This is a genomic window from Rhodanobacter sp. FW106-PBR-R2A-1-15 (assembly GCF_058789735.1).
Map to the genome: position 1 here is coordinate 1 of NZ_JBYTEM010000034.1, position 48,454 is coordinate 48,454.

General features: G+C 69.7%; 39 protein-coding genes. 23 read left to right on the forward strand and 16 right to left on the reverse strand.

Features of this window, described 5'->3' with window-relative positions:
• Positions 1–128: 128 nt before the first annotated feature.
• The 6 genes from pdxA to AC3WTD_RS15410 form a co-directional block, all read right to left on the reverse strand.
• Entirely contained in the window at positions 129–1,127 is a 999-nt protein-coding gene (gene pdxA / locus AC3WTD_RS15385) for a 4-hydroxythreonine-4-phosphate dehydrogenase PdxA (RefSeq protein WP_027493437.1), read from the reverse strand.
• Positions 1,128–1,142: 15 nt separating this feature from the next.
• Positions 1,143–2,474, reverse strand: coding sequence for a peptidylprolyl isomerase (locus AC3WTD_RS15390; protein WP_027493436.1), 1,332 nt, complete (start codon positions 2,472–2,474; stop codon positions 1,143–1,145).
• Between the two features lie 35 nt (positions 2,475–2,509).
• Positions 2,510–4,882, reverse strand: a complete 2,373-nt coding sequence (locus AC3WTD_RS15395; RefSeq protein ID WP_492614302.1) for an LPS-assembly protein LptD — start codon at positions 4,880–4,882, stop codon at positions 2,510–2,512.
• Between the two features lie 150 nt (positions 4,883–5,032).
• Positions 5,033–5,953, reverse strand: coding sequence for a histone deacetylase family protein (locus tag AC3WTD_RS15400; protein WP_492614303.1), 921 nt, complete (start codon positions 5,951–5,953; stop codon positions 5,033–5,035).
• A 10-nt stretch (positions 5,954–5,963) separates the two neighbouring features.
• Positions 5,964–6,533: a cob(I)yrinic acid a,c-diamide adenosyltransferase gene (locus AC3WTD_RS15405; protein ID WP_027493433.1), complete on the reverse strand. Its 570-nt coding sequence runs from the start codon at positions 6,531–6,533 to the stop codon at positions 5,964–5,966.
• 1 nt (position 6,534) lies between these two features.
• On the reverse strand, positions 6,535–7,134 hold the full coding sequence (locus AC3WTD_RS15410) for a hypothetical protein (RefSeq protein WP_037090122.1): 600 nt from the start codon (positions 7,132–7,134) through the stop codon (positions 6,535–6,537).
• 99 nt (positions 7,135–7,233) lie between these two features.
• Here AC3WTD_RS15410 and ubiH point away from each other — a divergent pair, with 99 nt between their 5' ends.
• The 3 genes from ubiH (at position 7,234) to AC3WTD_RS15425 (ending at position 10,617) form a co-directional block, all read left to right on the forward strand.
• A complete protein-coding gene (ubiH, locus tag AC3WTD_RS15415) occupies positions 7,234–8,457 on the forward strand; it encodes a 2-octaprenyl-6-methoxyphenyl hydroxylase (protein ID WP_492614304.1) in 1,224 nt (407 codons plus the stop codon).
• Positions 8,454–9,707, forward strand: coding sequence for a UbiH/UbiF/VisC/COQ6 family ubiquinone biosynthesis hydroxylase (locus tag AC3WTD_RS15420; protein ID WP_492614305.1), 1,254 nt, complete (start codon positions 8,454–8,456; stop codon positions 9,705–9,707). The genes ubiH and AC3WTD_RS15420 overlap by 4 nt, the downstream gene beginning before the upstream one ends.
• Before the next feature lie 115 nt (positions 9,708–9,822).
• Positions 9,823–10,617, forward strand: coding sequence for a dienelactone hydrolase family protein (locus tag AC3WTD_RS15425; protein WP_492614306.1), 795 nt, complete (start codon positions 9,823–9,825; stop codon positions 10,615–10,617).
• Positions 10,618–11,481: 864 nt separating this feature from the next.
• Here AC3WTD_RS15425 and AC3WTD_RS15430 read toward each other — a convergent pair.
• A complete protein-coding gene (locus AC3WTD_RS15430; protein WP_492614307.1) occupies positions 11,482–12,942 on the reverse strand; it encodes a GTPase in 1,461 nt (486 codons plus the stop codon).
• A 141-nt stretch (positions 12,943–13,083) separates the two neighbouring features.
• On the opposite strand from AC3WTD_RS15430, the gene AC3WTD_RS15435 reads away from it, so the two are divergent.
• A complete protein-coding gene (locus AC3WTD_RS15435) occupies positions 13,084–16,683 on the forward strand; it encodes a hybrid sensor histidine kinase/response regulator (protein ID WP_492614308.1) in 3,600 nt (1,199 codons plus the stop codon).
• A 57-nt stretch (positions 16,684–16,740) separates the two neighbouring features.
• On the opposite strand, the gene AC3WTD_RS15440 is transcribed toward AC3WTD_RS15435, so the two are convergent.
• Complete coding sequence (locus AC3WTD_RS15440; protein ID WP_492614309.1) at positions 16,741–17,160, reverse strand: DNA polymerase III subunit chi; 420 nt, start codon at positions 17,158–17,160, stop codon at positions 16,741–16,743.
• 81 nt (positions 17,161–17,241) lie between these two features.
• Entirely contained in the window at positions 17,242–18,729 is a 1,488-nt protein-coding gene (locus AC3WTD_RS15445; RefSeq protein WP_492614310.1) for a leucyl aminopeptidase, read from the reverse strand.
• Between the two features lie 98 nt (positions 18,730–18,827).
• On the opposite strand from AC3WTD_RS15445, the gene lptF reads away from it, so the two are divergent.
• The 5 genes from lptF (at position 18,828) to prmC (ending at position 27,754) form a co-directional block, all read left to right on the forward strand.
• Positions 18,828–19,943: an LPS export ABC transporter permease LptF gene (gene lptF, locus AC3WTD_RS15450; RefSeq protein WP_492614311.1), complete on the forward strand. Its 1,116-nt coding sequence runs from the start codon at positions 18,828–18,830 to the stop codon at positions 19,941–19,943.
• On the forward strand, positions 19,940–21,040 hold the full coding sequence (gene lptG, locus AC3WTD_RS15455) for an LPS export ABC transporter permease LptG (RefSeq protein WP_492614312.1): 1,101 nt from the start codon (positions 19,940–19,942) through the stop codon (positions 21,038–21,040). The genes lptF and lptG overlap by 4 nt, the downstream gene beginning before the upstream one ends.
• 70 nt (positions 21,041–21,110) lie before the next feature.
• Positions 21,111–22,130, forward strand: coding sequence for a low-specificity L-threonine aldolase (ltaE, locus tag AC3WTD_RS15460; RefSeq protein WP_492614313.1), 1,020 nt, complete (start codon positions 21,111–21,113; stop codon positions 22,128–22,130).
• Between the two features lie 643 nt (positions 22,131–22,773).
• On the forward strand, positions 22,774–26,934 hold the full coding sequence (locus tag AC3WTD_RS15465; protein ID WP_492614314.1) for a hypothetical protein: 4,161 nt from the start codon (positions 22,774–22,776) through the stop codon (positions 26,932–26,934).
• Entirely contained in the window at positions 26,927–27,754 is an 828-nt protein-coding gene (gene prmC / locus AC3WTD_RS15470) for a peptide chain release factor N(5)-glutamine methyltransferase (RefSeq protein WP_492614315.1), read from the forward strand. The genes AC3WTD_RS15465 and prmC overlap by 8 nt, the downstream gene beginning before the upstream one ends.
• 23 nt (positions 27,755–27,777) lie before the next feature.
• Here the strand turns inward: prmC and dxs are convergent, their stop codons facing one another.
• Complete coding sequence (gene dxs / locus AC3WTD_RS15475; protein ID WP_492614316.1) at positions 27,778–29,667, reverse strand: 1-deoxy-D-xylulose-5-phosphate synthase; 1,890 nt, start codon at positions 29,665–29,667, stop codon at positions 27,778–27,780.
• A gap of 354 nt (positions 29,668–30,021) precedes the next feature.
• A complete protein-coding gene (locus AC3WTD_RS15480; protein ID WP_027493418.1) occupies positions 30,022–30,627 on the reverse strand; it encodes an HNH endonuclease in 606 nt (201 codons plus the stop codon).
• A gap of 231 nt (positions 30,628–30,858) precedes the next feature.
• Here AC3WTD_RS15480 and AC3WTD_RS15485 point away from each other — a divergent pair, with 231 nt between their 5' ends.
• Positions 30,859–31,650: a SapC family protein gene (locus tag AC3WTD_RS15485; protein ID WP_027493417.1), complete on the forward strand. Its 792-nt coding sequence runs from the start codon at positions 30,859–30,861 to the stop codon at positions 31,648–31,650.
• Between the two features lie 61 nt (positions 31,651–31,711).
• Here the strand turns inward: AC3WTD_RS15485 and AC3WTD_RS15490 are convergent, their stop codons facing one another.
• Complete coding sequence (locus AC3WTD_RS15490) at positions 31,712–32,188, reverse strand: GNAT family N-acetyltransferase (RefSeq protein WP_027493416.1); 477 nt, start codon at positions 32,186–32,188, stop codon at positions 31,712–31,714.
• Positions 32,189–32,361: 173 nt separating this feature from the next.
• On the opposite strand from AC3WTD_RS15490, the gene AC3WTD_RS15495 reads away from it, so the two are divergent.
• A complete protein-coding gene (locus AC3WTD_RS15495) occupies positions 32,362–33,801 on the forward strand; it encodes an RNB domain-containing ribonuclease (protein ID WP_492614317.1) in 1,440 nt (479 codons plus the stop codon).
• 75 nt (positions 33,802–33,876) lie between these two features.
• Here the strand turns inward: AC3WTD_RS15495 and AC3WTD_RS15500 are convergent, their stop codons facing one another.
• Positions 33,877–34,881 (reverse strand): Lnb N-terminal periplasmic domain-containing protein, encoded by a 1,005-nt coding sequence (locus AC3WTD_RS15500; protein WP_492614318.1) that lies wholly within the window; start codon positions 34,879–34,881, stop codon positions 33,877–33,879.
• Between the two features lie 134 nt (positions 34,882–35,015).
• On the opposite strand from AC3WTD_RS15500, the gene AC3WTD_RS15505 reads away from it, so the two are divergent.
• The 5 genes from AC3WTD_RS15505 (at position 35,016) to AC3WTD_RS15525 (ending at position 38,942) form a co-directional block, all read left to right on the forward strand.
• Complete coding sequence (locus AC3WTD_RS15505; RefSeq protein WP_492614319.1) at positions 35,016–36,911, forward strand: esterase/lipase family protein; 1,896 nt, start codon at positions 35,016–35,018, stop codon at positions 36,909–36,911.
• A gap of 173 nt (positions 36,912–37,084) precedes the next feature.
• Complete coding sequence (locus AC3WTD_RS15510) at positions 37,085–37,372, forward strand: hypothetical protein (RefSeq protein ID WP_492614320.1); 288 nt, start codon at positions 37,085–37,087, stop codon at positions 37,370–37,372.
• Positions 37,373–37,558: 186 nt separating this feature from the next.
• Positions 37,559–37,717, forward strand: coding sequence for a hypothetical protein (locus AC3WTD_RS15515; protein WP_492614321.1), 159 nt, complete (start codon positions 37,559–37,561; stop codon positions 37,715–37,717).
• A gap of 32 nt (positions 37,718–37,749) precedes the next feature.
• Positions 37,750–38,394, forward strand: coding sequence for an alpha/beta fold hydrolase (locus AC3WTD_RS15520; protein WP_492614322.1), 645 nt, complete (start codon positions 37,750–37,752; stop codon positions 38,392–38,394).
• A gap of 308 nt (positions 38,395–38,702) precedes the next feature.
• Positions 38,703–38,942 carry a hypothetical protein gene (locus tag AC3WTD_RS15525; RefSeq protein ID WP_051257618.1) on the forward strand — a complete coding sequence of 80 codons (240 nt, stop codon included), beginning with the start codon at positions 38,703–38,705 and terminating at the stop codon, positions 38,940–38,942.
• Between the two features lie 81 nt (positions 38,943–39,023).
• Here the strand turns inward: AC3WTD_RS15525 and AC3WTD_RS15530 are convergent, their stop codons facing one another.
• The 3 genes from AC3WTD_RS15530 to AC3WTD_RS15540 all read right to left on the reverse strand — a co-directional run bounded on the left by AC3WTD_RS15530 (position 39,024) and on the right by AC3WTD_RS15540 (position 41,794).
• A complete protein-coding gene (locus AC3WTD_RS15530) occupies positions 39,024–39,254 on the reverse strand; it encodes a hypothetical protein (protein ID WP_492614323.1) in 231 nt (76 codons plus the stop codon).
• 242 nt (positions 39,255–39,496) lie between these two features.
• Positions 39,497–41,287 carry an acyl-CoA dehydrogenase C-terminal domain-containing protein gene (locus tag AC3WTD_RS15535; protein ID WP_492614324.1) on the reverse strand — a complete coding sequence of 597 codons (1,791 nt, stop codon included), beginning with the start codon at positions 41,285–41,287 and terminating at the stop codon, positions 39,497–39,499.
• Between the two features lie 30 nt (positions 41,288–41,317).
• Positions 41,318–41,794 (reverse strand): hypothetical protein, encoded by a 477-nt coding sequence (locus AC3WTD_RS15540; protein WP_027493408.1) that lies wholly within the window; start codon positions 41,792–41,794, stop codon positions 41,318–41,320.
• Positions 41,795–42,034: 240 nt separating this feature from the next.
• Here AC3WTD_RS15540 and AC3WTD_RS15545 point away from each other — a divergent pair, with 240 nt between their 5' ends.
• The 7 genes from AC3WTD_RS15545 to AC3WTD_RS15575 are packed head-to-tail and all read left to right on the forward strand — an operon-like array spanning position 42,035 to position 48,372.
• Positions 42,035–42,502, forward strand: coding sequence for an SET domain-containing protein (locus tag AC3WTD_RS15545; RefSeq protein ID WP_492614325.1), 468 nt, complete (start codon positions 42,035–42,037; stop codon positions 42,500–42,502).
• Positions 42,454–43,107 carry an RDD family protein gene (locus tag AC3WTD_RS15550; protein WP_492614326.1) on the forward strand — a complete coding sequence of 218 codons (654 nt, stop codon included), beginning with the start codon at positions 42,454–42,456 and terminating at the stop codon, positions 43,105–43,107. Before AC3WTD_RS15545 ends, AC3WTD_RS15550 begins: the two co-directional genes overlap by 49 nt.
• Positions 43,107–43,787, forward strand: coding sequence for an RDD family protein (locus AC3WTD_RS15555; RefSeq protein ID WP_027493405.1), 681 nt, complete (start codon positions 43,107–43,109; stop codon positions 43,785–43,787). Before AC3WTD_RS15550 ends, AC3WTD_RS15555 begins: the two co-directional genes overlap by 1 nt.
• Positions 43,784–44,761 (forward strand): stage II sporulation protein M, encoded by a 978-nt coding sequence (locus tag AC3WTD_RS15560; RefSeq protein WP_027493404.1) that lies wholly within the window; start codon positions 43,784–43,786, stop codon positions 44,759–44,761. Before AC3WTD_RS15555 ends, AC3WTD_RS15560 begins: the two co-directional genes overlap by 4 nt.
• Positions 44,751–46,265: a DUF4129 domain-containing protein gene (locus AC3WTD_RS15565; RefSeq protein WP_492614327.1), complete on the forward strand. Its 1,515-nt coding sequence runs from the start codon at positions 44,751–44,753 to the stop codon at positions 46,263–46,265. Before AC3WTD_RS15560 ends, AC3WTD_RS15565 begins: the two co-directional genes overlap by 11 nt.
• Entirely contained in the window at positions 46,262–47,371 is a 1,110-nt protein-coding gene (locus AC3WTD_RS15570) for a hypothetical protein (protein ID WP_492614328.1), read from the forward strand. The genes AC3WTD_RS15565 and AC3WTD_RS15570 overlap by 4 nt, the downstream gene beginning before the upstream one ends.
• Positions 47,368–48,372: an AAA family ATPase gene (locus tag AC3WTD_RS15575; RefSeq protein ID WP_492614329.1), complete on the forward strand. Its 1,005-nt coding sequence runs from the start codon at positions 47,368–47,370 to the stop codon at positions 48,370–48,372. The genes AC3WTD_RS15570 and AC3WTD_RS15575 overlap by 4 nt, the downstream gene beginning before the upstream one ends.
• Positions 48,373–48,454: the final 82 nt, after the last annotated feature.

Below are 48,454 nucleotides of genomic sequence, written 5' to 3' on the forward strand. Positions count from 1 at the left end.
TGTGAGCGAGTCCGGGCGTGTACCGGACTCGCGATCGAAGAAAACCACAGGATGTGGTTTTCTTCACAAGCTCTGAGCGAAGAGGAGCGGGGAACGAGAGTGGTGGCCTGGCTGCTTTTGCTCACTTCTCACTCCTCTTCGTGCTCTTCTCGCTGGCGCGCCGCCAGCGCCAACGCGAGGTTTGCCGCCGCGATCAGGCTGGATGGATCGGCGCGGCCGCTGCCGGCCAGGTCCAGCGCGGTGCCGTGGTCGACCGAGGTGCGGATGAACGGCAGGCCGAGGGTGAGGTTCACGGTGCGGTCGAACGCCTCGCTCTTCAACACCGGCAGGGCCTGGTCGTGGTACATCGCCAGCACGGCGTCGTAATGCGCGCGCTGTGCCGGCACGAAGGCCGTGTCGGCGGGCAGCGGGCCGAGCAGCTGCATGCCTTCGCGGCGCAGGGCGTCGAGCACCGGGATCAGCGTGTCGATCTCCTCGCGGCCGAGGTGGCCGCCTTCGCCGGCGTGCGGGTTGAGCCCGAGCACCGCGATGCGCGGCGCGGCCATGCCGAATTTGCGCTGCAGCTCGGCGTGCACGATGCGCAGCGTGCGGGTCAGCGCAGCCGGCGTGATCGCCGCCGATACCGCTGCGAGCGGCAGATGGGTAGTGGCCAGCGCTACCCGCAGTTCCGGGCTGGCCAGCATCATCACCACGTCGGCGCGCGCGCGTTCGGCAAAGAATTCGGTATGTCCGCTGAAGCGGATGCCGGCGTCGTTGATCGAGGACTTCTGCAGCGGCGCGGTGACCACCGCGTCGTAGCGGCCAGCCATGCAGCCGTCGGCGGCTTCGGCCAGCGTGTCCAGCACGTGACGGGCGTTGCGCGGGTCCGGCCGCCCCGGCACTTCCTCGATGGCCAGCGGAACGTGGTGCAGACGCAGCGAGCCGGGGCGGCGTGCCGCCTGGTGGCTGCCGTCGTCGTCGGTGAGTTCGATGGCCACGCCGCAGCGCGAGGCGGCGCGTTGCAGCAAGCCGCGGTCGGTGATCGCTACCAGGCTCGCCGCCAGCGGCGTGGCGGCCAGGCGGATCAGCAGTTCGGCGCCAACGCCCGCCGGCTCACCCGCCGTCAGCGCGAGCCGGGGCAGTGGCATGGTGTCCAACCGCCGTTACGGCGAGCTGGCGGCAGCCTGGCTGTCCGCGTCGCGCAACTCGGGCACCAGGACGTCGACATAGGCGTTGGAGCGCAGGTCGCGCAGGTAGTCGTCGTAGACCTGTTCGGACTTGCGCGTGCCGATGGCCTGCCGCGCCTGGTCGCGTTCGATCTGCACGGTCTGGTCGCGCTGGCGTTCGCCGAGCCGCTGCACGATGTGCCAGCCGGCGGCGCTCTGGAACGGCTGCGATACCTGGTCGTCCTTCAGCTGGGCCAGTTGCGCGGCAATGGCCTGGCCCCATGCCTGCGGCGGAAACCAGCCCATGTCGCCGCCGATGTTGGCGGTGGTGTCGTCCTTGGAGTTTTCCTTCGCCAGCGTGGCGAAGTCCTCGTGCTTGTCGACGACGCGGTGGTACAGGTCCTGCGCCTTCTGCTGGGCCTGCGCCGGGGTCAGCAGGTCGCTTGGCTTGATCAGGATCTGCCGCGCGTGCAGCTCGGTGACCATCTTGCGGCTGTTCTGGCGCTGATCGACCAGCTTGAGGATGTGGAAGCCGGTTGGGCCGCGCAGCGCCGCGCTGACGTCGCCGGGCTTCATCGAAGCGAGGGTGTCGGCGAACGCGGGCGGGATCTCGTCCAGCCGGCGCCAGCCGAGGTCGCCGCCGTCGAGCGCATCGGGCGCGTTGGAGTAGCGGATCGCGGCGGCGTTGAAATCCATGCCGCCCTTGATCGCGGCCAGCGCCTGCTCGGCCTTGGCCTGGCTGGCCTGGATCGCGGTGGCGTCAGCGCCGCCCGGGATGCCGATCTGGATGTGCGCCAGGTGCACCTCGCCGGCCTTGTAGGTCGGGCTGCTGAGCAGGTTGTCGATCTCGCTGTCGGTGACCGAGACCGAATCCTGCACCACGCTCTGGTGCAGCCGCTGCACGGTGATCTGGTCGGCCAGCTGCTCGCGGAACGAGGCGAAGCTGGCGCCGCTGCGCTCCACCTCGGCACGCAACTGCTCGGGAGTGAGCTTGTTCTGTTCGGCCACGCCCTGCACGGCCTGGTCGACGTCGGCATTGGAGATGCGGATGCCCTGGTCCCGCGCCTTCTGGATCTGCAGGCGCATCAGCACCAGCCGATTCAGCACCTGCTGCTGCAGCACGTTCATCGGCGGCAGCTGACCGGCGCGGCCGGCGTACTGTTGCTGCACCGAAGCCACGGCGTCGTTCAGCTCGCTCTGCAGGATCACGTCGTCGTTGACCACCGCCGCGATGCGGTCCAGCGGCTGGTCGGCCGGCGCCAGCAGCTGGGCGTGGGCGGGGAGCATGATCGCGAGCGCGAGCAGGAGGGATGCAAGGGATTGCTTCATCAGTGGAAAGCCTGATTTCGCCGGGGCGAATGCGTTTATTGATAGCCGAGAATATCACGGCGCAGCAGTGGATCGATCTGGCTGCCGGTGGAGCCCAGCCCCTTGAAAACCACCTCGAACATGACGGCATTGTCGCGATGGTTGATGTTGCCGCCGGTCGGCGCCGGACCGAAGCCGTAGTAGCTCTGGTTCACGTAGCTGCGCCCCACCAGCCGCAGCGACACGCAGCAGCTGTCGTACTCCACGCCGGCCAGTGCATCGACGCTCTCGCGATCCTTCACCGAGTAAGTCCATGCGCCCACCAGCCGCCAGCGCTCGGACACCGGGTAGACCACGGAGGCGTTGTATTGTTCCAGCAGGCCCCGACGGTAACGGTAGGAGAAATTGAGGACGCCGTCGGTGCGGATGCGCCGCTGCAGCTGCACCGAGGCCAGGTCGGTGAGACGGGTGTTCGGGCTCCACTGATAGCTGCTGCCCAGGCGCCAGCGCTCGCTGAGCTGCACGTCGAGCTGGGCCACGTAGGACGAGCGGACCCAGTCGGTGCCCAGCACCTTCTGTGGGCTGAAATAGTGGATCTGGCCGATGCTGGCCGATACCCGCTCGACACCACCGTCGTCGAGCAGGCGGCTGGTCAGCGCCGCGGTGAGGTTGTTCGCGTCCATCTGGCGGTCGGCGCCGGAGAACTGGTTGGTCGAGAACAATTGCCAGTAGTCGAACGACATCACGTTGGTGTCGAACAGCGGCAGGTTGTCCTGCTTGCGGTACGGCACGTACAGGTAGTACAGCCGCGGCTCCAGCGTCTGCGTGTAGCTGCTGCCGAACAGCGTGGTGCTGCGGTCGAACACCAGTCCGCTGTCGAGGCTGACGATCGGCATCGAGCGGCTCGGCGACTTCTGGTTGAACGGCGAGGTTGCACCGCTGCCGAGCTGCCCACCGTAGCCGTAGTTCTGGTAGCTGCTGTCCAGCTGGTAGGCGGTGTAGCGGTAGCCGAGCCGCGGGCGCACGAACCAGGCCGAGCTGCCGAAGTCGGCCGCCAGGTACGGGTAGATGTCCTCGCGCTGGCCTTCGACGAAGCCCGCCTTGCGGAACGCCACCGCCGAGCTGTCCACGCCGACTTCCAGCCAGCGCGACAGCGGCACGTCCAGGCTGAACCTTGCGTAGGGCAGCTGCTTGTAGGGCAGACCGTAGTCGGTGACGAACGGGTTGACGTTCTGGTAGATGGTGCCCCCGAAGGAGGCGTTCCACCACTTGCCGCCACCCATGATCGCGGCATTGGAGGCGAGCGTGTAGACGGCGGAGTGAGACAGGGCATCGCCGTAGTCGTACAGGTAGCTGCTGTCCGAGGCGTGGTTGTACGAACCCACGAACTGCCAGCCTCGCCACAATTGCGTGCTGTCGGAGAAGTTGACCAGGTAGCGCGAGTCGCCCTTGGTGACGGCCAGGCCGTCGTTCCCGCCGCGGTCGTCCGGCACGTACTCCACGTTGAGCTGGCCGCGGCTGCCTGCGGTCAGGTAACGGAATTCGCCGGCCAGCATCGCACCGCGCGCGCTGTAGTAGCGCGGGTCCAGCGTGGCGTCGTAGTTCGGCGCCAGGTTCAGGTAGTACGGCGTGCTGATCTCGTAGCCCGAGCGGCTGGTGTGGCCCACGGTCGGGTAGAGGAAGCCGGTCTTGCGGCGGTCGTCGACCGGGAAGCTGAAGTACGGCAGGTACAGGAACGGCACGTTGCCGAGGCGCATGGTGGCGTTGCGCGCCACGCCGACGCCGGTTTCCTTGTTGATGGTGATGGACTTGGCGCGGAACTCCCACAGGTGGTGGCCAACGTCGCAGGTGGAGTAGGTGGCTTGCGAGTAGCGCGAGTGCTGCGCATCCAGCATCTGGCCCTGGCTGGCGGTGCCGTTGCCGCGCGCGTCGAGCATCTGGTAGCGCACGTCGTTGGCGGTGCCGCGGCTGGCCTCGGTGTTGCCGCGCATGCTGGAGGCGGCCAGCAACTGGCCGGCCTCCTGGTAGCGCACGTTGCCGCGGGCGTCGTAGTCGGTGTTCTGGTCGTTGTAGTCGATGCGCTCGGCCTGCAGCTGCTGGTCGGCGCGCTGCAGCTTCACTTCGCCGGAGAGGTGGTAGACGGACTGGTTGGAGCTGTCCACGTGCTGCGCCTGCACCAGGGTGGGGCTGGTCTCGCGCAGGCTGGCGTCCTTGCCCAGGCTGGGGTCGTAGAACTCCAGCAGGGCATTGGGCCGGCACATGGCGTAGTTGAGCGGGCGCGGCGCGCAATGGAACGAGCCCAGCGGACAGGCCTGGTTGGTCGGAGCGGCGGGCGGGGCCGGGGGGGTGCTGGCGTCGGCCTGGCCGCCGAACAGGGCAAGGGCGGCAGCGACCGCCAGCAGGCGGCGTGGAGGTAGCTTGGGCGTCACGGGGAATCTGCCGGCTTCGAAGGCTCGTTAAGCTAGCAGAAAGACCCCCCGGACGGCAGGTGAAGCTTTGTCGCCGCACGCCGGGGATTCAGCCGGGACGGGTACTGGAAGGGAAATCCGGAGTGGGAAAGCAAGGCGCCGTGCGGCGGCCTAGCCGATGAGGGCGCCGACGTGCGCGCCCACGCAGGCGGCCAGCGCGCCCCGGTCGTAGCCACCTTCCAGGGTGGACACCATCCGGCCGCCCGCATGCGCGTCGGCCAGTGCCGCCAGGCGTTCGGTGATCCACGCGTAGTCTTCGCTGCCCAGGCGGATGTCGGCCAGCGGGTCGTTGCGGTGGGCGTCGAAGCCGGCCGAGACCAGCACCAGCTGCGGCTTGAACGCATGCAGCCGCGGCAGCAGCACGCCGTCCCACAGCTCGCGGAACTCGTGCGAGCCGGCGCCCGGCGACAGCGTGCCGTTGACGATATTGCCCACCCCGCGCTCGTCCTCGCGGCCACTGTCCGGGTACAGCGGCGACTGGTGGCTGGAGGCGAACAGCACGCGCGGCTCGCGCTCGAAGATGTCCTGGGTGCCGTTGCCGTGGTGCACGTCGAAGTCGGCGATGACCACCCGCTTGAGCCCATGCGCGACCAGCGCATGGGCCGCGCCCACCGCGACGTTGTTGAACAGGCAAAAGCCCATCGCCTGCTCGCGCGTGGCGTGGTGGCCGGGCGGCCGCACCGCGCAGAAGGCGCGTCGCACCTCGCCACCGAGCACCGCGTCGACCGCCGCGACCACCGCGCCGGCGGCACGCAGCGCCGCCTCGGTCGAGCCGGGGCCCATCACCGTATCCGGATCCAGCGCGAGCATCTCGCCCGCCGGCGCACCGAGCAGGACCTCGCTGATGTGCGCCGCGCCGTGCACGCGCTGCAGCTGCTCGCGGGTAACCCGCGGCGCCTCGATGCGGTCCAGCGCGGCGAAGCGGTCGTGGTCCAACGCCTGCAGCACCGCCTGCAGCCGTGCCGGCCGCTCGACGTGCCCCGGGCCGGGGTCGTGCTGCAGGCAGGCAGGATGGGTGTACAGCCGCAGCATCGCGGCGGCTCTAGGTCGCGGAGGGCTTGCGGCGGCGCTCGTGCTGCCACAGCACTTCGCCGTGGCCGCTGGTGCGGGCCAGCACGCGCGAGATCACGAACAGCAGGTCGGACAGCCGGTTCAGGTAACGCTGCGGCTGGTTGCGGATGTCCTCCACTCGCGACAGCGCGACCACCGCGCGCTCGGCGCGCCGGCACACGGTGCGTGCGAGGTGGCTGCAGGCTGCCGCCATGCCGCCGCCGGGCAGGATGAATTCCTTCAGTGGCGGCAGTGGCTCGTTGAGCGTGTCGAGGATGCGTTCCAGCCGCTCGATGTCGCTGTCCTCGACCATCGCCATGCCCGGAATGCACAACTCGCCGCCGAGGTCGAACAGGTCGTGCTGCACCTGGGTCAGCGCCTCGCGTACCTCGTCATCGACGCCGTCGGCGGCCAGCAGCATGCCGATCGTGCTGTTGAGTTCGTCCACCGTGCCGTAGGCATCGACCCGCGGCGAGTCCTTGCCCACGCGCGAGCCGTCGCCGAGACCGGTCGAACCGTCGTCGCCGGTGCGGGTGTAGATCCGCGAGAGGCGGTTGCCCATGTCAGTGCCGGGTGTAGCCGCGGTGCGGCGCGGCGTGCGCCAGCTGGGTCGCCAGCACGTGCAGCACTGCGCCCAGCGCCACGTACACGGCAGTGCCGGCGAGAAACGGCAGATACCAGTCGCCGAGGTTGCCGAGCCACGCGCCGAAGCTGCGCGGCGCCGGCACGCTGGCGCTGATCCAGTAGAAGCTGCCGTTGGAGACCAGGTAGCAGGCACCCTCGGCCACCAGCAGCGCGCCGGCCGCGAGGCCCAGCGTGCGCAGGTTCAGACCCTGCTGGCGCTTCGCCAGCCAACTGCCGCCCAGCCACAGCGCGCCGTAGGACGGCAGCAGGAACCAGTAGGCCGGCGACACGCAGTAGTGGCTCCAGAAGTCGATGCCCTGGCCGCTGATCACCAGGTAATCCATCAGCACCGCTTCGGCCATCAGCAGCGGGAAGGCCCAGCGGCCCTGGCCGCGCAGCCAGAAGCCGGCGAGGAAGAACACGCCCCACGAGGCGTCCCACAACGCGTGGTGCAGCAGCGAGGGATGGAAGCGGGTGACGCCCATCACCAGGGCCAGGCCCAGGAAGATGGTCAGGCGTCGGGTCGTTGAGGTTGCCATGTGGACTCCGTGCAGCTCGGCGGGATACAGGTCTCCAAGTTTAGCCCAATGCGACCGGCCCAATGTGTCGGTGCCGCGCCGGCGCGTATCATCCACGGCATGAATGCTTCCGCATCCCCTGCCGGCGGCAGCGTGCTGGTCATCGGCGGCGGCCTGGTCGGCACCAGCCTGGCGATCGCGCTGGATGCCGCCGGCGTCGCCGCCACCCTGGTCGAGGCCGCCGCGCCGCGCACCGATGCCCAGCCCAGCTACGACGAGCGCAATCTGGCGCTGGCCCGCGCCACCGTCAACGGGCTGGAGGCGATCGGCGTGTGGCGGCACGCGGCCGTCCGCGCCACCCCGATCCGGCACATCCGCGTCACCCGCGCCGGCGAGTTCGGTAGCGCACGCCTCGATGCGGAGAAACACGGCGTCGACGCGCTGGGCTGGACCCTGCCGGCACGCGAACTCGGCGCGGCGCTGCTGCGCCGGCTCGACGAATGCACCCGGCTGACCCGGCTGGCGCCGGCGAGACTGGCGTCGCTGCAGCCGTTGCCCAGCGGCTGGCGCGCCCAGGTCGAAACCGCCGACGGCACGCGCAGCCTCGACACGCCGCTGCTGGTTGGCGCCGACGGCACGCAGTCGTTCGTGCGCGCGCAGCTGGGCATCGACGCCGAGAGGCACGACTACCGGCAGACCCTGTTCGTGTGCACGGTCACCCCCGAGCGCGAGCACGCGAACCGCGCGTGGGAGCGTTTTTCCGATGAAGGGCCGGTCGCCCTGCTGCCGCTGGCCGAGCGCCGCTGCGGCTTGGTGCTGACGGTGGCGGCTGCCGAGGCCGAGGCGGTGGCAGCGCTGGACGACGCCGGTTTCATCGCGCTGGCGCAGCGCCGTTTCGGCTGGCGGCTGGGCCGGCTGAGTCGCCCGGGCAAGCGGCATCCATATGCGATCCAGCGGGTCGCCGCGGCGCAACTCATTGCGCCGCGTGCGGTGCTGGTGGGCAACGCGGCGCAGACCGTGCACCCGATCGGCGCGCAGGGTTTCAATCTCGGCCTGCGCGATGCACTGACCCTGGCCGAACTGGTCGCCGCCGCGCCCGAGCCGGGCGCATCCGAGCTGCTGGCGCGCTACGCCGCGCGGCGCGCGCCGGACCGCGAGGGCACCATGGCGATGAGCCACGGCCTGGTGCAGCTGGCTTGCCTGCCGCAGCCGCTGCTGGCGCCGCTGCGCTCGCTGGCCCTGCTCGCCTGCGACCGGCTGTCGCCGCTGCAGCGCGCACTGGCGCGGCGCGGCATGGGTTTCCGCGGCGAGCCGCCGCTGGCGGTGCTGGAGCGTCTGCCATGAATGCACCGGCACAGGAGATGACTTCGCGTCGTCGCCCGCCCGCGCTGGACGTGGCCGTGGTCGGCGGCGGCATGGTGGGTGCTGCCGCGGCGCTGGCCCTGGCGCGCGCGGGCTTCGCCACCGCCCTGCTGGAGGCGCACGCGCCGGCGGCCTGGGATGCGCATGCCGAGGTGGACCTGCGCGTGGTCGGGCTGGCGCCGTCGTCGGTGATGCTACTGGACGAATTGGGCGTCTGGACGTCCATCCGCGCTGCCCGCGCCAGCCCGTACACGCACATGCACGTCTGGGACGCCGCAAGCGGCGCGGCGATCGACTTCGACGCCGCCAGCGAGGGTCGCGACCGGCTCGGCTACATCGTCGAGAACAGCCTGGTGCAATGGACGCTGTGGCAGGCGCTGGACGCCGCACAGGGAAGTGCCAGTGCCGCGGGCGCAGGACGCGCAGGAGCCAGTGTGCGCCGGCTGTGCCCGGCCGAAGTGCGCGGTTTCGAGGCGCGCGAGGATCGCATCCAGCTGGAACTGGCCGATGGCGAGACTCTTTCCGCCAGCCTGCTGGTGGCGGCCGACGGCGCCGGCTCGCCGCTGCGCGCACTGGCTGGCATCGGCACGCGCGGTCGCGACTACGCGCAGCGCGCGGTGGTGGCCCACGTCGCCACCGAACGTCCGCACCAGGACACTGCGTGGCAGCGCTTCCTGCCGTGCGGTCCGCTGGCGCTGCTGCCGCTGGCCGACGGGCGCAGCTCGATCGTGTGGTCGCTGCCCGAGGCCGAGGCGCAGCGCGTGCTGGTGCTGGACGACCAGGCTTTCCTCGACGAACTCGGCGTCGCCAGCGATTTCCGGCTGGGCCGGATCGTCGCCACCACGCCGCGCGCGGCGTTCCCGCTGAAGCTGCAGCTGGCCGAGCGCTACCAGGCCGACCGTTTCGTGTTGCTGGGCGACGCCGCGCACGCGGTGCATCCGCTGGCCGGGCAGGGCGTCAACCTGGGCCTGCGCGACGTGGCCGAACTGCGCGACACGCTGATCGACGCGCGTGCCGCCGGTCGCGACATCGGTGCCGCCCACGTGCTGCGTCGCTACGCGCGGCGCCGGCGCAGCGCCGATACGCTGGATGCGCTGGGCTTCGATGCCCTGGCCCGCATCTACGCCTGGCAGTCACCGGCGCTGGTGGCCGCGCGCGGCATCGGCGTGCGCGTGCTGGACCGCCTCGCGCCGCTCAAGCGGCGGCTGTCGGAACACGCTGCCGGACTGTGATCTTTGCTCCTCCCCCTGCTTGCAGGGGGAGGAGCACCGCAACCCTCCCCTGCGACCGAAGGGAGTCCCTTTGGGACAAGCAGGGGAGGGAGTCCACATCACCGGAGGATCGATCATGCGCATCGCCCGACTCTGTTGCCTGCTGTTGCTCGCCGGTTCAAGCCTTGCCGTTCAGGCGAAGATGGTGCATCGCCCGATCGAATGGACCCAGGACGGCACCCGTTTCCACAGCGTACTGGTTTACGACGACGCGTCGAGCGCGAAGCGGCCGGGCCTGGTGATGGTGCCGAACTGGTATGGCGTCAACGACGTGGCCGTAAAGAAGGCCGAGATGATCGCCGGCAAGGATTACGTGATCCTGCTCACCGACATGTACGGCGCCAACGTGCGCCCGCAGCCGGGCCATGCCGACCAGGCGCAGGCGGCGGTGAAGCCGCTGTACGGCGACCGCACGCTGATGCGCAAGCGGATCAATCTGGCGTTGGATCAGCTGAAGGCGCAGGCCGCCAGCGCGCCGCTCGACGCATCGAAGTTGGCTGCGATCGGCTTCTGCTTCGGCGGCTCGGCCGTGCTCGATCTGGCGCGCAGCGGCGCCGACGTGGCCGCGGTGGTGTCGTTTCACGGTGGTTTGGATACCGACAACCCGGCACTGGCGAAAAATATCAAGGCGCGCGTGCTGGTCATGAACGGCGCCGATGACAAGGGCACCATGCCGGATGCGGACAAGTTCATGGACGAGGTGCGCATGAGCCCCGCCGACTGGCAGTTCGTGGTGCTCGGCCACGCCGTTCACTGCTTCACCGAAGTCGGCGAGAACTCGCCCGGCTGCCGCTACGACGAGCGTGCCGCCACCCGCAGCTACCGCCTGATGCACGACTGGCTGCGCGCGGCGTTTGCCGGCACACCATAGGGTTCTTGTTGGGCGCGATGACGCTGTTGGTTCGGGAGCAGGGATCTTGATCTGCCAGCGGCGGCCGAGTCACTTTTTTCTCTTGCGTGGCCCTGTAGCGCACTCTGTCCACAAGGGACTTCCTTCGGTCGTGCGCGATGCTCTTGCTCTTGCCGCATTCAGAGCGAAAAGCATCAGAGACAAGAGCTTTCGTGCGCCTTCGGCGCGCGAGTTACTTTCTCTTTGCGTGGCCAAAGAGAAAGTAACCAAAGAGAAAGGCCACCCCGCTTCCGCGCCTTGCGGGCATCCTGCCCGCAAGGTTCGCGCTCGGGTTACGGGGTTTGTCGACAGCACATCCTGTGCTGACGACAAACTGGCCGGCATCCCTGCCGGCCACCCTGCGGGCTTTTCCTCCACCCGCCCGCCGCTGCAGAGGGGACCCCGGTAGAGCAGCGCGCTCCCAGCAGCGCGCACTTTTCAGAAGAGCCAGATCAAGAGCGAGAGCGAAGCCACAGCAAAGCGACGCTTTGCTGTGGCTGTTGCTTTTCAGCTTCATCACCGAGTGCGGGCCAGGATGGCCCGCAGCTTTACCCGGGGCCCCTGTGCGGCGGTGAGCCGGGGTCGACAGGCCGCGCAGCGGGAGTCGACAGGGATGTCGGCTCCTTTTCGTCCGGACAGGAGTCCGGTCGAAAAGCCCGGCCCCGGCTCACGGACTTGCCGGGCAGGATGCCCGGCAAGCGCCAAGCGGGGTGTCGTTTTCTCTTGGGTACTTCTCTTTTGGACAAGCAAAAGAGAAGTACCTCGGCCTCCGCAGGAGGACGAAAGCTCTTGGGCTTTTTCTCCGGATGGTGAAAGGCGACTGTCGCGCACACCAGCCGCCACCCCTCAATCCGCGCGTTCGCGCACCGCTTCCATCGTCAGCGCGGCCAGCTGGCGCAGGCGGGTGCCGCCAGTATCGGCGAGCAGTTCCTTGAGGCGTTCGCCGGCGTCGTGCTGGTCGAGGCTTTTGCGTTCGGCCAGCGAGGCGGCCAGTGCGCGGCCCATCGAGTCGAAGATCAGCGCGTAGGCGAAGGCGTGCAGCACGCCGCCGCCCAGCGTGCCGAGGCCGGGGAAGGCTTTCATCGCGTTGCCGGCGACAGCCAGCACGATCGAGCTGCCGGTGCGCAGGGTGAGTCGGGCCTGCTGCACGAAATCCTCGATCTGCACGTCGCTGACTTTCACGCCATAGAGTTCGGCGAGCGCGCGGGTGAGGCCGGTGGCGAGCACGCCCTGGATCACCAGGTCGCTGCCCGGCGCCACCGCGGCCAGCGCGCCGACAATCGCGCGGCGCGCGTACTTGCGCACGACGCGTTCGGCTTCTTCTGCGCGGGTCAGCGCCTCCAGCGTACCGGTGCGCTGGTGCAGGCCGGCCAGTACTGCCTGCTCGCGCAGCAGCTCCAATCCTTCGGCGCCGGGCGCGGTGAGCCGTTCGAGCGCCTGCAGCAACGGCTCGATCGCCGGCTTGCGCTGGCGCTCGACCGATTCGGTGCCGCCGTCGGCAAGCTGGCGTTGGTAGCGTTCGCTGCCGCCGGCACTGATCGCCAGCACCGCGCTGGCGATGCCTTGCGCATGCCGGCGCAGGCGTGCTAGCAACTGATCGCGTTCGGCATCGCTCCACTGGTCGGCCTTGTTCAGCACCAGCAGCAGCGGCTTGCCGAAGTCGGCCAGCCAGCGCAACTCGTCGGCCTGGCCGCGGTTGAGGTCGCCGGCGCACAGATAGATCACCGCGTGCGCGCGCAAAGCTTCCTCGCGCGCCAACGTTTCGTGCGCCTCGCCGCCGGCCTCGCGGCTACCGGGCACGTCAGCCAGCACCAGAGTGCGGCCATCCGGCAGGTGGCCGTCGTAATGGCCCACGGCGCGGGTGGTGCCGCCGCGCACGTCGCTGGCCACCTGCGCATGCGGCGCCAACGCGCGAACCAGGCTGGACTTGCCGCTGGAGATCTCGCCGAACAGCGCGACGTAGACGCGCGCGCTGGTACGGCGGCGATCGAGCTCGCCCAGTTCGGCCGCCAGCGCGCCGGTGTCGGCGCCGCGTTCGCGCAGCTGGCCGATGCGCTGCTCCAGGCTGCCGCGATCGGGTGTCGGCGGCGGCCGGCGTCGCCGGCGCGGACGCAGCAGCCACCACAGCACGGCGAGGCCGGTCGCGGCGAAAACCAGCAGCACGCCGCCCAGCGTCCACTGCAGCCACGTCGGCAGATCCAGGAAACGCTGCGCCAGCGCCAGCGCGCGTTCGGCGGCGGCGAACAGCAGCCATAGCAGCGCGGCCACGGCCAACGCGGTGAGCAGCAATCGCAGGCGTCGGGACATCCGCGCATTCTAGCCAGCTTCCTGGCGCCGACCCTGCGCAGCCCTGTTCGCGCCCGCGACGTGGTTTTGGCACTATCGTGTGCCGGAATGGGGCTTCGGCCGAGGCCGGCGCAGACTCGCAGCGCCGGATCGGGGGGACTGATGGGGAACGGATCAAGGTTGTCCGCTTGGCTGCTGGGCGTGGTCCTGGGCGCGTTGTTCGTGTCCATGCCCGCTGCCCTGGCAGAACCCGTGGTGGCGGGCACACCGGCGGCGGCTCCGTTGCCGACGCCGCAGTTCCGTCGCTACGGGACGACGGACGGTTTGCCGAGCGGCGCGATCTACGCCGCGGCACAGGATCGCAACGGCCTGATGTGGTTTGGCTCGGCCGGTGGTCTGGTGCGCTTCGACGGGGTCGGTTTCAAGGTGTTTCGGCATGCGACAGATGACCCGAACTCCTTGCCTGCCAACCCCACGTATTCCCTTCTGATCGATCGCGACAACCGGGTCTGGACCGGTGGCATTTCGACCGGGCTGACTGCCTATGACCAGAAGAGCGAGCGCTTCCGGTTGTGGACGCACGACGACAAGCAGGCGGCCAGCCTGGCCAGCGACGAAGTCTGGGGCATGGCACAGACGGCCGACGGCACGTTGTGGGTGGCCACGGAGGGCGGCCTCGATCGCCTGCGACCGGATGGAAGCGGGTTCGACCACATACCGCTGGACGTTGGCGGTGGGAAACGCTCCGCCTCGTTCGGCCAGACGCGGGCGCTGTTTGCCGGGGCCGACGGTCGGCTGTGGATCGGTGCGGAAAGTGGCCTGTACCTGCGCGAGTCCGACGGCACGATGCACAAGGTGCCGGTGGATCCCTCGTTTCGCGGCGACCTGGGCAAGACCTGGCGCATCGACGGCGGGCACGGCGAGATCCGGGTGTCGCTGACCGGCGGTCTGCTGATCATCGGCGCCGATGGCGTGGCGCGGCCGCTGGCGAGCCGGCAGCTGTCATCGCAACGAATCATGAGCAGCACCCGCGACGCATCGGGCCGATTGTGGATAGCCACGGCCGAAGGTGTCTTTCTGGATCAGGTCGACGGGGATCATGCCGATGGACAGCTGCAGCGGATCGCTGCTCAACCGCTGTTGCAGGGTGGGCTGCCCAGTAGCAAGACGTGGCAGACGACTCTCGATGGCGAAGGTGGACTATGGATCACCTTCGAGCAATCCAGCATCGCCTACCTGCCGCCGGGATGGGGCGGGTTCTCCCGCTTTACCCACATTCCGGACGATGCCGACAGCCTGACCGGTATTGCGGCGTCGACGATTCTCATGGGCCGCGATGGCAGGTTGTGGCTGGGTGGCAACGATGGCTGGATCGACAAGCTGGATGCGGTGACCGGCCGGATACAGCATGTCGTGCAGGGCATCCAGGGGCAGATCGTGTCGCTGGCAGAGGATTCGCGTGGCCGCCTGTGGATCGACAACCCGCCCCAGCTCCATCTGCTCGACCGAGGCAAGCTTGCTTCGATCGATCTTGGCCATGCGCGAGTGACGCGACCCGTGCTGCTCTGTGCCGGCGACGCTGGACGGGTGTACGTCGCCTCATGGAATGAAGGCGTGTTCGTCGTCGACCCCGACAGCCTGGCCATTGCGCCGGTAGCAATGGAGCAGGGCAGCGACGGCATCCTGCGTCCCGATCAGATCACTTTCCATGCGGGCAGTCTCTGGTATGCGAGTGAGGGCGGTTTGCTGCGGCAGGATGAGAAGGACGGGAAACTGCGTTTCGTGCCGGGCATACCGCGGCAGGAGATCGTTGCTTTCGCCTTCGATGCGACCGGCTTCTGGCTGGCCACCAATGGCTCGGCGCTCGAACACTACCGGTATGCCGACGGACATGCCATGCAAGATGACGGCATCGACCTCGACCACGAGGGGCTCAAGTCGGATCTGCGCGACTTGCGGGTGGATCGACAAGGCCGGTTATGGGTGTTTGCCAATCCGGGCTTGTGGCTGTTCGATCAACATACGCGCCGCTTCAAGTCGTTTGGTCCGGCGCATGGTCTGTCGAATGCAAATTTCGACGGCACCGCGACTGCCATGGCACCCGGCGGAATGATGTTTGTCGCCAGCAGCGGCGGTGTCGTGGCGTTCCAGCCCGAACGGTTGCTGCAGACGGAGAAGGCCGGCTCGTTGCCGGCGCTGTCGCTGGCGTATCTCAACGTGCAACGCGCCGGCGAAGTACGCGCCATCGCCCTCGACAGCAAGGTGGTGCAACTGGGTTGGCGCGATCGTGACCTGCGCGTGGGTGTACGGCTCGCTTCGTTCATCAACCCCGCGGTCAACCACTACCGCTTCCGGTTGAGCGGGTTCGACAGCGGCTGGGTCGATGCGGGCAACCGCGCCGAGCGGGACTTTGCGGGGCTTGCTGCGGGCGACTACACGCTGGAAGTGCGGGCTGCCGGTGCCGATGATCGCTGGGTCGGGCTGGCCACGCCGATCAGCATCCATGTGCAGGCGCCGCCGTGGCTGCGCTGGTGGGCGTGGGCGATCTACGTGCTGCTCGCGGCCGCGCTGGCCGGTCTGGTGCTGCGCGGCTGGCGGCGGCGCATGGCGCAACGCCATCGCATGCAGCTGGTGGAGCAGCAGCGGCAGCTGGCCGAGGCGGCGAGCGCGGCGAAGACGCAGTTCCTGGCCACGCTGAGCCACGAGATCCGCACGCCGATGACCGGCGTGATGGGCATGGCCGAGTTGCTGCTGAGCACGCCGCTGAACCGCCAGCAGCACGACTACACGCAGGCCATGCAGCGCTCCGGCGGGATGCTGCTGAAGCTGCTCAACGACGCGCTGGACCTGGCGCGGATCGAGGCCGGCAAACTGGAACTGGAGCCGGTGCCGTTCGAGCCGCGGCAACTGCTGGAGGACGTGGCGCAGCTGGAGCAGGGCCTGGCGCACGCCAAGGGCATCCGCTTCGTGCTGGAGCTGGCCGAGGAGCTGCCGGCCCAGCTGCTGGGCGACGCGGTGCGGATCAAGCAGATCCTGCTGAACCTGGCCAACAACGCCTTGAAGTTCACCGAGCACGGCAGCGTCATCTTGCGCGCGCAGCGGATCGAGGGCGGCCTGCAGTTCAGCATCAGCGACACCGGCCCGGGCATTCCCGAGGCCAGCCAGGCGCGCTTGTTCCAGCGCTTCGAGCAGGCCGAGAGTCCGCAGCGGCGCGCCGGCAGCGGGCTGGGGCTGGCGATCTGCCGCGAGCTGGTGGACATGATGGGCGGCAGCATCGAGCTGGAATCGCGGCTGGGCCACGGCAGCACGTTCCGCGTGCGGCTGCCGCTGAGCGCCCCGGCGGTGGCGCCGGCGCCGGTGGAGCGGCCGAGCGGGCGGAGCTACCGGCTGCTGCTGGTGGAGGACGACACCATCGTGGCGGCGGTGATCCGCGGCCTGCTGGAGCGCGAGGGCCATGCGGTGGTGCACGTGGTGAACGGGCTGGCCGCGCTGGCCGAGCTGGCGCATGCGCAGTTCGACGCGGTGCTCTTGGATCTGGACCTGCCGGGCGTGGACGGTTTCCAGATCGCGCGGCTGATCCGCCAGCGCGAGCACGCCGGGCTACGCCTGCCGATCGTGGCGGTGACCGCGCGCCAGGGCAGCGAGGACGAGGCGAAGGCGCGCGCGGCGGGCATGGACGGCTTCCTGCGCAAGCCGCTCAGCGGCGAACAGCTGGTGGCCGCGCTGGTGCGGGTGGTGGACGGCCCGATGATGCCAGCATGAGCGCCGGGACGGGCGCCCACCGACGTCCCGCGTCGGGAGCTTCGAACAGGCTCCAGCTCACATGTCGTACTTGTGCAGCTCGAAACCCAGCCGCTGGTACTCGCGCCAGCGCGTACGCGAGCCCTCGCGTTCGGCCGGGTCGGCGGCCACCACTTCCAGCACGCGCTGGTAGCGGCCGGCGGGGCAGCTCTCGCGCAGGTTGATCAGCAGCGGCCGGTCGGCGCTGTCCACGCCTGGCGGCGCGATCAGCACCGCGGTCTGCTCGTCGTCGTCATCACCGGCCAGCTGGTGCGGGATCATCGCGTCGTCGTCGAACGCCCACAGCAGCTCGTCCAGCGTCTCGGCCTGGGCAAAGTCGCGAGCCAGGATCAGCGTCGGCTGCTCGCCGGCGAATGCCTTCTTCGCCAGCTCGCAGACCAGCAGCAGCGGCTGCTCGCGGAAGCGCGGCTTGTCGATCAGGTAGAAGTCGGCGCGCATATCAGGATTCGGGATTCGGGATTCGGGATTCGGGATTCGGGATTCGACGGGGTGCGGGCTTCGGCTCTTACCAATCCCGAATCACGAATCCCGGTCCAACAGCCACTGCGCCAGCAGCGCCACCGGGCGGCCGGTGGCGAGGCCCTTGCGGCCTTCCTCCCAGGCAGTGCCGGCGATGTCCAGGTGGGCCCAGCGCTGGCCGTCGGTGAAGCGCGACAGGAAGCAGCCGGCGGTGATCGCGCCGGCGCTCTTGCCGCCGATGTTGGCGACGTCGGCGAAGCCGGAGTCGAGCTGCGCCTGGTAGTCGTCCCACAGCGGCAGGCGCCAGGCGCGGTCCAGCGTTTCCTCGCCGGCGGCGAGCAGTTCGGCGGCGAGGTCGTCGTGCTTGCTCATCAGGCCGCTGGCGTGCTTGCCCAGCGCGATCACGCAGGCGCCGGTGAGCGTGGCGGCGTCGACCAGCGCCTGCGGCTGGAAGGTCTGCACGGTATAGGTCAGCGCATCGCACAGGATCAGCCGGCCTTCGGCGTCGGTGTTGAGCACTTCGATGGTGAGGCCGGACAGGCTGGTCAGCACGTCGCTGGGGCGGTAGCTGTCGCCGCCGGGCATGTTCTCCACGCTGGGCACCACACAGACCAGGTTGAGCTTCAGGCCCATCTTCACCGCGGCGACGAACGCACCGAGCACGCCGGCGGCGCCGCCCATGTCGAACTTCATCTCCTCCATGCCGGCGCCGGGTTTCAGGCTGATGCCGCCGGAGTCGAAGGTGACGCCCTTGCCGACCAGCGCGTACGGCTTGTCGCCGTCGTTGCCGCCCTTGTACTCGAGTGCGATCAGCCGCGGCTTGTTGACCGAGCCGCGCGCCACCGCCAGCAGCGAGCCGAAGCCGAGCTTCTCCATCTCGACGTGGTCGAGCACGCTGCAGCTGACCTTGTCCTGCGCGTCGGCGAAGGCCTGGGCCTGCGCGGCGATGTACGCCGGGTTGCAGATGTTTGGCGGCAGGTTGGCCAGCTCGCGCGCGAAGCGCACGCCCTCGGCGATCGCCACGGCCTGGTCCAGACCGGCTTGCGCGTCGGCGCTGGCGGCGAAGGTGAGCGCGGCCAGTTCGGTCTGCTTGCTCTTGTCGCGCGGCTTGAACGTGGCGGTGTAGCGGTAGGCGGCGTGGTCGCTGGCCAGTGCGGCGATGCGCACGCGCCAGGCAATGTCGCGGCCGGGCACGTCCACCTCGGTGAGATAGGACACCGCGTTCGCCACCGGCAGGCGGCCGAGCGCGCGCGCCGCTTCGATATTCACCTTCTGGTAGCGCGCCGCGTCGAACGATTTCTGCGCGCCCAGGCCGACCACCAGCACGCGTTGCGCGGCGACGCCGGCAGGCGCGAACAGCACGGTGGTGGAACCAGCCTTGCCGCTGATGTCGCCGCTCTCCACCTGGCGCTTGATCGCGCCGCCGGCGGCACTGTCCAGCTGGGCCGCCGCGCTGGTCAGCACGCCCTGTTCGTACACGCCGATCAGCACGCAGGCGCTGTCGACGGTGGCGGGGGCGGCGGCGCCGAGGCTGAACTGGAGTGTCATCGGGGAGGTTCCTGCGTGGGCCCGGCGGCGGCCGGACAGGCTAGACTTGCGGTTTGCCGGCCGATCGGCCGGGCCGTTCAAGCGGACAAGTTTATCGCATGCTGAGCATCCTCGACCGCTACTTCCTGCGCGAGCTGGCGCAGACCGTGGCCGCCACCGTGGTGGTGCTGCTGGTGATCGTGGCCGGCAGCGCGTTCGCCAAGGTGCTGCAGCAGGTGGCCAACGGCAGCTTCCCGGCCAGCGTGATGTTCCAGGTGCTGGGCCTGCGCACGCTCGACGGCCTCACCAACATGCTGCCGCTGGCCAGCTTCGTCGGCGTGCTGCTCGGGCTGGGCCGGATGTACCGCGAGAGCGAGATGCACGTGCTGTCCTCGTCGGGCATGGGCCCGCGCGGGTTGCTGCGGCCGATACTGATGCTCGGCGGGCTGCTGGTGGCGCTCACCGCGCTGGTTTCGCTGGGACTGGGGCCGTGGGCGGTGCGCACCAGCGACGCGCTGGTGGCCGAGGCGAACCGTTCGGTGATCGCGGCCGGGCTCGACGCCGGGCGCTTCACCGAACTGCCAGGCAGGGGCGGCATCATCTTCGTCGACAGCCTGAGTCGCGACGGCAGCAAGCTGGGGCGCACTTTCGTGGCGAGTCAGAGCGAGGGCAAGGACGGCCCGCCGCACCTCAAGGTGGTCAGCGCGGCCAGCGGCGCGCTGTACCAGGAGAGCAACGGCGAAGGCCGCTTCATCGCGTTCAAGGACGGCTGGCAGTACGACATTCCGCTGGGTGCGAACAACTGGCGGCAGATGCAGTACCGGCGCAACGACACCTCGCTGTCCAGCGTGCAGGCCAACGACGACGATGACCCGGCGCATTCCAAGAGCAGCTGGACGCTGTTCCGCTCGGTCGACCCGACCGACCGCGCCGAATTCGCCTGGCGCGCCAACGCACCGCCGCTGACCTTAGTGCTGCTGCTGCTGGCGTTGCCGCTGTCGCGGCAGAGTCCGCGCGAACCGAAATACGGCCGCCTGCTGCTGGCGGTGGTCACCTTCTATCTCTATTACACGCTGCTGGCGCTGGGCCGTGCGCAGATCGGCAAGGGCCACTGGCATAGCGAGGCGCCGCTGTGGGCGCTGCACGCACTGGTGCTGGCGCTGGCGCTGTGGATGCTGTGGAAGCAGTATTCCCCGCGCAAGCTGCGCGGGTCGTCGTCGGGTGTGCCGGCATGACGGTATTCAACATCAAGCGGGTCGACCGGCTGGTGGCGCTGAGCGTGCTCGGCTCGATGCTGATGGTGTGGCTGGTGCTGACCGGCTTCGATGCGGTGACCCAGCTGCTGCGCCAGCTCGGCAACGTCGGCAAGCATGGCTACACGCTGAGCAATGCGGTGGCCTATGTGCTGGTGACCTTCCCGCGTCGCGCCTACGAGATGTTCGGCAATGCCGCGCTGATCGGCGGCCTGCTCGGCCTGGGCGGGCTGGCCAGCACCGGCGAGCTCACCGCGTTGCGCGCGGCTGGCATGTCGCGCCTGCGCATCGCCGGCTCGGCGGCGGGCGTGGTCGCGGTGCTGATCGTCGGCGTGGTGATCATGGGCGAGACGCTGGCGCCGTGGGGCGACCAGCAGGCGCAGGCGATGCAGTTGCGCGCGAAGACCGGCAGCCTCGGCATGGGCACCAGCAGCGGGCTGTGGGCGCGCGACGGCGCCGACGTGATCAACGCCCGCGGCACCTCGCTGAAGCAGCGCGACGGCGTCGGCGCGGTGCAGTTGAGCGACGTGCGCGTGTTCACTTTCGGTGCGGACGGCAAGCTCAGCCGCTTCGTATGGGGCAGGACTGCCGAGCACAACGGCAAGCAATGGGTGCTGCACGACGCGCGCGTCACCACGCTGGATGCGCAGGGCACGCACGCCAGCACCGCGGCCGCGCTGCCGTGGCAGTCCAGCCTCGATCCACAGGTGCTGGCGCAGTCGGTGATCCAGCCGCAGTACCTCTCCATGCGCGACCTGCGCCGCAACATGGACTATCTCGAAGGCAACGGCCAGAGCTCCGGCAGCTACGCGGTGGCGTTCTGGCGGCGTGCGCTGTATCCGCTCAACGTGCTGGTGCTGGTGCTGTGCGCGATGCCGTTCGCGTTCGGTTCGCTGCGTTCCGGCGGGCTGGGCAAGCGCATGTTCATCGGCATCCTGCTCGCGCTCGGCTGGTACTTCCTGCAGCAGGCGATGGTCAACTTCGGCACCGTGTACGGCATGCCGCCGCTGGTGGCGAACCTGCTGCCGGCGCTGATCCTGGTGGCCGCCGCCTGGTTGTACTTCCGCCGCCGCGTCTGAACAGCCGGGCTTGTCCGGCGCGCCCGATGCGGCCAAGCTGGCTGCCCTGGCCGGAATCGAGGAGTGCACCGTGGAATGGGTTGATCTGCGCAGCGATACGGTAACGCGCCCCACCGCCGCCATGCGCGAAGCGATGCTGGTGGCCGACGTCGGCGACGACGTCTACGGCGAGGACCCCACCGTCAACGCGCTGCAGCAGCGGCTGGCCGACGAGCTCGGCTTCGACGCCGGCCTGTTCGTGCCCAGCGGCACCCAGTCCAACCTGCTGGCGCTGATGAGCCACTGCGAGCGCGGCGACGAATACCTGGTCGGCGCGGACGCGCACACCTACAAGTTCGAGGGCGGCGGCGCGGCGGTGCTCGGTTCGATCCAGCCGCAGCCGATCGCGCAGGCGGCCGACGGCAGCCTGCCGCTGGAGCGCATCGAGGCGGCGATCAAGCCGGTCGACCCGCACTTCGCGCGTACCCGCGTGCTGGCGCTGGAGAACACCTGGCATGGTCGCGTGCTACCGCTGGATTATCTGCAGGCGGCCCACGACACGGCGCGTGCGCATGGACTTGGTCTGCACCTGGACGGCGCGCGGCTGTTCAACGCCGCGGTGGCCGGTGGCGTGCCGGCGCGCGAGATCGCGCGGCACTTCGACACGGTGTCGATATGCCTGTCGAAGGGCCTCGGCGCGCCGGTCGGTTCGGTGCTGCTCGGTTCGCACGGGCTGATCGACAAGGCGCGCCGCTGGCGCAAGGTCACCGGCGGCGGCTGGCGCCAGGCCGGCATGCTCGCCGCGGCGGGCCAGTACGCGCTGGACCACCATGTGGCGCGGCTGGCCGACGACCACCGCCGCGCCGCCTACCTGGCCGGTCGCCTGCGCGAGATCGCCGGCGTCGACCTGCTCGGCCAGTACACCAACATGGTGTTCGTCGACGTGCCCGCCGGCCGACTGCGCGAATTGGACGTCCATCTGCGCGAGGCCCGCATCCGCATCAGCATCGGCTACCTGCCCACGCTGCGCCTGGTGACCCACCTGGACATCGACGACGACGGCATCGAGCGCACGGCCGCGGCCTTCGCGGCGTTCTTCGGGCACGGCTGAGCGGAGGCGCGGGTCGCCGCGGAACGAATCGGGGGGACGGTGTCGAATCCGCGAGGTTCCGTTCGTCGCCTCCGGGCCAGCCCGGTCTGGCCAGTGAGGAATGGGTCACGCGCAAATTGACCTCCCACCTGTTCATCTCCCTCGATGGCGTCGTCGAGGCGCCGGACCGGTACTTCCGCGAGGATCTGTACCAGGATCTTTCGCTGTTCGACGACGAAACGGTGGCCGGGCAGGGGCGTCGCCCGCTGTCCCGGGAAGGCGAACCCATCCAGCTCGGCCTGCAGTCGGCGCGAACCATGCCGCGCGGGTTGCATATCCGGTGTTCCGGCTGCGTACCTGACCGCCGCCACGCGCCGTACCCGCTTCCCGTGGCGGCTGCCATCGAACGACCGGTTCAATACCGCAGACCGGGTGCATCACTTTGTCGATCGCCACCGTCGCGGGGATGGCGGGATGCATGCGGCTCACCGCGCAGGGTGCATCCGCTGTACGGCGCGACCTGGCAACCCCGTTGCACTCCCGGCGGCGTTGAACCGGTGATGGCGCGCACCGGCCATGGGCCGTTGCCGGACGCGGTCCGGCTGTGTGCCCGCGAGGTTCCACTTACACTGTGCCGGCCGCACGGCAGCAGGGGGAGAAACGCATGCTCGCTCGAACACTCGGAATGCTGGGCCTGTGGTGGCTGCTGGCGGCGCCGCTGCCGGCACAGGAGGTGCCGTCGGCACTGCGCGACTGGCAGGGCTGGGTGCTGCACGACGTGCCGCAGCACGATTGCCCGTGGCTTGCCAGCCAGGCGCCGAACGCCGGCGGCAACCGCCAATGCGCCTGGCCCGGTCGGCTGCTGCTGGCGGCGGATCGGGACGGTGGCCGCTTCGCATTGGACGTGCACGTGGACGCGCCGAGCTGGGTGGCGCTGCCCGGCGACACGCGGAGCTGGCCGCAGCAGGTCAGCGCGAACAGCCAACCGGCCACCGTGCTGCAGCGAGATGATCAGCCGATGGTGTGGCTGGCGCCCGGCGACTACCAACTGCGCGGAATGCTGCCGTGGGCATCGCGACCGGCGCGTTTGCGCGTGCCCGCGGCGATCGGGCTGGTGGCGCTGAGCGTCGATGGCGCGGCGGTGACGCGCATCGAGCGCAACGGCGAACAGCTCACCCTGGGCGAGGCTGCCGCCGCGCAGCGTGCTGCCGACGCACTGTCGCTGCGTGTTTACCGCCGCCTCGCCGACGGCTTGCCGGCCACACTGGAAACCCGATTGCAGTTCAACGTCGCCGGTACTGCGCGCGAGCAGGCGTTCGGGCCGGTGTTGCCGCAGGGTTTCGTGGCCACCGCCCTGGCCGGCGAGCTGCCGGCGCGACTGGAGAACGACGACCGGCTGCGCGTGCAGCTGCGGCCGGGCCAGTGGACGATCAGGCTGGAGGCGCGCAGCCTCGCGCCACTGGCGAAGGTGGCGCTGGGGCTGCCGGCCGCGCCCTGGCCGCGGCAGGAGATCTGGAGCTACGCCGACGATCCCGCGCTGCGCAGCACCCGCGTCGAAGGCCACGCCACCGACGCGGCGCAGGCCGGCGTGCCGGGCGAGTGGCGCGAGTTGCCGGCGTTCGTGCTGGACGAGGGCGCCGGCCTGGCGATCGAGCAGGGCGCGCGCGGCGACGAGGGTGGCAAGGGCGAGCAGCTGCACCTGCAACGCCAGCTGTGGCTGGATTTCGACGGCGCCGGCCTCAGCGTGGCCGACCGGCTCAGCGGCGAGCTGGGTCATCGCCAGCGTCTCGACGTGGCGGCACCCTGGCAATTGCAGCGGGCCAGCCAGGGCGGCGAGCCGCTGCGGGTCAGCCAGGGCGAGGGCGGTCGCAGCGGCGTCGAACTGCGCGAGCAGCGGATCGATCTCGACGCCGGCCTGCGCCTGCCCACGCGCCGCGGCGCGATCCCCAGCGCCGGCTGGCAGCTGCCGCTGGAAAGTATCGACGCCACCTTGCATCTGCCGCGCGGCTACCGCTTGCTCGGCGCAACCGGGGTGGACCGCTCGCCCGATTCGTGGGTGGCGCGGTGGAGCCTGCTCGACCTGTTCGTGGTGGCGCTGATCGCGCTGCTGGCCGGGCGCCAGCTTGGCTGGCGGTGGGCGCTGCTGGCCGCCGGCTATCTCCTGCTGGCGCAGCACGAGGCCGCCGCGCCGCTGTGGACGCTGGCGGTGACGCTGGCGCTGGCCCTGCTGCTGCGCGCCCTGCCGGAAGGACGGTTGCGCATGGCCGCGCGTACTGGCGCGGTGGCCACCTTCGCGCTGGCGGTGCTGTGGACCCTGCCGTTCGCGGCGGCGCAGTTGCGGTACGCGCTGCATCCGCAGCTGGAAGGCGGAGGCCAGAGCCGGATTGTTTCGGCGGGATATGCCGAGCAGGCTGCACAGGAAGAGGTTTATGCGAAGGCGCGGATGAAGCAGTCGGCGCCGGCGCCTGCACCCATGGCGCCGCCACCGGTCGGCGAAGTTTCCGCCGACGCGGCGATGCCTCTGCCGCCACCGCCACCGCCACCTGCGACGGCGATGCGAAACGATTCGAGCTTGTCGCTGGAGGCCGTCACCATCACAGGGTCAGCCGTGCAGAACCTCAGCAGCGTATCGACCCTTGCCCGCAACGCTGCCGACAACCGCGGCCCGACCCAGGCCGGTGCCGGCACGCCGCACTGGGACCAGGGCAACAATTATCGGCTCGGCTGGTCCGGCCCGGTGACCGCGCAGCAGAGTACGCATCTGGTGATCGCGCCGGCGTGGCTGGTGCGGCTGCTGCGTGTGCTCATGGTGGGGCTGCTGGCGCTGCTGCTGGCGAAACTGGTGCCGTTGCTGCTGACGCCGCTGCGCGGCCGCTGGAGCGACTGGCGCGGTGGCGGTGCGGCGAGCGCCGCCTTGCTGGCCATCGCACTGCTGCCTGCCGGGGCGCGCGCGCAGAACCTGCCCAGCCCGGATCTGCTGAACCAGCTGCGCAATCGACTCACCGAGGCGCCGAAGTGCGCACCGGCCTGCGCTGCCGTGGCGCAGGCACAACTGCAGGCGAGCGGCGATACGCTGGCCGTGGAGCTGGAAGCGCACATCGGCACGGCGGTCGCGGTGCCACTGCCACAGGCCGACGACGCGCTGCAGCTGCTCGACGTCGGCGTGGACGGCCATGCCAACGCGCCGCTGGGCCGCCGCAGCGACCAGCTGCTGCTGCGGCTGGAACGCGGCGTGCACCGGATCAGCCTGCGCTACCGCATCGGCATGGCCGACAGCGCCAGCCTGCGCTTTGCGCTGCGCCCGCAGCACATCGCGTTCAGCGGCCAGGGCTGGTCGCTGGCCGGGGTCGATGACGGCCGCCTGCTCGGCGACAGTATCGCCTTGCAGCGCCTGCGCACGGCCAGCGACGGCAAGCAGCTGCCGCCCGCGCAGAGTTTCCCGCCGTACGTGCGGCTGACCCGCCGCCTGCAGCTGGGCGTGGACTGGACCGTCGAGAACACGGTCGAGCGCGTGGCCCCGCAGGACGGCGGCTTCAGCGTCGCGCTGCCGCTGCTGCCTGGCGAGCATCCGCTGGGCGATGGCGTGCTGGTGAAGGACGGCCGCATCGGCATCACCTTCAATGCGAACAGCAGCGAGGCGAGCTGGAGCAGCCGGCTCGACCATGCGACGGCCCTGGCGCTCGAGGCGCCGGCGCTGGGCGAGCGCGCGGAGGTGTGGGAAATCCATGCCGCGCCGATGTGGCACGTGGAGGCGAAAGGCGTGCCGACCAGCGCCAGCGACGACGGGCTGCTGTACCAGCCGCTGCCCGGCGAAAAACTGCAGCTGGCCTTCAGCCAGCCGGCGGCGATCGCCGGCGACAGCCTGGCGTTCGACGGCGTGCAGGTCACCAGCCGCGCCGGCGAGCGCGCCATCGAAACCTCGCTGGACCTGCGTGCACGCAGCACCCGCGGCGGCGAGCACGCGATCGGCCTGCCGGCCGGTGCCGAGTTGCTCGATGCGCAGCGTGATGGCGAGCCGGTCAATCTGGCGCTGCGCGACGGCAAGCTCAGCCTGCCGCTGCTGCCCGGCGAACACGGCTACGCGCTGCGCCTGCGCGAGCCGTACGGCGTCGCCGCGCGCACACGCACGCCATCGTTCGCGCTGCATGCGCCGGTGGCGAACATCGACCTTGCGCTGCAGCTGCCGCAGGACCGCTGGGTGCTGTGGACGTGGGGGCCGGCCAGCGGGCCGGCGGTGCTGTACTGGTCGCAACTGGCGGTGTTGCTGCTCGCCGCCTGGCTGCTGGCGCGCTACGCGCCGACGCCGCTGCGTTTCCGCCACTGGCTGCTGCTCGGGCTGGGTTTCTCCGCGTTCGCCTGGAGCGCCTATGCGCTGGTGGTGGCGTGGCTGATCCTGCTCGGCCTGCGCGCGCGCAGCACGCTGTCGGAACGACCGGGCGACACCGCGTTCAACCTGATGCAGCTGGGCCTCGCGCTGCTCACCCTGCTGGCGCTGGTGGTGCTGGTCGGTGCGGTGCCGAAGGGTCTGCTCGGGCTGCCGGACATGCACGTGGCCGGCAACGCTTCCAGTGCGTGGAACCTGCGCTGGTTCGCCGACCAGAGCGCCGGCACGCTGCCGGTTGCCGGCGTGTTCAGCGTCCCGCTGTGGGTGTACAAGCTGGCCATGCTGGCGTGGGCGCTGTGGCTGGCCTGGTCGCTGATCGACTGGCTGCGCTGGGCGTTCGAGGCGTGGACGCGCGGCGGCTACTGGCGCAAGCGCGCGCCCAAGCCAGGCGCGCCGCCGCCGCAGCTGCCGCGCTCGACGACGGAGCCACCGCATGCCTGATCTGCGCGCCATGCTGGCCGCCGCCGTGGCGCGCCTCGGCGAGCGCGCCGACGCCGAAGCGCTGCTGCTGCACGTGCTGCAGCAGCCGCGCAGCTGGCTGTTCGCGCACGCCGACGAGGTGCCGGATATGGACGTCCAGACGGCTTATGCCACCCTGGTCGAACGCCGCGCCGCGGGCGAGCCGGTGGCCTATATCACCGGCCGGCGCGGCTTCTGGTCGCTGGAGCTGGAAGTGACGTCGGCGACGTTGATCCCGCGTCCGGAAACCGAGCTGCTGGTTGAATTGGCGCTGCAGCGCCTGCCGTCAGTCGCCGCCTGCAACGTGGCCGACCTCGGCACCGGCAGCGGCGCGGTCGCGCTGGCCATTGCGCGCGAGCGACCACGCGCCCGGGTGGTCGCCACCGACGCCAGCGCCGCCGCACTCGCCGTCGCCCAGCGCAATGCGCAACGCCTTGGCCTCGGCAACGTGGCCTTCGTGCACGGCGACTGGCTGGCCCCTCTGGCCGGCCAGCACTTCGACCTGATCGTCTCCAACCCCCCCTACATCGAGGCCGCCGACCCGCACCTGGCGCAAGGCGACCTGCGTTTCGAGCCGCCCGCGGCGCTTGCCTCCGGCCCCGACGGCCTCGATGCCATTCGCCGCATCGTGCGCGACGCCCGCGCCCACCTGCATCCCGACGCCTGGCTGCTGTTCGAGCACGGCTGGAACCAGGGCCTGGCGGCCCGCGTGCTGCTCGCCGAGGCCGGCTACGCCGACGTTTTCAGCGCCCTGGACCTGGAACAACGCGATCGCGTTTCCGGTGGGCGCAGGAGCGCGTAGGAGCCCGCTGGCGGGTGGTGGGATCAGCCCGCGTTGGCCGCGACGGTGACCAGTTGCGGAAAGCGCGCGCGGATGGCGTGGCGGATGCCCGGCAGATCGAGGCCGGCCATGCTCAGCACTTCCTCGCGGCTGCCGTGCTCGAGGTAGGCATCCGGCAGACCCAGGTGCAGCATCGGCAGCACGATGCCGTGCGCGGTCAGGCATTCGGCCACGGCGGAGCCGGCGCCGCCGGCGATCGCGTTGTCTTCCAGCGTGACGAAGGCGTCGTGGGTCTTCGCCAGTTCCACGATCAGGGCTTCGTCCAGTGGCTTCACGAAGCGCATGTTGACCAGGGTGGCGCCGAGCTCGGCGGCGATCGTGGCGGCCGGCGCCAGCATGGCGCCGAAGCTGAGCAGGGCCAGGCCGTGGCCGCGCCGGCGCAGCTCGGCCTTGCCGATCGGCAGCGTGTCGAGTTGCCGGTGGATCGCGGCGCCGGGGCCGGTGCCGCGCGGGTAGCGGATGGCGGCGGGGCCGTGGTGGTGGAAGCCGGTGCTCAGCATCATGCGGCACTCGTTCTCGTCGGCCGGCGCCATGATGACCATGTTCGGCAGGCAGCGCAGGTAGGTCAGGTCGAAGCTGCCCGAATGGGTGGCGCCGTCCGGGCCGACCACGCCGGCGCGGTCGATGGCGAAGGTGACGTCGAGGTTCTGCAGCGCCACGTCGTGGATCGCCTGGTCATAGGCGCGCTGCAGGAAGGTGGAGTAGATCGCCACCACCGGCTTGGCCCCTTCGCAGGCCATGCCGGCGGCCAGCGTCACCGCGTGCTGTTCGGCGATCGCCACGTCGAAGTAGCGCTCGGGGTATTTCTTCGAGAATCGCACCAGGCCGGAACCCTCGCGCATCGCCGGGGTGATGCCGAGCAGGCGCTCGTCGGCGGCAGCCTGGTCGCATAGCCAGTCGCTGAAGATGTCGGTGTAGGTGGGCCTGGCCGGCGCGGGTTTCTTGACCACGCCGGCCTCGGGGTCGAACGGGCCGACCGCGTGGTACTCGATCTGCGCCTGCTCGGCCGGGGCATAGCCCTTGCCCTTGGTGGTGATCACGTGCAGCAGCTGCGGGCCGGGCAGGTTCTTCACCGTGCGCAGCGCCTGCAGCAGTTGCGGGATGTTGTGGCCGTCGATCGGGCCGGTGTAGTGGAAGCCCAGCTCCTCGAACAGCGTGGAGGGCACGAACATGCCCTTGGTGTGTTCTTCCCAGCGCTTGAACCAGCGGCCGGCGAAGGACTGCTTCGGGATCGCCCGCTTGGCCCGCTCGCGCACCGCATTGAGCCGCCGGCTGGCCATTGCGCGCGCCATCATCTTGGTCAGCGCACCGACGTTCTCGCTGATCGACATGCCGTTGTCGTTGAACACCACCAGCATGTCCGGCTCGATGTCGCCGCCGTGGTTGAGCGCCTCGAACGCCATGCCGGCGGTCATCGCGCCATCGCCGATCACCGCCACCACCTTGCGGCGGTCGCCCTTGCGCTGCGCGGCGACCGCCATGCCCAGCGCGGCCGAGATCGAGGTGGACGAATGGCCGACGCCGAAGGTGTCGTACTCGCTTTCCTCGCGCCGCGGGAACGGCGCCAGGCCGTCCTTCTTCTTGATCGTGGTGATGCGGTCGCGGCGCCCGGTGAGGATCTTGTGCGGGTAGCACTGGTGGCCGACGTCCCACACCAGGCGGTCGTGCGGGGTGTCGAATTCGTGGTGCAGCGCCACGGTGAGTTCCACCACGCCCAGGCCGGCGCCGAAGTGACCGCCGGAGCTGGCCACTGCCTCGATCAGGTACTGGCGCAGCTCGTCGGCGACGGCGGGCAGTTCCTCGTCGCTCACGCGGCGCAGGTCGGCCGGCGTCTCGATCGGCGCCAGGTGGGGGTAGTGGGAAAGGTCGTTCATCCGCGTATTGTTGGTCCAGCGGCGGGGCGGGGCAAGGGCGAAACCATGAAGAAGGCCTGTCCATGGCGGCTGAAGGCCCGCAAATCCGGCATGCGGCGACCGTCGCCCGCTCCGGGCCCATGCCCGGGCGGGTCGACGAGATCAATCGAAAGCCGCGGGAACACCGCAGCGCGCGCGTCGGCGCGCGTGCCTAGGAACGTGGGCGGTAGAAACCAAGCAGGCGAGGCAAAGCCGTTTTGAGCCAGCTTGCGTGACGGTTTGCCGGCCCATAGTGGTTCTATGGGCCAAAAATCGGCGCGGAAGGTGGCCAAAACGGCGCAGCCGCAGCCGCTTGTGTTTCTGCCGCCCACGCTCCTAGGCGGCTTCCACCAGCGGGCGGCGGTCGCGCGGCAGCCGGCTGACCAGGAACTCCATCTGGTCGGCCAGGATGTTGCGGTTGGAGAGGATCAGGTGTTCGACCCAGCTCGGCCGGTACGGTACCGCCAGCAGCGGCATGTTGGCCTCCTGCGGGGTGCGGTTGCTCTTCTTCAGGTTGCACGCGAGGCAGGCGCTGACCACGTTCTCCCATTCGTCCCTGCCGCGCTTGGAGATCGGCAGCACGTGGTCGCGGGTCAGTTCGGCGCGGGTGAAATGGTCGCCGCAGTACAGGCAGATGTGGCGGTCGCGCGCGAACAGGGCGGTGTTGGTCAGCGCCGGCGCCGGGTCGATCGCATGCTCGCGGCAGTGGCCGGTGCTGGCGATGATCGGGTGCAGGCGCAGCAGGCTCTGCGCGCCGAGCAGGCGGTTGTGGCCGCCATGCACGGTGAGGCAGGGGTCGCCCAGGGTCCAGGCGACCGCGTCACGGACATACAGGCAAACCGCCTCCTGCCAGCTGATCCAGTCGAGGATGCGGCCGGCGGCGTCCAGTGACAATACGCGGGTCGCATGGAGGTCGGCCCGACTTGGCACTTCCATCAGCATGTAAATCGTCCTTCAGCCAGGGCGTCGAAAGAGCGTTTCGGCAATGCGGGAATGGTGGTCCGGGATCAGCATAGAACAATTCCATTGCAATTCGCATGCAAATGGTGCAGCGGCGCCACGTGGGGGCAGTCGCCGTGCTCGGCGGGCGCTGATATGATCGCCAGTCAACACAGACCTGACGCCGGGTTTGATAGGGGCGCTTGGTGGTGACCCGGCACGGCGTGGGCAGAGGTGGACAACGTGGCTGAAGTTCTTTTCTACGAGCAACCGGTACCGCTCAATCGCGTCGAGCACAAGGACCTGCGCATGAAGGCCGTGCCGAACGTGAAGTTCGCCATGAGTGCGCACTCCGTGCCGTTGACCGGCGTGGAGTTCGGCATCGCCGCGCGCGACCTGCTGATCGTGTTCGCCGGCACCAGCGTCGCCGACGCCGGCCCGGTGGCCCTGCTCGGCCTGCGCCAGAACGAAAATCTGTACGTCGACGTGAACGGCCAGTGGGCACCGGATACCTACGTTCCCGCCTTCGTGCGCCGCTACCCGTTCGTGCTGGCCGAGAAGCCGGCCGGGCAGGAAGGCGACGACTTCACCGTGTTCCTCGACGAACGCTACGAGGGCTTCAACACGAGCGAAGGCCAGCGCCTGTTCAAGGAAGACGGCACCGACAGCGAACTGCTGGCCAATGCCGTGGGTTTCCTCGGCGATTTCCAGCAGAACGTGGCGCGCACCAAGTGGTTCATGGAGCAGCTGAACAAGCATGACCTGCTGGAGCCGCGCACCGTGCAGCTGCAGAAGGAAGGCAAGGACGGCGGGCAGGGCAAGTCGATCAACCTCAATGGCATGTTCGTGGTCAACGAGGCCAAGCTGCGCGAGCTGGACGAGAAGACCGCCCAGGAGTTCCTGCGCGAAGGCATGCTGGGCTGGATCTACGCACACCTGCTGTCGCTGACCAACATCGACCGCCTGGCCCACCGGCTGGACCAGCGCGAGCAGGCAGAGGCGGCCGCCGGCACGCTCACGAACTGACCGTGCGGTTGCTGGTGTTCGCAAGGAAGCCGCCTCCGGGCGGCTTCTTTCGTTGGCGGACTCAACGCACCGGCTTGGCCAGCCGCAGCAGGTCCGGCAGGTAACCGGAGGCTTCGTACAGCGCGCGGGCACGCGCGTTGCCGGGGAACACCGCCAGCGTCACCAGCTGGCAATGGTGGTCGCGTGCCCATGCCTCGGCGTGCGCCAGCAGCGCCTTGCCGACCCCGCGATTCTCGTACGGCGGCGCCACCGCCATGTCGGAGATGTGGCAGTTGCCGCGTCCGGTAAAAAAATCCGCGGTGCGCTGCAGGTGGATGAAGCCGGCCCGTTCGCCGTCGGCGTCCTCGGCCACGAACAGGTAACTGTTCGCCGGTTGGTCCTCCAGGTGGCGCTGCAGGTCGTTGCGGATCCCCTCGATGCACTCGTGGCGACGCCGCCACGGCGGCAGCGTGAAATCGGCGAAGCGCGGCGCCTGCGCCAGAATGAAGTCGTCGTCCTCTTCTTCGGCCAGGCGGATCAGCAGGGACACCTCGGTCATGGGGATCGACTCGGCGGTTGGGTGACAGTGCCGTTTCTACACCTTGCCTGATGATGGCGGTAGCCCTCGGGTAGCTGGAAGCAGGCCGCCGGCAGGCCCGTGTATATTTTTGCGCAGCGCGGCAGGGCATCGGCCTCGCCTTGCCGAACGGCATCCACGCAGGGAATCCGTCCATGTCGACCACCCGCTGCATCCATCTCCGGCCCGCCGGCGAGCCCGTGCTGGCGCAGGGCATGCGCGCCATTCACGACGACCTGAAACTGCCGTCGGCATTCCCGCCGGAAGTCGAGGCCGCCGCGGCACGGGCGGCCGCAACCCCCCGCTGGCCGGAGCTGGATCGCAGCGACATCGCGCTGGTCACCATCGACCCGCCCGGCTCGCTGGATCTGGACCAGGCGCTGCACGTGGAGCGCACCGAGGGCGGCTATCGGGTGCACTACGCGATTGCCGACGTCGCCGCTTTCGTCAGCGCCGGCGACCCGGTCGACCTGGAGGCGAACCGGCGCGGCGAGACGCTGTACGGCGCCGATACGAAAATACCGCTGCACCCGAAGGTGTTGTCCGAGGATGCCGCCTCGCTGCTGCCCGATCAGTTGCGGCCGGCGCTGCTGTGGACGATCGAACTGGACGGGGCCGGCGAAGGCATCGCCGTTGACGTGCGGCGGGCGAAGGTGAGGAGTCGCGCCCGGCTCGACTACGCCGGCGTGCAGCAACGCATCGACGCGGGGGCAGCCGAGCCGATGTGGGCGGTGCTGCGCGAGGTCGGCGAGTTGCGCCGGCAGCGCGAGTTCGCCCGCGGCGGCGTCAGCCTGCCGCTGCCGGAGCAGGAGGTCAGCGTGGTCGATGGCCGCTGGAAGCTGGCGTTCCGCGCGCGCCTGCCGATCGAGGACTGGAACGAGCAGCTCTCGCTGCTGGTCGGCATGGCCGCCGCGGACCTGATGGTGCAGGCGAAGCTGGGCCTGCTGCGCACCCTGCCGCCGCCCGATCCGTACGCCATCGAGCGCCTGCGCGTCACCGCGCGGGTGCTGGGTATCGCGTGGCCGCCCGGGCTGGATTACCCCGGCTACATCCGTTCGCTGGACCCGTCCAACGACGTCCATGTGGCGATGCTCACCGCCTGCACCACGGTGCTGCGCGGAGCCGGCTACACGGCGTTCGACGGCACGCTGCCGGCGCAGCCGATGCACTCGGCGCTGGCCGCGCAGTACACCCATGCCACCGCGCCGCTGCGCCGGCTGGTCGATCGCTACACCGGCGAGGTCTGTGTGGCGCTGTGCGCGAAGCAGCCGGTGCCGGCGTGGGCGCTGGCCGCGTTGCCGGGCCTGCCGGCCACCATGCAGGCTTCCGGCCGCCGCGCCGGCCAGTACGAACGGGCGGTGCTGAACCTGGCCGAAGCCGCCGTGCTGGCGCCGCGCGTGGGCGAGGTCTTCGACGGCGCGATCGTCGAAGTCGCCGATGACGATCCGGGCAAGGGCACGGTCATCGTGCGCGACCCGGCGGTCGAGGCCAGCGTGTCAGGCACCGCGAGTCTTTCGCTCGGCGCCGACGTCAGGGTAAGCCTGGTCGAGGCCGATCCGATCAGGCGCGTGACGCGTTTCGAACTGGCGGGATGACCGCGGCGACTGCCGTTCAATCGCGTCGCGGATCGGAAGTTGGCCGCCTTGGTCTGAGCGCCTGACGCGCTGAGGTCAGGATTCGTGTGCGCGGATCGCGCGGGAGAAGTCGTCGCCCGCCGCCGTGTTTCGCGCCCGTTCGGTGATGCGGCTGCGGCGGCGCAGCTCGTCGAGCGGCACGCTGCGATCCACCGCACCCACCTCGTGCAGGTAGCCCGGCAGGTAGCCGGTCAGCAGCAGGCGGATGTCCCACGGCAGTCCCGGCTCGATCTGCCGGGCCATGCGGTAGACGATCGTGGTGCAGTTCGAGGTGATCGTGTTGTAGAACGCCGGCCTGCCGGCGAGCGTGTTCGCCGCCTGCACATAGGAGAGGAACAGCCTGCGCATGGCCGCCTTGTCCATGCGCAGCGGATACAGGTAGTCGTCCTCGCCGCGCACGTTGGTGCGCACGCGGATGATGTCGTGTTCGTCGGCAGCCACCAGCACCGTCTCGAACTGCTTGAAGAAGCCGCCGATCGGCGAATACTGCTCGCCGCGCTGCCGGCGGATCTCCACCGAGAAGACCACGCGATTGCCGTCGTCGAAGCCGAACGAGAGCATCGCGTGGGCAATCGCCCGGCTGCCCCAGTACGACAGCACCGCGTCGGCCGAGGCGAGGTGCTCCAGGTCGTAGTGGCGGGTTTCCCAGCGTGCGTCGTAGTCGTCGTCGCTGCGCCAGTCGAAATCGCGCACATTGTCGAGGGTGACTTTGCTGCCGCTCACCGTGCCGGTGAACTGGCGCGCCACGTCGTCGGCCCAGACCCGCGTGCCGGACGGCGCGATGCCCGCCCACCACAGCAGCAGCAGCGCGTACATCGCCGTGTAGACACCCAGCGGAAGCCAGCTGCGGCGGACCATGGCGACGGCGGCCAGGGCGATCACGGCCAGCGCCCACAGCGTGCCGCCGAGCGTGCGCACGGTGGCGTTGCCGGGCAGTTGGTACCACAGCGCCATGGCGCCCCACGCACCGGAGACGAAGCTGGCGAGCGACACCGCCGCGAAGAGCGCCACCCTGCCGATCATCCCGCGCTTCTTGGCCATCTCGTTCCCGGACATCCGTCCATGCCGCAAGCCTGCCGCTTTGACTGCACCATGGCAACACCGGAATCCCGATGCGGCGGCTACAATCGCCGCACCGTCAGGTTCGGGATGAGATACCGATGGGATCGCCGCAGATGAAGGCCGGAATCCGCGCCTGGGCAGTGCGCTGCATCGTCGTCATCGGGCTGCTCGGCCTCAACGCCTGCGCGATGGTCGGGGTGAGCCACGTCAACACCAACGACTACGTCAGCCAGCGGCGTGCCGACGTGATCGTTGCCGGCCGGCCGAGCGACCGCACCGTGCAGTCGCTCAACGTGGTCGCGCTGACGCCCGACGGCTGCCGGCGCGAGTTCGCCGCCTGCACCGACACCGTCGCTCACGCGGCGGGGCTGACCGACGAGCAGCGGCTCTCCGCGCTGGCCGAGCTGTGGTTGGGCCGGGCGCTCAGGGCGGAGCGGTCGCAGTCCGGCGCGATGATGGACGATGCGACGCTGGACGCCTTCCTGCAATCCGCGCGCTACGCCTATGCGTATCTCTTCTACACCGCGCGTTCGCCCACCGAGCGCACGTTCGAATTGCGTCAGGTACAGGTGACGTGGTTCTACAACCTGGCCGTGCAGCGCGCGATGAGCCGCTTCTTCCTGGAGCTGCCGCATCTGGACCCGCGCTGGACGCAGGCCACGCTGGCCGGCTGGAGCATGCTGCGCTCGCAGAGCGACGTGCGTCTGCCTGGCGGCACGCACCTGCCGGCGGAGCTGATCCCCGCCGCGAACCTGCGCTTCGAAGGCCTGCGCAATATCTATCGACGCGACGGCTTCGGCTCCAACTTCGTGGCCGTGGCGCCGGCGGAAGCGGCCGACGCCGAGGTGCCGTGGCGCGAACCCGATTACGTGCCGATCACCGGCGCGCTGGAATTCGAGGGCAGCACGCTGGATGCCGTGCTGGCGACGCGGCAGGTGCGCCTGCTGGTGCGCGACCCGTACCACGACAACACCGTCACGGTGGGCGGCCGGGTGGTGCCGCTGGGCGCGAATTTCACCGCACCCTACGGCGTATGGCTGGCCCGTTCGGGCTTCGCCAGCCAGTCGATCCGCTCGCTGCTGGGCCGCGAGGGCGGCATCAAGACGCCGCGCATACTGCTGATGCAGCCTTACGACCCGGACCGGCTCACCGTGGTGATGCTGCACGGCCTGGCGAGCAGCCCGGAAGCGTGGATCAACGTGGCCAACGAGGTGATGGGCGACGAGAAACTGCGCCGCAACTACCAGGTGTGGGAGGTCTATTACCCGACCAACCTGCCGGTGGCGGTGAACCTGGCCAACATCCGCAAGGCGCTGGACGCCACGCTGCAACATTACGATCCATCCGGCCAGGCGCGCGCCTCGAACAACATGGTGCTGATCGGCCACAGCATGGGCGGCGTGATCGCGCGCCTGCTGGTGTCCTCCAGCGGCGACCGGTTGTGGAGCCTGTTCCCGGAACGCGCCAACCTGTCGGCAAGGAAGCGGCAGCGGCTGCACCAGCGGCTGGCGCCTTATCTGCAGTTCACCCCGATGCCGCAAGTGACCCGCGCGGTGTTCCTGGCCGCGCCGCATCGCGGCACGCCGTACGCCCAGCACCGCCTCGCGCGCTGGGTCGGCAACCTGATCCGGCTGCCGGTGGCCGTATTGAAGGAAATGGCGGAAATCGGCAACCTGCTGGAATCCGACGATTCGGGCGAGGCCCGGCCGCTGTACATGCCCAACAGCATCGACAACCTCCGCGACAACGACCCGTTCATCGTCGCCGCCGCCAACCTGCCGATCTCGCCGCAGGTGCACTACCACACCATCGTCGGTGTGTATAAATCGAAAGGCGCGCTGCAGGACAGCAGCGACGGCGTGGTGCCGTACGAGAGCGCGCATCTGGACGGCGCCGATTCCGAACTGGCCATTCCCTCCTGGCACAGCGTGCAGGAGACGCCGGCGGCGATCGTGGAGCTGCGCCGGATCCTGCGGCTGCAGCTGGCGACGTTGCAGCAGGCGAAGTGACCGCAGGCATCGGCAGCATCTGTTTTTCACGCCACGGCGCGACAATGGCTGGGTATAGCAACACGGCACGCAGCGGCGTTCGCCGTTCCGGGGCCGGGAGAAAGCCATGATGCAGCGGATCGTGATCGCCGGCGGCGCCGCCGGCGGGCTGGAACTGGCCACCAGGCTCGGCCATGCGCTGGGCAAACCCGGCCGCGCCAGCGTTCGGTGATTGCGCGGCATGCCCGCGTGGCGGCGGTGCCAATGGCAAGCTGCCCGCGCTGGCCCAGGTCGCGCATCAGCAGGCAGCCCTGCTGGTCGGCAACCTGCGCCGTCGGCTCGACGGCAGACCCTTGCAGGATTACCGCTACCAGGACCACAGCACGCTGATTTCGCTGGCCTCGTACAACGCCTTCGGCAAGCTGTTCGGCAACCGCGTCATCGCGGGGCGCCTCGCGCACTTCTTCTACGCCTCGCTCTAGCGCATGCACCAGAGCGCCCTGTACGGCCCCTGGCGCACTTCGCGCAAGCTGCTCGGCGATGCGATCGCCCGCAACACCCGGCCACTGCTGAAGTTGCATTGAGGCATCGGCGCGCCGGCGGCTGCGGCGTCCGTGGCGGGCATGTCGGATTCGCGCTTCATCGGCATGCCTGGGGAATCCGCAATCATGCGCGAATCTTTCGCCGTGGCGGCCAGCCTCGCCATGGGCATCGTGTTGTCGGCCTCATGCCCGGGCCAGGACAGCAAACCCAGGCCGCCGATCGTCACCGGTCCGGTCTACACGAAGCCGCAACAGTGGTGGACATGGACCACGGACGCCGCATGAATCTGTACTGCCGCGGCTCGGGTTCGCCCACGGTGATCCTCGACGCCGGCATGGGCCATTCCTCGATTTCCTGGGCGCTGGTGCAACCGGCGTTGGCGAAGCGCACCCGGACCTGCGCGTACGATCGCGCCGGCATGGGCTTCAGCGATGCGGCGATGCGCCCCGGCACGGCCGACAACACCGCCGAAGACCGGCATGCCCTGTTGCGTGCGGCGCACATCGGTCCCCCGTACGTGCTGGTCGGGCATTCGATGTCCGGCCTGACGGCGCGCGTGTTCGCCGATCGCTATCCGGACGGCATGGTTTCGCTTGCCGCGCCTTGTCCCGGAGCTACCTCGTGGCAGGCGCCGCCGTTCATCCCGCCCTTGTTGCGGCAGCTGATGACCAGCTCCCAGCAGGCCTCGAAGCCACCGTTGCCGGCGGTGCGCTGGATCTTGCAAGCGACGCCGTGGGGGCCGGGTTTGCCGCAGTCCACGCGGGCCGCATCGGGTTCTGAAATGCGGATGCACGCGGCAAGCATCAGCCCCGCGTTGGCCATGGCCGCAGCGCGGGCGAGGGTTTTCAGTGTCATGGGTTGCGGGTCAACATTCGTCCCCGCGGCAATTTCCACCATGTCCACCGGCGTGGCGGGCTCGATCCGTATTTCGCCATCCGGTCGCGTGACCGGGATCTCGTGACAGGCCAGAAACGAGGAGTCGGGCGGGGTAGGTTCATCGATCGATCGCCCTGGCGGGAGCGTCGATCCGGCATCGGCGTGGAGCAGCCCTAAGTCGACACCGCCGCATGGGCGGGGCATCGCTCGGCGCGGGAAGCCGCGCCCCTGGCTGGTGCTGGCGGTGCTGCTGTCTTGCGCGCTGGTGGCCTGGGCTGTGATCCAGCGGGTCACGGCACCGGTCCCCCGGCGGACGAAGTGGCCTGGCGTAACCGCATCGATGGCCCCGGATGACATCGCCGACATTGGCAAGCCTATTGCTTGCCTGAGTGCATGAGCGAGCTTGCCTACGACATCACCTATCTGGTCGAATCCGCATCGGCCGAGCCTGCGGCACCATCGCGGGCGCCTATCAGGACGCCGGCGGCCGTGGCGCCGTCACCGGCCAATGCGGTCAATGCGCAGGAAACGCTGGCGCGGGAACTGTTGCAGGTGGCCGATGCCCATGAGGCGCTGATCCAGCAGTATCTGCGGTTCAGCGGCATCGTCTGCCAGGGCACTTCCCCGCAGTAACCTGCCAAAGGGCTGCCGCTCTCGAAGAAAAGCTGACGCATTTCGACACCGCCGCTGACACGATCCCGCCTCGAGCGGACGTTATTTGACCGACCTAGAAAACCGGTACCTGAGGTATTGGCCCAGGGTGGGGTGATACCAGACGGAGGGGTCGACGCCGTCGCGAGGGGTGAGGTTGCCGTCGACCGCGTCGCGCAAGGCCTGCTTCATCAGCGGGATGGCGGCGGCCAGCTGGTGCAGCGGATAGGTGTTGAAGCCGTCGTTGCCCTCGACCTGGATCCGCTGCTGGTACAGCACGCCGCCGGTGTCCACCCCGGTATCCGCCAGGTGCGTCGAGGTTGCGCGTGTCGCGTAAGCCCCAGTAAAGCTCGAAGTCGATGGATATCGTGAACGCGCCGATGTTCATGCCATCCTAGGCCGTCTTCCTTCCCGCCCGAGCGCACCAGCTTACGCCGAACGCCAGCGTGGCGCGGCGGCCGGGGAGGCTTGCCGCCGGTGCGCCAGCAGGAAAGCCCAGGCCGACCGGACTTCCTGCTGGCGTAGCCGACGGGGCCTCAGGCGATTTCAGGCAGCGTCGTCACCCCGGCCTCGATCGCCGCCTTGTGCGTCAGGGTGCGCGGCAGGATGCGGGCGAAGTAGAACGCGGCAGTGTCGCGCTTGGCCTGCTTGAACGCGGCCGATTGCGCGCCGGCTTCGGCGGTGGCCACGCTGCGCGCCCACAGGTAGGCGAGCGTGACGTAGCCGGAGTAGTACAGGTAGTCGGTCGCCGCGGCGCCGAGCTCCTCCGGGTTGGCCGCCACGCGCTGGGCCAGGCTCACGGTGAGCTCGCTCCATTCCTTGGTGGCGACGGCGAGCGGACCGATCAGGCCGCGCAGTGATTGGTCGGCGCTGTGCTGCTGGCAGAACGCGCTGATCTCCTGCAGGAAGTGTTTCGCGCCCACGCCCTGCAACTGGAGGATCTTGCGGCCCAGCAGGTCGGCCGCCTGGATCCCGGTGGTGCCTTCGTACAGGGTGATGATGCGCGCGTCGCGCACGAACTGCTCCATGCCGTTCTCGGCGATGTAGCCGTGGCCGCCGTAGATCTGCAGCGCTTCCTTGGTGCACTCCTGCGCCAGCTCGGTGGTCATGCCCTTGGCGATCGGGATCAGGAAGGCGACCAGTTCACCGGCCTTCTGCCGCGCGGCTTCGTCCGCTGCGCGATGTTCGATGTCGGTCTGCAGCGCGGTGTACAGCAGCAGCGCGCGCGAACCTTCGACGAAGGCACGCTGGGTCAGCAGCATGCGGCGCACGTCCGGCTGCACCAGCAGGTTGTCGGCCGGCTTGTCCGGGAACTTCGGACCGGACAGCGAACGTGACTGCAGCCGCTCGCGCGCGTAGTTGAGGCTGTTCTGCAGCGCGCGCTCGGCCAGCGCCAGGCCCTGCACGCCGACCGACAGGCGCGCCGCGTTCATCATGGTGAACATCGCGGCGAGGCCCTTGTGCGGCTTGCCGATCAGGTAGCCCTCGGCACCGTCGAAGTTCATCACGCAGGTGGAGCAGGCGTGGATGCCCATCTTGTGCTCGATCGCGCCGGCGGCCACGGTATTGCGCGCGCCCAGCGAGCCGTCCTGGTTCACCTTGAACTTGGGCACGATGAACATCGAGATGCCGCGGCTGCCTTCCGGCGCGTCGGGCAGACGCGCCAGCACCAGGTGCACGATGTTCTCGGCGAGGTCGTGTTCGCCGGCGCTGATGAAGATCTTGGTGCCACTGATCTTGTAGACGGTGTGGCCGTCCGCGTCCGCCGCCGCCGGCTCGGCGCGGGTCTTCAGCAGGCCGAGGTCGGAGCCGGCCTGCGGTTCGGTCAGGCACATGGTGCCGGTCCAGCGGCCCGCGACGATCGGCTTCATGAAGCGCTCGCGCTGCCATGCCTCGCCGTGCTGCTCCATCGCATGGGTGGCGCCTTCGGACAGCAGCGGGTACAGGCTCCAGGCCAGGTTGCCGGACTGGAAGATCTCGGTGGTGGCGATGCCGAGCACGCCCGGCAGCGCCTGGCCGCCGTAGGCCTCGGGGTTGGTCAGGCCGGTCCAGCCGCCTTCGGTGAACGCCTTGAACGCTTCCTTGAAGCCCTTCGGCGTGGTCACCGTCTGGGTGGCCTTGTCGTAGTGGCAGCCTTCCGCGTCGGCCGGCGCGTTGGTCGGCGCCAGCAGCTGTTCGCTGAGGCGGCCGGCTTCGTCCAGCACCGCGTCGAGCAGGTCGCGGCTGTGCGCTTCGCCGCCTTGCAGCGAAGTCAGGGTCTGTTCGGCGCCGAGTACGTCGAACAGGGCGAAACGCAGGTCGTCGAGGGGGGCCTTGTAAGCGGTCATGGTGATTCCTTCGGTGGAAAGCGGGGGTGTCTAGCGGTATGTGTCGGGGATGCCAGGCACCGGGGAGATCCAGTCGTTGCCGTTGAAGTCGAACGAGCGCGGCTTGTCTTCCTGCTCGGGTCTGGCGCTGGCGCTGCCGCTGATGCGGTAGGCCAGCGCGCCGCCGCTGCCCTTGGCGGCGACCGCATGCAGCGCCTGGCTCATCGCCGCGGTGGGCAGCACCCGAAGCTGGACCACGTCGCCGGCGAGTTCGGGAATGTCGAGGTCGAACGCGGCGTGCAGCCGTACCGGCACCAGCTCGGCTACCTGCAGCTGGCCGTCCAGCGACTTGAAGTCCATCCCGGCGTAGCTGTTGTTCTGGATGCGCACGGTCAGTTGCCATTGCCCGCCCGGCAACACCAGCAGTTGCTGGATGCTCAGGGTCGGCGGATACACGCTCTTCTTCGCCGGGACGCAGGCGGCCAAGCCCAGCAGCAGGACGGGGGTGATCCAGCGCAACAGACGCATCGCGGTCTCCAAACGATCGTTTGAATGCCGATTCTAACCACGTTCGGGGGGCTTGGCGCCAGTGCAGCGAATGGCCGCCGTCGGCAGCGGCGCTGAGCCGGCGCGAAGTTCGAGCGCTGCCTGCGAAATCTCCGGTAGGCGCAGGCCGGGCTTTCGTGCAACGCGCCTGACGAAGGTTTCGCGGTCATCCGCAAACGGGCATCATCGGTGTTTCATCTTTTACCCACAGGGTTTCGCCGCATGTCACGACGTTTTGTTGCTCGCCGCTCGCCGATCCACGGCAACGGTGTGTTCGCCACCGCGCCGATCAGGAAAGGCGAGGAGATCATCGAGTACAAGGGCAAGTTGATGACCCATGCGCAGGCCGACGACCTGTATGGCGACGGCGGCGAGACCGGCCACACCTTCCTGTTCACGCTCAACGACGACTACATCATCGACGCCAACCAGGGCGGCAACAGCGCACGCTGGATCAACCACAGCTGTGCGCCGAACTGCCGCGCGCTGGTCGAGGAAAGCGCCAGCGGCGACCCGCGCAGGGACCGCGTGCTGATCGAGGCGATCCGTAGCATCAAGCCGGGCGAGGAGCTCACCTACGACTACGGCATCGTGCTCGACGTGCCGCACACCGCGCGCCTGAAGAAGCTGTGGAAGTGCCTGTGCGGCTCGCCGAAATGCACCGGCACGCTGCTCAAGCCCAAGCGCTAGCCAGCAGTCAAAATTCGCTTCTATACTCGCCAAAGTTGCCCGACATGGGGGAGGGCAACCAGGACGGCAACAAGGGGAAGGAAGCGATGGAAACGAATCCGTATGCCGCGCCGGCGGCGGTGATCGACGATGCGGCCGCGTGGGACGCGTACGATCTGGAAAACCGCAAGGCCGGGCGCGGCAAGCGCCTGGGGGCCGTGCTGCTGGACGGGCTGGTCAACCTGATCTGGGCCCTCCCGGTCTTCTGGGGCGTCATGATGGCGGTCGGCGTCAGCAAGGGGGTCAAGCCGGCCGCGCCGATGATCGGCGTGATGCTGCTGGGCTTCGCGCTGCTGGTGGCGATCTTGGTAGTCAATTGCGTGCTGCTGCACCGGCACGGGCAGACCATCGGCAAGCGCGCGCTGGACATCGCCATCGTGCGCACCGACGGCAGCCGCATGGGCCTGCTGCGCTACATCTTCATCCGGGCGTTGCCGGTGAGCCTGCTTGGCGCGATTCCGTACGTAGGCTGGCTGATTTCGCTGGCCGATCCGCTGCTGATCTTCGGCCCGGAGCGCCGCTGTCTGCACGACCTGATCGCCGACACCATCGTCGTCGACGTCTGATGCTCGACACCGTCCGCGAGATCGAGACGCCCGAGGGCGTCTCGCTGCGTCTGCGTGCGGCCGGCGCGTTGCCGCGCGCGCAGGCGTGGATGGTCGACCTGTTGCTGCGCCTGGTGGTGCTGTTCGTCGCGATGATCCCGCTGGCGCTGTTCGGCAAGGGCGGCAACGGGCTGGCCATGCTGCTGATGTTCGCGCTGCTGTGGGCGTATTCGGTGGTGTGCGAGGTGTGGCTGGACGGGCAGACCCTGGGCAAGCGCGCGCTGGGCCTGCGCGTGGTCAAGGCCGACGGCACGCCGGTAACCTGGCTGCCGTCGGTGGTGCGCAACCTGCTGCGCGTGGTGGATGCGCTGCCGGGCGTGTACGGCGTGGGCCTGGCCAGCACGCTGATCGATCCGCATGCGCGGCGGCTCGGCGACATCGTGGCGGGCACCATGGTGATCCACGCGCAGGAGCTGCCGGCCGGCCAGCAGGTGCCGGCGTTGCCGGCGCTGCCGCTGCCGCAGGTGCTGGCGGCCGACGAACAGGCGGCGCTGGTGGAGTACGCCGAGCGCGCCGGCCAGCTCACCGTGCAGCGGCAGGAAGAACTGGCCAACCTGCTCACGCCGCTGACCGGGCAGCGCGATACCGCGGCGATACGGCAACTGGTGGCGCACGCCAACTGGCTGCTGGGGCGCGCATGAAGCAGGAACGTTTCATCGCCCTGCACAGCCGCGAGTGGGATGGCCTGCAGTCGTGGCTGAGCGCGCTGGAGCGCCAGCCGAAGCGCACCCTGCGGCAGGAACAGGCGCTGGAGTTTCCGCAGTCGTACCGGCGCGTGTGCCATCACCTGGCGCTGGCGCGCGGGCGCGGCTACAGCCACGAGGTCACCGAGCGGCTGCAGCGGCTGGTGCAGCAGGGGCATCGCGTGTTGTACCGGCCACCGGCGCTGCGCTGGCACCGCGTGGCGGGTTTCCTGCTGGCGGGCTTCCCGCGCCTGGTGCGTGCGCAGTGGCGCTGCATGGCGCTGGCGGCGGCGCTGTTCTACCTGCCGGCGCTGTGCCTGGTGGTGCTGCTGCAACTGCGCCCGGAGCTGGCGCATACGTTGTTCAGCAGTGCGCAGCTGGTGCAGTTCGAGAAGATGTACGACCCGGCGAACACGCAGATCGGCCGCAGCAGCGGCACCGACCTGCAGATGTTCGGCTACTACGTGATGAACAACGTCAGCATCGCGTTTCGCACGTTCGCCTCGGGCCTGGTGTTCGGCGTCGGCGCGATCTACGTGCTGGGCGCCAACGGCGTGTTGATCGGCGGGGTGGCCGGGCACCTCACCGCGATCGGCTACGGCGGACCGTTCTGGCGGTTCGTGGTGGGCCATTCGGCGTTCGAGCTGAGCGCGCTGGTGATCGCCGGCGGCGCCGGCCTGCAGCTGGGCCTGACCTTGCTGGCGCCGGGGCGGCAGCGGCGCGGGCCGGCGCTGGTCGCGGCCGGCTGGGTCGGCGCGCAACTGGTGCTGGGCGCATTCGCGATGCTGCTGGTGGCGGCGTTCATCGAGGCCTACTGGTCGTCGATCGCGGCGCTGCCGGACCCGCTGCGGTTCGGCGTCGGCGCACTGCTGTGGCTGCTGGTGCTGGGCTGGCTGTGGCGCGGCGGCAGGGCGGGCACGCATGGAGCTTGAGCGGATCAGCGTGGTGCTGCGGCCGCGCGCGCCGCGCGAGGCGCTGGACCTGGGCGCCGCGCTGCTGCGTGCGAACGCGGCGGCGGTGTGGTCGGCGTGGTTCGCCTTCACCCTGCCGGTATTCGTGCTGTGCAATGCGCTGGGCGTGCTGCTGGGGTTGCCGTGGCTGGGCCTGGTGCTGGTGTGGTGGCTGAAGCCGCTGTTCGACCGCCTGCCGCTGTACGTGCTGTCGCGCGCGGTGTTCGACCGCGCGCCGGGCTGGCGCGAGACCCTGCGCGGCCAGCGCCAGTGGAGCTGGCGCAGCACGCTGGCCGGGTTGAGCTGGTTGCGCATTGACAGCAGCCGCGCGCTGCGCCTGCCGCTGGATCTGCTCGAAGGTGCGCCGCGTCAGCAGCGCGCCGCGCGCTGGAAGGTGCTGCGCCGACGCATTACGGGCGAGACCAGCCTGCTCACCTATGGCTGCCTGCAGTTCGAGCTGGTGTTGTTCTTGAGCTGCTGGCTGTTCGCGCTGCTGCTGATTCCGCACGAGTGGCGGCCGGAGTCGCTGGCCGGCTTCTTCCGCGACGACGTGCAGGTCGCCGCCACACCGTGGATCCTCGCTGGCGCCACGGTGGCCTACCTGGCGATGAGCGCGATCGAGCCGCTGTACGTGGCCTGCGGTTTCGCGCTGTATCTGAACCGGCGCACCCAGCTCGAAGCGTGGGACATCGACCTGGCGTTCCGCCGCCTGCGCGCGCGCCTGCAGGGGCTGGGCAAGCTGCTCGGCGTGCTGCTGCTGTGCGCCGGCGCGCTGCCGCTCTCGGTGTGGGCGGCAACTGCGAGCGTGGACGTGCCCAAGCCGGCGGCCAGCAACCTCGATCAGGTGTTCGGGCCGCCGGCCGGCGCGGACCGTTTCGCCGCCGCGGCCGCCGAGGTCTATCGCGATCCGCGCTTCGGCGGCGAGCGCACGGTTCGGCGCTGGAGCTTCAAGTACGCCTCGGCGCCGGCCGCGCGTGCGCAGCCGCTGTCGTTCCCGCTGCTGGCGCGCGTGCTGGCGGCGATGTTCAAGGGTTTGTTGTGGCTGGGGCTGATCGGCGCCGTCGGCGCGCTGGCGTGGTTCGCCTGGCGCTGGCGCAGGCGGCGGGTGCCGGCCGCCGACGAGGCGGCGCCGGCACCGTTGCATGGTTTGGCGAATGCCGAGGCACCATCGCCGCTGCCAGCCGACCTGGCGGCGGCGACCCGCGCCCTGTGGCAAGGACAGCGCCGGCGCGAGGCGCTGGCGCTGCTGTACCGCGGCAGTGTGGAGCGCACTGCGCAGCTGCTGCAGTTGCCGCCGGCAGTCGGCGCGACCGAGGCGGACTGGCTGCGCCAGGCCGCGGCCATCGCCGACGCGGAGCGCGCGCAACGCGTGGTGGCGATCGTGCGCGCCTGGCAGTTCGCCGCGTACGCCGGGCGCTACCCGGACGATGCCGCGATCGAGCGCCTGCTGAGCGGCTGGCCGGCGCAGTCAGGGGCGTCGGCATGAACCGCTGGGCGCTGCTGCTGCCGGGCCTGCTGGTGCTGGGTGCCGCGTTGCTGGTGGCGGGCTTCTTCGCCACCTTCGAGCGCAAGGACGTCACCGAGCCGATGGCGGCGCATGGTGAGGCACGCTACAACCGCTTCTTTGCGCTGGAGCAGACGCTGCGCCGGTTGGGCGAGCCGGTGATCTCGCTGACCACGCTGGATCCGAAAAAAATGCCGCTGACGTCCGGCGCCACCCTGCTGCTCGGTGCCGAGGCGGCGCGGGTCGATGTCGACGATGCCGCGCGGATCGCCGCGTTCGTGCGCAGCGGCGGCCACCTGCTGCTGTCGCCGGGGTCGGCCGCGAAGGTGCATGTGCCGCTGTTCGAGGCGCTGGGCCTGCTCGATCCGCGCCCGGCGGAACATGCCTGCAGCCTGCTGCGCACCGCCGCCGCGAACGAGAAGGAGGGCGTGCTGCTTTGTGGCCAGCGCTTCCGCCTGCAGCCGGGCGCGCCCGTGGAGGCGGCGATCGGCGATGCGCAGGGCGGCTATCTGTTCGCGCGCACCCGGCTGGGCAAGGGCACGGTCAGTCTGCTCGCCGGCTTCAACGCGCTCTCGCGCAACGAGCTGAAGCAGGCCGCCGCGCAGCAGTTCGCCTGGCGGTTGCTGGCGCCGAACCGCGGGCGCGGCGTGCTCTACCTGGTCTACGCGCTGGACGGCCCGGCCTTCCTCAAGTGGCTGTCGATCAAGGGCTGGCCCGCGCTGCTGGCGCTGGCCGTGTTGCTGGCCGCGTGGATGGCGATGCGCAGCGCGCGGCTCGGCCCGCTGCTGCCGGCGCCGGCCTTGCACCGGCGCGCGCTACTCGAACATGTGCAGGCCGCCGGCGAGTTCCTGTATCGCCGCGACGGCGGCCGCAGCCTGCACCGGCTGGCCTGCGAGACCGTGCTGGCGCGCCTGCGCCGGCGCGACCCGGCCTGCGTGATGCTCAGCGGCGACGCCCTGTACGCACGCCTGGCCGAACGCTTCGGGCTCGACGCCGCGCAGGTCGCCCAGGCCTTCCAGTCACCCGCGAACGCGCCGGCGTTCCGCGCTTCCATCATCACCCTGGCCCGACTCAGGAGCCGCCCATGAGCACCGAAACCCTCGCCGCCCCGGCCACGCCGCCGGCACCGCTGCCGATCGCCGAACTCGGCGAACACGCACGCGCCCTGCGCACCCAGGTGGCGCGCGCCTTCATCGGCCAGACCGAGGTGTTCGAGCAGGTGCTGCTGGCCCTGCTGGCCTCCGGTCATGTGCTGATCGAGGGCGTGCCCGGGCTGGGCAAGACGCTGCTGGTGCGCGCGCTGGCCGCCTCGGTCGGCTGCAGCTTCGGGCGCGTGCAGTTCACCCCCGATCTGATGCCGGCCGACGTCACCGGCCACGCGATCTACGACCCGAAGACCGAGGCATTCAAGATCCGCAGCGGCCCGGTGTTCACCAACCTGCTGCTGGCCGACGAGATCAACCGCGCGCCGGCCAAGACCCAGGCCGCGCTGCTCGAATCCATGCAGGAAGGGCAGGTGACCATCGAGGGCCGCCGTTTCGCGCTGCCGGCGCCGTTCATGGTGGTGGCCACGCAGAACCCGATCGAGCAGGAAGGCACCTATCCGCTGCCCGAGGCGCAGCTCGACCGCTTCCTGATCAAGGTGACGATCGGCTATCCCACGCTGGAGGACGAGTGCCGCATGGTCGCCGGCGTGGTCAACGGCAAGGTCGCCGCCGAGCTGGACGTGTCGCAGGTGAAGCCGGTACTGAGCCAGGCCCAGCTGCTGACCGCGCAGCGCGGCGTGGCGGCGATCCGCATGGATGCGGCAGTGACCGACTACGCCGTGCGCATCGTGCGCAGCACGCGCGAATGGCCCGGCGTGATCGGTGGCGCCGGCCCGCGCGGCGGCTTGGCGCTGGCGCGGCTGGCGCGCGCGCAGGCGGCGATCGACGGCCGCGATTTCGTTACCCCGGACGACGTGCGCGCGGTGGCGCTGCCGGCCTTGCGCCATCGCCTGCTGCTGGCGCCGGAGGCGCTGCTGGAACGCCAGCGCCCCGACGACGTACTCAAGGCGCTGCTACACAAGGTGCCGGCGCCGCGCGAATGATGCGAGCTACCCGCCTTTTTTGTAGGAGCGCACCCTGTGCGCGATGCTCTTCGCTCCGATGGAGCATCAGAGCATCGCGCAC

Coding starts and splice junctions, on each gene's coding strand:
- AC3WTD_RS15400 (WP_492614303.1), bottom strand. CDS start 5,953: ATGCTGCGGCTGTACACCCATCCTGCCTGCCTGCAGCACGACCCCGGC.
- AC3WTD_RS15405 (WP_027493433.1), bottom strand. CDS start 6,533: ATGGGCAACCGCCTCTCGCGGATCTACACCCGCACCGGCGACGACGGT.
- AC3WTD_RS15445 (WP_492614310.1), bottom strand. CDS start 18,729: ATGACACTCCAGTTCAGCCTCGGCGCCGCCGCCCCCGCCACCGTCGAC.
- AC3WTD_RS15490 (WP_027493416.1), bottom strand. CDS start 32,188: ATGACCGAGGTGTCCCTGCTGATCCGCCTGGCCGAAGAAGAGGACGAC.
- AC3WTD_RS15525 (WP_051257618.1), top strand. CDS start 38,703: ATGAGCGAGCTTGCCTACGACATCACCTATCTGGTCGAATCCGCATCG.
- AC3WTD_RS15575 (WP_492614329.1), top strand. CDS start 47,368: ATGAGCACCGAAACCCTCGCCGCCCCGGCCACGCCGCCGGCACCGCTG.
- AC3WTD_RS15390 (WP_027493436.1), bottom strand. CDS start 2,474: ATGAAGCAATCCCTTGCATCCCTCCTGCTCGCGCTCGCGATCATGCTC.
- prmC (WP_492614315.1), top strand. CDS start 26,927: ATGCCTGATCTGCGCGCCATGCTGGCCGCCGCCGTGGCGCGCCTCGGC.
- AC3WTD_RS15425 (WP_492614306.1), top strand. CDS start 9,823: ATGCGCATCGCCCGACTCTGTTGCCTGCTGTTGCTCGCCGGTTCAAGC.
- AC3WTD_RS15565 (WP_492614327.1), top strand. CDS start 44,751: ATGGAGCTTGAGCGGATCAGCGTGGTGCTGCGGCCGCGCGCGCCGCGC.
- lptG (WP_492614312.1), top strand. CDS start 19,940: ATGACGGTATTCAACATCAAGCGGGTCGACCGGCTGGTGGCGCTGAGC.
- dxs (WP_492614316.1), bottom strand. CDS start 29,667: ATGAACGACCTTTCCCACTACCCCCACCTGGCGCCGATCGAGACGCCG.
- AC3WTD_RS15430 (WP_492614307.1), bottom strand. CDS start 12,942: ATGTCCCGACGCCTGCGATTGCTGCTCACCGCGTTGGCCGTGGCCGCG.
- AC3WTD_RS15495 (WP_492614317.1), top strand. CDS start 32,362: ATGTCGACCACCCGCTGCATCCATCTCCGGCCCGCCGGCGAGCCCGTG.
- AC3WTD_RS15410 (WP_037090122.1), bottom strand. CDS start 7,134: ATGGCAACCTCAACGACCCGACGCCTGACCATCTTCCTGGGCCTGGCC.
- AC3WTD_RS15560 (WP_027493404.1), top strand. CDS start 43,784: ATGAAGCAGGAACGTTTCATCGCCCTGCACAGCCGCGAGTGGGATGGC.
- AC3WTD_RS15500 (WP_492614318.1), bottom strand. CDS start 34,881: ATGGCCAAGAAGCGCGGGATGATCGGCAGGGTGGCGCTCTTCGCGGCG.
- AC3WTD_RS15545 (WP_492614325.1), top strand. CDS start 42,035: ATGTCACGACGTTTTGTTGCTCGCCGCTCGCCGATCCACGGCAACGGT.
- AC3WTD_RS15570 (WP_492614328.1), top strand. CDS start 46,262: ATGAACCGCTGGGCGCTGCTGCTGCCGGGCCTGCTGGTGCTGGGTGCC.
- AC3WTD_RS15535 (WP_492614324.1), bottom strand. CDS start 41,287: ATGACCGCTTACAAGGCCCCCCTCGACGACCTGCGTTTCGCCCTGTTC.
- AC3WTD_RS15510 (WP_492614320.1), top strand. CDS start 37,085: ATGCGCTGGGCAAACCCGGCCGCGCCAGCGTTCGGTGATTGCGCGGCA.
- lptF (WP_492614311.1), top strand. CDS start 18,828: ATGCTGAGCATCCTCGACCGCTACTTCCTGCGCGAGCTGGCGCAGACC.
- AC3WTD_RS15440 (WP_492614309.1), bottom strand. CDS start 17,160: ATGCGCGCCGACTTCTACCTGATCGACAAGCCGCGCTTCCGCGAGCAG.
- AC3WTD_RS15480 (WP_027493418.1), bottom strand. CDS start 30,627: ATGCTGATGGAAGTGCCAAGTCGGGCCGACCTCCATGCGACCCGCGTA.
- ubiH (WP_492614304.1), top strand. CDS start 7,234: ATGAATGCTTCCGCATCCCCTGCCGGCGGCAGCGTGCTGGTCATCGGC.
- AC3WTD_RS15555 (WP_027493405.1), top strand. CDS start 43,107: ATGCTCGACACCGTCCGCGAGATCGAGACGCCCGAGGGCGTCTCGCTG.
- AC3WTD_RS15505 (WP_492614319.1), top strand. CDS start 35,016: ATGAAGGCCGGAATCCGCGCCTGGGCAGTGCGCTGCATCGTCGTCATC.
- AC3WTD_RS15465 (WP_492614314.1), top strand. CDS start 22,774: ATGCTCGCTCGAACACTCGGAATGCTGGGCCTGTGGTGGCTGCTGGCG.
- AC3WTD_RS15540 (WP_027493408.1), bottom strand. CDS start 41,794: ATGCGTCTGTTGCGCTGGATCACCCCCGTCCTGCTGCTGGGCTTGGCC.
- AC3WTD_RS15420 (WP_492614305.1), top strand. CDS start 8,454: ATGAATGCACCGGCACAGGAGATGACTTCGCGTCGTCGCCCGCCCGCG.
- AC3WTD_RS15435 (WP_492614308.1), top strand. CDS start 13,084: ATGGGGAACGGATCAAGGTTGTCCGCTTGGCTGCTGGGCGTGGTCCTG.
- AC3WTD_RS15515 (WP_492614321.1), top strand. CDS start 37,559: ATGCGCGAATCTTTCGCCGTGGCGGCCAGCCTCGCCATGGGCATCGTG.
- pdxA (WP_027493437.1), bottom strand. CDS start 1,127: ATGCCACTGCCCCGGCTCGCGCTGACGGCGGGTGAGCCGGCGGGCGTT.